The sequence below is a fragment of the Streptomyces sp. HNM0575 genome (assembly GCF_012726265.1).
Classification (GTDB): domain Bacteria; phylum Actinomycetota; class Actinomycetes; order Streptomycetales; family Streptomycetaceae; genus Streptomyces.
Genome location: NZ_JAASAG010000019.1, coordinates 1 through 57,671, shown reverse-complemented (window position 1 = coordinate 57,671; position 57,671 = coordinate 1). Strand labels below are relative to the sequence as shown.

Below are 57,671 nucleotides of genomic sequence, written 5' to 3'. Positions count from 1 at the left end.
GCCCATGGCCGGCGGCCTGTCCGGCTGGGACCTGCCCGCCTGGCGGCAGGCGTACCGCGAGAGCGCGCCGCGCATGGCGTACGTCATCGCCGACTACCACAACCCCACCGGCGCGCTCGCCCCCGACGGGCAGCGCCGCGAGATGGTCGAGGCAGCACGCGCCGCCGGTACGGTCCTCGTCGCCGACGAGTCGATGACCGACCTGACCCTGGACGAGGACGTCGAACTCCCGCGTCCGATGGCCGCGTTCGACCCCGGCGGCTCCACGGTCATCACCGTCGGCTCCGTCAGCAAGGCGGTCTGGGCGGGACTGCGCATCGGCTGGGTACGGGCGGCGCCCGAGATGATCCGCAGCCTCGTCGCCGCCCGCGTCTACGCCGACCTGGGCAGCCCCGTGCTCGAACAGCTCGCCGTGGCCCGGCTGATGACGGGGGACGGATGGGAGTCGGCCGTCGCCGCGCGCCGCGCGGGCGCACGCGCCAACCGTGACGCCCTCGTCGCCGAGCTCCAAGAGCGGCTGCCCGACTGGGAGTTCACCGTCCCGAGCGGGGGACTGACGCTGTGGGCGCGCACGGGCGGCCTGTCGGGTTCGCGCATCGCCGACGCGGGCGAGCGGATCGGGGTGCGGGTGCCCGCGGGGACGCGCTTCGGCGTCGACGGTGCCTTCGAGGGCTATGTGCGGCTGCTGTTCACCGTGGCGGGCCCGGTGGTCGGCGAAGCCGTCGCGCGCCTGGCCAAGGCCGCCGATCTGGTACGTACGGGAGCCGTGGCCGAAGGGGACGTGCCGCGCACCTACGTGGCCTGAGCCCTCGGCCCGGCGGCGTGGACGACCCGGCTAGGACGCCCCCGGCCCATGCGTCTCGGACCGGTGTGTCTCGGATCTGTGCGCCCCGGGCCCGTGCGCCTCGAACCGGGGCGCCCCGGACCGGTGCGGTTCCGTTCTCTTCGTCATGTCCGTGGCCGTCGCCTGTCCCGCGAGGGCCCGGGCCTGCGTCGCGCAGAGCGGCGGCAGCAGCCCCAGCACGGCCTGCCGCCCCGCCTCGCCCGCGGCCTCGTCCAGCGGATCGGGCGCCACCGGGATCTGAAGCCGCAGCACCGGACCCGCCCCCAGCCGAGCGAACCCCCGCCCGGGAGGAGCCTGCGGCCCCGGCGGGGAGACCGTGGCCTCGCCCAGAACCGCCCACGTCTCCTCGGGCGAGGCCGCACCGAGCAGCACCCGCGCCCTGGCGTGGGAACGCAGCGCCCGCCCCAACTCGTCCGCGCACTCGAAGTGTTCGGCCACCACCACCGTCACCTGCGCCGCCCGCCCGTGTCTGAGCGGCACCCGCAGCAGCTCACGCGGGTCGCGACGCCCCTCCGTACGGGCCAGATGACTCAGCACCGCCGGCCGGTCGAGGACCACCCACAGCGGCCGGCGCACATCCTCCGGCAGGGGGCGGCCCTCCTGCCGTGCGCGGCTCGCGGCGGAAAGCCGCCGCTCCGTCTCGTGCACCGCCCACTCCAGGGACGCGACCGCGCCGGCCGGCGCGGTCTCCACGGCCAGCACGCCCTCGCGCCCGGTCAGACACGCGTAATCGCCCGAGCCGCCGCCGTCCACGATCACGACGTCGCCGTGCTCGAGGGCCTGGAGCACCACCGACCGCAGCAGCATGCTCGACCCCGCACCGGGAGCGCCCAGCACCAGCAGGTGCGGCTCGGCCGAGCGCGCGCCGGTGCGCCACACCACCGGCGGCACGTCGCGCGCCTGTCCGCCGTCGGTCACGGGAATGCGCCGGTGCACGGCCTCGGCGTCGGTGAAGCCGAGCACGATCTCGCCCGGAGCCGTCACGAAACGCTGGGCGGGGATGCCCTGCGGCAGCGGCTGAGGGGCCGTCATCTCCAGCAGGTTGCGCTCCTCGTCCCATACGAAGCGGTACTCGCGGTCCCGCCCGGACTTGGCGCACAGCCGGCGCTCCACGGCCAGCCGGTGCGCGGGGTCGCCGTCGGGGAAGTGGGCCGGATAGCGCACCAGCAGGCGTCCGATGCGCCCGTCGTCGGTGAACTCGGCCTCCTCGAAGGCTCTTTCCCACGCGCCGTCGTAGGTGTAGAGGGGCTCCGGGTCCGGGTCGTCGCGCAGGGCGAAGCAGGGCACCAGCGCCTCGTAGACCGCCTGCAACCGGGAGTTCTCCGCCTCCTCGCCGGAGCCGCCGGGCTCCGCGCCCTCGCGTCCCTGCCATGCGGCGGCTCCCACGAGTACGGCCATGGCGAACGCGGGCCCCCACGGCAGCAGGGCCACCGCCATCACGGCCACCGCCGCGAGGAAGAGCACCGGACCGCGCCGCTCCTTCGGGGCGCGGGACCACCAGCGCAGCGCCCTTACGGTCAGCCGGGCCAGCCCGCGCACGAGCATGATCAGCGGATGCAGCACGTCCAGCACGCCGTCGGCGCCGGACCGCAGGGCTTGCCGGGCGGCCGGACGCACGGGTGCGCCCGTACCGGCCGGCTGCCGGGAGAGGAGCGGCCAACGCACCACGGAACCTCCTGTGACGAATGCGGCGTGCGGTGCGAGCGGCAGCCGCCCGCACCGCACGCCGCACCCGCCGCGCTAGAACTTCAGGCCGCCCAGCAGCCCCGCCAGGCTGGCGCCGCCCGCCTTGATGCTGGGCGCGATCGCGGTGCCCGCCAGATAGAAGCCGAAGAGCGCGCAGATGAGGGCGTGGGAGATCTTGAGCCCGTCCTTGCGGGTGAAGAGGAAGATGATGAAGCCGAGCAGGAGGACGCCGGAGACGCTGAGGATCATGGGGGACTCCTGATGTAGGGGTTGCTCACCCTGAGTTCTCCAAGAGTCACAGAAAGTGGCTGAGCAGGGAAACTGGCAGACGGGTGAATTGGGGGCCAGGGCGGGCCGGGGCCCGGCGTGCGCGGGCTCAACTCCCGCCGGGGCGGCGGTCGTTGACCGAGCCCGGTGACGCCGTGCAATGACCGGACCGCGCCCGTTCCGCGCCGGTCACGGTCGTCCGTTCCTCGTCCGTCCGCCCGGGTGCGGGCTTCCGCCGTGGATGGTTCCGGGGTCCCGTGGCCGCGATCCGCCCCCGGCTGCTGTCCCGGGCCGCACTCCGAGACCGGTGACGGCTTCGTCCCCGTATTGCCTGATTCGGCGTGGAATCATCTGCGCTGTGCTGTCGCTGATCCTCCTTCACTTCGCCGGGGCATGCTCCGCTCCGCTCCTGGTGCGGTGGCTGGGCACGCGTGCGTTCCTCGTGCTGGCCCTGATCCCGGCGGCGGCACTGGGCTGGGCCGTCCGGCAGTACGGGCGCGTCGCGGACGGACATGCCGTGGTGGAGCGGTGGCCGTGGATGCCGGCGCTCGGCGTGGAACTGGACTTCCGCTGCGACGCGCTGGCCCTGCTGATGGTGGCCGTCGTCGGCGGCATCGGCGCGGTGGTCCTGGTCTACTGCGCGGGCTACTTCGCCCGGCCCGCCTTCTCCCTGGGGCAGTTCGCGGGGACGCTCACCGCGTTCGCCGGGGCGATGCTCGGCCTCGTGGTCGCCGACGACCTGGTCGTGCTGTACGTCATGTGGGAGCTGACCACCGTCTTCTCCTTCCTCCTCATCGGCCACGTGCCCGAGCGGCGCCCCAACCGGCTGGCCGCGCTCCAGGCGCTGATGGTGACCGTCGCCGGAGGACTGGCCATGCTGGTGGGCTTCCTGATGCTGGGCCACGCCGCCGGCACGTACCGCATCTCCGGGATCCTCGCCGACCCGCCGCCCGCCGGGCCCGCGGTCGTGGCGGCGCTCGTGCTGATCCTCGCCGGGGCACTGTCGAAGTCCGCGCTGTGGCCCTTCAGTTTCTGGCTGCCCGGCGCCATGGCGGCGCCCACCCCCGTGTCCGCGTATCTGCACGCCGCCGCCATGGTGAAGGCCGGGGTCTACCTCGTCGCACGCTTCGCGCCCGCCTACGCACACGTACCCGCCTGGCGCGCGACCGTGCTCACCCTCGGCGCCGCGACCATGCTGCTCGGCGGCTGGCGTGCGCTGCGCGAGAAGGACCTCAAGCGGCTGCTGGCCTACGGCACCGTCAGCCAGCTCGGCTTCCTCACCGTGCTGACCGGCACGGGCACTCGCGGCACCGCGCTGGCCGGTGCCGCGATGCTGCTCGCGCACGCCCTGTTCAAGGCCCCGCTCTTCCTCGTCGTGGGCATCATCGACCACGCGACCGGCACCCGGCACTCCGACCGGCTCTCGGGGCTGGGCCGTTCCATGCCGGCGGTGTTCGCCGTGGCCGTCGCGGCCGGTGCGTCCATGGTGGGGCTGCCGCCGGTGCTCGGATTCGCCGCGAAGGAGGCCGCGTTCACCGGCCTGCTGCACACCGGGGACGCGGGCCCGCCCGGAGCGGTGACCGTCGCCGTCACGGCGGCCGTCACTGCGGGCAGCGCGCTGACGACCGCGTACACGCTGCGCTTCCTCTGGGGCGCCTTCGCGGTGAAGCCGCCCGTAGCCGGCAGCCCGCCCGCGGCCACACCCATGCGTGCGCGTACGGGCCTGTTGCTGACCGTGCCCGCGGCCGTGTGCGTTCTCGCGGGCATCGCGCTCGGGCCGGGTGTCTTCGTCCTCGGACCGCTGCTGGGCCGCTACGCCCGCTCGTTCCCCGCGTCCGGGTCCGGGCCGTACGAACTCGCGGTGTGGCACGGGCCGGGCGTAGCGCTTCTGCTGTCCGCGATGGCCTGGGCCGCGGGCGGCGCGCTGTTCCTGAGGACGCGTCCGCTGGAACGCCTGGGGCGGCGGCTGGCACTGCCCGACGGCCGCCACGTCTTCGCCCGCTCCCTGTGGGCGCTGGAACGCACCGCCCTGGAGGTCACCGGCACCGTCCAGCGCGGATCGCTGCCCGTGTACCTCGGGACCGTGCTCGGCGTGCTGATCGCCGCCCAGAGCGTCGCCATGATCGTCGACCCGCCGTGGCGGCATGCCGGACCGGTGCGCTGGTACGACTCCGTGCCGCAGCTCGGCGTCGCCGTCGTCGTCTGCATGGTCGCCGCGCTGTGCGTGACGTCGCGTCAGCGGATGACCGCCGTGGTGCTCGCCGGTGTCACCGGATACGGCACGGCGGTGCTGTACGTACTGCACGGGGCGCCGGACCTCGCACTCACCCAGTTCGCCGTGGAGACCGTCTCCCTCGTGGTCTTCGTCCTCGTGCTGCGCAGACTTCCCGCCCGCTTCCCCGACGAGCGGCGCACCAGCACGGTGCGGCGTGTGACCCGGCTCGTGACGGGACTCGCCGCGGGCGGCTTCGCCGCCGTGCTGACGTATGTGGCCGGAGCCGCGCGGGAGAGCGCGCCGTCCGGTCCCGGGCTGACGGCGGCCACCGCACACCACGGGCTGAAGAACGTCGTCTCCACCACCCTTGTCGACCTGCGCTCCTGGGACACCCTCGGGGAGTCCGCCGTGCTCGGGGTCGCGGCGGTCGGCGTGACCAGCCTCGTCTTTCTGCGCCGCCGCACCGGCAGCCCCGTCACGGCCTGGCCCGCGGCGCCCGAGCCGGCACCCGCCGCCACGGGCCCGGCCGCCGCTTCCGCCGCGGGCCCCTCCCCGGCGCCCGGACCGTCGCGGGCACACGAACGCCGAGCGCACGGCGCCCAGGGCCGCGGCGGCGCACAGCGCGCCGGGCACGTGTGGCCCGTACCCGCCAGGTCCGGCGGCAGGGCCGGGCGCGGGCCCGCACGCCGCGGAGCTGTGGGCGCCGTCGGCGCCGTCCCGCGCCGCACATGGCTCACCGGCAGCGGCACCCTCGACCCCGAACGCCGCTCGGTGATCTTCGAGGTGCTGGCCCGGCTCGTCTTCCACCCCATCGTGGTGCTCTCCCTCTACCTGCTCTTCTGCGCCGAGAACCTGCCGGGCGGCGGCTTCAGCGCCGGTCTCGTGGCCGGGCTGGCCCTCGCCGTGCGGTATCTCGCGGGCGGACGGTACGAACTGGACGCCGCCGCACCCGTCGACGCCGGATTCCTGCTCGGCCTCGGCCTGATGACGATGACGGGGACGGGCCTGACCGGGCTGGTGCTGAGCGGCTCCGTGCTCCAAGGGGGCACCTACCACGGGGAGTTGCCGGTCGTGGGGAAGTTCCACGCCGCCAGCTCCGTGCTCTTCGACACCGGTGTCTACCTGCTCGTACTGGGAGTCGTACTGGACGTGCTGCGCAGCCTCGGCTCCGAGATCGACCGCCGCGTGGAGAGGGCCCTGCGCGAAGAGTCCCGCACCGCGCGGGCCGGCGGGGAGGCCGGGGGATGAACGAGACGGTCGCGCTCGTGGCCACCGGCGGCGCGCTCATCGCGGCGGGCACGGTGCTGCTGCTCAGCCGCCCCCTCACCCGCATCGTGCTGGGCGCCGTCGTACTGGGCAACGGCGTCAACCTCCTGCTGCTCGCCACGTCGGGCGCCGCCTCACGGGCCCCGCTGCTCTACCGGGTCCTCGGGCCGCGGCGCATCTCCGACCCGCTGCCGCAGGCGTTCGTGCTGACGGCGATCGTCATCACGCTCGCGCTGACCGCGTTCCTCTCCGCGATGGCCTACCGCGCCTGGCAGCTGTCCGGCACGGACGACGTACAGGACGACGTGGAGGACCTGCGTGTGGCACATCGCGCCGAGTACGGCGAGGAGCACGGAGAGGACGCCGACGCCCGCCGGCCGTTCAGGGAGCGGCGCGAACGGCGCGCCAGACGCCGGGAGTTGATGCTCGGCACCGGCGACGAAGCACGGCGCGCCGCCCGGCGGACGGGCGGGGAACGGTCAGGCGGCGAAGGCAGGGGAGGCGCTCCGGCGCGCATGCGCGGCGCGGGCACCCACTTCCACGAGGCCCGCCGCCGCGCCCGTGCGGAGACCAGGTCGCACCACGCGCGCGGAGTCCGTACGGAAGAGGAACCGGCGGACGAGGACATGTGGGACACCATCCTCGGGGCGGACCGTTGAACGCCCGCTGCCCCGGGACCGCCGGCCGCCCCGGGACCGCCCGCGGCCCCGCCTTCGGTCTCCGCCCCGTCCTCGGTCTCCGCCCCGCACTCGGTCCCCGTTCCGGCTCCCGTCACGGCCCGGTCCCCGGAGCCACCCGGTGATCGCCGCCTCGCCCGCGGGCGCCGACGGCCCGGCCTCGGCGCTGGTCGCCCTGCCGGTGATCCTCCCCCTGTTCGCCGCGGGGCTGAAGCTCGGCATCGGCGTACGGCTACAGCGCGCCCAGCGCGTCATCAGCACGGTCGTCCTCGCGACCGTCCTCGCGGTCGCCCTCGTACTGCTCGTCGACGCCGACCGGTACGGCCCGCAGGTCATGTACGCGGGAGGCTGGCGGCCCCCGGTCGGCATCGTCCTCGTCGCCGACCGGCTCTCTGCGCTGATGCTGGTGATCTCCTCGTCGGTGACGCTGTGCGTGCTGCTCTACTCCGTCGGCCAGGGCATGGCCGATCAGGAGGAGGCCACCCCGATGTCGGTCTTCCACCCCGCCTACCTGGTGCTGGTGGCCGGGGTCTCCGACACCTTCCTCGCGGGCGATCTCTTCAACCTCTACGTCGGATTCGAGATCATGCTGACCGCCAGCTACGTGCTGCTGACGCTCGGCGGCACCGTCACACGCATCCGCGCGGGGGCGACGTACGCGATCGTCTCGCTGCTCTCCTCCGTGCTCTTCCTCGCGGCCGTCGCCGTCGTCTACGCGGCGACGGGCACCGTGACGATGGCCGAACTCGCCCGCCGGTTCGACCAACTGCCCGCAGGCATCGCCGTGCTGGCACAGATCTCGCTGCTGGCCGTCTTCTGCACCAAGGCCGCCGTCTTCCCCCTGGCCGCCTGGCTCCCCGACTCCTATCCGACGGCGCCCGCCCCCGTCACGGCCGTCTTCGCGGGGCTGCTGACCAAGGTCGGCATCTACGCGATGCTGCGCACCCAGACCCTGCTCTTCCCCGGCGACCGGCTCAGCGGGGTGCTGATGGTCCTCGCGCTGCTGTCGCTGGTGGTGGGCATCCTCGGGGCGGTGGCGCAGACGGACCTCAAGCGGCTGCTGTCCTTCACCCTCGTCAGCCACATCGGCTACATGATCTTCGGGATCGCCCTGGCCTCCCGCGCCGGATTCGCCGGCTCGGTCTTCTACGTCGTCCACCACATCACGGTGCAGACCACGCTCTTCCTCGTCGTCGGGCTCGTCGAACGCCGGGGCGTCACCACGGACTTGAGGCGCCTCGGCGGCATCGCGAAGCTCTCGCCGGTCCTCGGGCTCGTCTTCTTCGTACCGGCGATGAACCTCGCGGGGGTGCCGCCGCTGGCGGGATTCCTGGGCAAGTTCGGGCTGCTGCGCGCGGGCGTCGCACACGGCGGCGCTCTGGTCTACGTGCTGATCGCCGCCGGAGTGGCCACGAGCCTGCTCACGCTGTACGCCCTGGCGAAGGCGTGGAACCTCGGCTTCTGGCGGGCGGCGCCGCCGCAGCTGTACGTGGTCGGGGTGGTGCTCGACACCGTCGAGACCGACGAGACGGAAGAGGAACTTCCGCAGGAGTCGGCGGGCGGCGGATCGGGCGGTGGAGCGGCGGGCGAAGCGGGCGGTGGGGCGGCCCTCGGCGGCGGCACCGGAGCCGTCGACGTGGACGTCGTCGCGGGCCGGGCCGAGGCCGCGAGCTTCGGAGGACGTGCCATCACCACCGGACAGCCCCCGGCGGCGATGCTCGTACCGACCGCCGCGCTGGTCGCCTTCGGGCTGGCGGTCACCGTGCTGGCGGGGCCGCTGTCGTCCCTGACGAGCCGCGTCGCCGCCGAGATGACCGCCCGCACCCCGTATGTGAAGGCGGTGATCGGCCGATGAGTGAACAGTCCGCCGCCGGGCCGGGCACGCCGGACCCCGCGGGCGGAGTGCCGGGCGGACCCCCTCGCGGCCGCAGCCGGATCCGGGCCGCGCAGTGGCCGACGGTGCTCGGGCTGACCGTGCTGTGGGTGCTGCTGTGGGGCACGCTGAGCGCCGCCAACGTCCTCACGGGCGTACTCGTCGGCGTCGTGGTGTGCGTGATCTTCCCGCTGCCCCCGATCGAGACCCAGGTACGGCTGCGTCCCGTCGGCGTCCTGCGCTTCACGGTCCGGTTCGTGCTCGACATGGCCGCGTCGAGCTGGCGTCTCAACAGATACATCCTCGGCACGCGGCCTCCGGTGTGCGCGGTGCTGGCGGTACGGATGCGCAGCCCCAGCGACCTGATGCTGACGGCCACGTCCGTCGCGGTCGCGGCCGTCCCCGGCAGCAACGTCCTCGACGTGCACAGGGCTTCGGGAACGATGTACGTGCACGTGATGGGCGCGGAGGGAGAGACCGAGCGCGAGCGGGCGCGGTATGAGGTGCTGCGCCTGGAGGACCGCGTGGTGCGGGCCTTCGGCACCCGCGCCGACGTCGCGGCCCTCGACGCGCGCCGCGGCGGGGTCACGGGCGGTTCCGGCGGAGGGAGCGGCCCGTGGACACGGCCCTGAGCGTCGTCGTGGGGATGCTGCTCGCCTCCGGGGCGCTCGTCACCGTACGGCTGGTACGCGGGCCTTCGACCCTCGACCGTGCCGTGGCCCTCGACGCCCTGGCCGCCGTGGTGATGGCGGGCATCGGCGTCCTCACCGCGGCACGGCAGATCCCGTACTACCTGCCGGCGCTGCTGGTCCTGTCGTTCCTCGGCTTCACCGGCTCGGTGAGCATCGCCCGCTTCCTCGCGCTGCGGGACGAGGCGGGAAGCGAGGACCCGGACGAGGGCGGCGGAGGCGGCGAGCGGGCCGCCGCCGGTCATGACGGCCCGCACGGCGGCCGCAACGGGAAGCGCGCCGACGGCGGCGCGGCGGAGCAGGGGAGCGGCGGATGAACTGGTCGGGGGCCGCGGACATCGCGGCCATGGCGTGCATGATGGCGGGCGCCGTGCTGTGCCTGCTCGCGGGGATCGGGCTCGTACGGCTGCCGGACGTGCTGACGCGGATGCACGCCGCCACCAAGCCGCAGGTGCTCGGCCTGCTGTTCGTTCTCGTCGGGGCGGGCCTGAGACTGCGCAGCGCCGCCGACCTTGGGACGCTGCTCCTCGTCGGGATCTTCCAGCTGCTGACCGTGCCCGTGGCGGCGCACATGGTCGGGCGGGCCGCGTACCGCACGGGCAGGACGGACCGCGAGCATCTCGTCGTCGACGAACTCGCCGCGGCAGCGGAGAAGTCCGACAAGTCTCCGGGCGGGCACAGCCGTTGAGGCACGGCCGCGGCCTCCGTGTGTCAAGGAAAAGTGAAGCTTTCGCCCGGGATGTCCCGGTCGCGCCGCGCGGTGAATGCCCGCGCTCCCGCCGGGAAAGACAGTCCGCAGGTCTCGATTCGCGCAGCCGGCCCCGGCAGCCCCGGGCGTACGCCGGCACCGAGGGGAAGTGAACGTCATGCGCGTGAGTCCGCGCCGGCCGCGGCACATCGCACGCGTCGAGTACACACTGCCGCGCAGGGCCGCGTCGGCCCGCTGGGCCCGCCAGCTGACCACCGGATTCCTCACCGGCAGCCATACGCCTCCGGAGGCGGCGCACCGCGTCGACGAGGCGAGGCTGATCGTCTCCGAGCTCGTCACCAACGCGGCGCTGCACGGTCAGGGACGTTGCCGGCTGCGGCTGAGCAGCGGCGAGGGCACCGTCACGGTCGAAGTACGCGACGAGGGCCGCCGGTTGCCGCGTGTGCGGCGGCCCGCCCGCGAGAGCGAGAGCGGCAGGGGCATCGCGATGGTCAGCAGCCTCGCCCGCCGGATGGACGTCACCGCCGCGCCCGGCGGGGGCAAGACGGTCAGCGCCGTTCTGGACGCGGCTTAGAGGGGAGCGCCGGGCCGCAGGCCCGCTGGCTCGGAAGGCCTCTGGCCCCGGCGGACCTCCGCTCCGTAAGTCCGCCGCGGAACCGTTCCGGTGACGGCCGGGGGGCCGGATGGCCAACTCCTGCCGCGGCGGCGGGAGTTCAGGACTGCCGCGACCACGTGGCCCACGCGGAGGCCACGTCCGAGTGCAGACGGCACCGCGCGTCCGCAGCCAGCCGCTCCCTGAAGTCCTCGTGCGCGCCGACGATGTGGAAGCGCAGCCGGGCGCCTGCCGGCAGCAGCCGGAGGAGTTCGGCTGCGGAAAGGGAGCTGTCCCAGCGCACCGCGTTGAGGTCGAGGTAGATCTGCGTCCGCTCGTCCGTGGCGCGGGCGCTCAGGCTGTAGTGGAGGACTCTGAGCGTGGCGCCGGACAGCGTGCCGCTCACCGCCATCCACACGCGCCGGCCCGCGACGGCCAGGACTCGCACCTGTATCGTCGCCGTCCCCATGAAAGCCCTTGTCCAGACTGCGCGTTCGCGCGCGGCACGGGCAACGCCCGTACTGCTGCGGACCGCGCAGATCGATCGTTCTGACTGCCGTTCCCTGGCCGACGCACACAAGTATCACGGCCGGGTCGACGTTCGGGGAGGCGGGTGAACGAACGGCACGTTCCCCCCTCAATTCCTCACGAGAACGCCCTCGTTCCGGTTGTCTGGTCTTCCCGGGCCGCGGTGCCGCGCGGGGCTCCGGAACCTGCTCGGCGGTACGCCGCGACTCCGGAGGCGCCCTCGACGGTCATGGCAGAACGCGGTTGCTTCGCACGTCACGGGGCGGTGCGCCCCGCGGAGGCCCGGAGGCCCGGGGTCCGGGCCTCCCGGCAGAGCCGTGTCCAGCAGCGCCGTGCTCGCGGCCGGAATGCCCGACAGCCCCAACAGCGCCCCGACGGTGCGTACTTGACGCGGCACCGCACCCGCCAGCAGGCTCCAAGCGTCGGATCAGGCCGGACGGGGGTGCCAAGTGGCCGGTACGGAGGCGGGATCACAGGACTCGCCGCAGCCGCCGCACGCACCCGGCGGGCACGCCGCCGCCGAGCGGCCCGCCCGCAAGGCCGCGCTCGCCGTGGAGACCAACGGCCTCGACATCATCGGCGGCACCGAGCGCAAAGGACGGCCCGCGCAGCTGTTCTGGCCGTGGTTCGCCTCCAACGTCTCGGTGCTGGGCCTGAGTTACGGCTCCTTCGCGCTCGGATTCGGCATCGGCTTCTGGCAGGCCCTGGCCGCCGGCATCGCGGGCATCGTCTTCTCCTTCCTGCTCTGCGGCCTCGTCGCGGTGGCGGGGAAGCGCGGATCCGCGCCGACGATGGTGCTCAGCCGGGCGGCGTTCGGAGTGCGCGGCAACAGGCTGCCCTCCGCCGTCTCCTGGGTGCTGACGGTCGGCTGGGAGACCGTGCTGGTCATCCTCGCCACGCTCGCCACGGCGACGGTCTTCGACCGGCTGGGCTGGGGCGGAGGCACCGGCCCCGGTGTCTCCGCCAGCCGCACGGAAGCCGGTACGGACGAGGGCGGCTGAGCGATCGGGGCCCGGCGGCCGACCGGTGCCGGGCTCAGACGATCAACCGGTCAAGTCCGCCCGTCGCGGGAGGCGTTGCGGCGTCCGGTGACGACGGTGGCGGCCGGTTCCTCGCGGCGGGCCGTCCGCACCGTGAGCCCGCCGCGCTCCAACACCCTTGCGGCCGCCTCGACTTGGTCCTCGCTCGTCTCCACCAGCAGCCGGCCACCCGGTGCGAGCCAGTGCCGCACCTCGGCGGCCACCCGGCGCAGCACATCGAGCCCGTCCGCACCGCCGTCCAGCGCGATCACCGGCTCGTGGTCGCGGGCCTCCGCAGGCAGCAGCCCCAGCGAATCCGTGGGCACATACGGCACGTTGGCGAGCAGCACGTCGACGCGGCCCCTCAGCACCGCCGGAAGCGCCGCGAACAGGTCGCCTTCGTGGACCCGGCCGCCGGCGGCGGCGACGTTGCGGCGTGCACACCGCACGGCTGCCGGATCGATATCGGCGGCGTGCAGTTCGACCGCACCGGCGGCTCCGGCGGCACCGGCGGCACCCGCCGCGCCGCTGCCCTGCTCGTGCGGCGGGTGCTCACGTGCCACCGCAGCCGCGAGCGCGGCGCCCAGCGCGCCCGAACCGCAGCACAGATCGACCACCAGGCTTCCGGGACGGGTGACGGCCGCGGCCTGCCGTACGAGGAACTCGGTGCGCCTGCGCGGCACGAACACCCCCGGCTCCACCACCATCCGCATGCCGCAGAACTCCGCCCGGCCCAGGACGTGTTCGAGGGGGAGCCCCGTGGCCCGGCGCTCGGCCATGGCGGCCAGCTCAGCGGCCGTACCGGCGGCGGACAGCATCAACTCGGCCTCGTCCTCGGCGAATACGCAGCCCGCCTCACGAAGGCGGGCGGCCAGTGCCGAGCACGAGACCCACGGGGGATCGGATGGGGGAGGGACAGACATACGGCGCGTGCCTCTCAGGGGTCCGGACCGGGCTCCCGGCTCCCGTGCGGGCTGCGTCGGCGCTTCAGCGGGACGGAGCGTCAGCGGCGCGGACCTCGCCGCGCGGGAGGGGAACTTCCACGGTGGTGATGGCTCCCACCTCCTCGGACGGCGTGTGTGCTGAGGGAGGCAACCCTACCCGAGGCCCGGCGGGACGGCGGCGGGCGCCGTGTCTCCCTTCCTCCCGGCCGGTCCGGCGGCGTCCGGCGTCTCCTCTGTGACGAAGCCGACCACCGCGCTGAACGCCTTCTCGCCGTGCTGTGTGATCTCCACGGTCACGGTGCGCTCCCCGCTCGGCTGCGGCGCTCCCGCCGCCGGAGCCACGGGACCGGGGGAGACGTCGACCCAACCGGGCTCGTCCAGGTCGACATAGCGGTGGAAGTCCGCGTCCATGCGCGTCAGCCGCGGCCGGTGCGGAGCTGCGGCGAGGTGCGAGACCTGCCGGGCGGCCTCCATCAGCAGCATGCCGGGTGCGTGGTCGACGGGGTGGTCGAAGAGCCACGGACTCGACGTGAGCACCCGCAGCTGCCGGCGAGGCCAACTCCCCTCCCCGCCACGCCCGTTGACGACCCGCCCGGCTCTCCCCGCCACGGCCGTGCCGTCCCCGTCCCCGTCCCCGTCGTCGGCCGCGGCCAGCACCACCTCCCGTTCGCTCTCGCGCCCGACCAGCGCCGGGGCCAGCGGACGCGGCGGCACGAGAGCGGCGGCCATGGCCTCCGGCGGCGCGGGCGTGCCCGGGCCGCGAAGCCGCCGGTACACCGCGGGGCTGTGCGCGCTGTAGACGGTGGACACGGTGCCGAGGGTGCGCTCCCCGCAGTGCACGCTCATCGTCAGCGCGATCTGGCGCTTCCGGGCCCCGTGCTCGGGGGGCCGGGACGCCGACAGCCGCAGCGTCACCTCGGCCGGGCTGCCCGACACCGCCAAGAAGGGCACCGAGAAGACGCAGTGCTGGTGGTCCCATATGAGCTGATGCCCGGCCGGAACCCCGAACGCCGCGTGCGCGAACAGCGGAAGCGCCTGCCGGGTCGTCTCGACCAGCAGCATCGGATCCTGTACGCCTCCGTCGTCCGTACGCCAGAAACCGTGGTCCCGGGGCCACTGCGCACCGACCTCGAACTCCCGCTCCCCGGACTGCCGCCAGCCGGTCAGCAGCACCTCCGTGTGCGCGGTCTTGTGCACCAGCTCCCGCGGCACGGGCCACGAGTACGCTGTGTTCTCCGGCAGTTGGGGCACATCGGGGGTGAAAGCCATGTGCGGTCCTCCGGGCGGGTGCGGTCCGAGAAAATGACAGAGACCTGTGCCTGAAAGACGATAGAACCACTGGGGACGAGATCGGATGGCTGCGGCGAGAGCGAAACCGATGCAGCAACGTGCCGTGGAGACACGCCAGTTGATCCTGGAAGCGGCGGCTGAGGTTTTCGATGAGGGGGGCTACAAGGCGGCACGGATCACGGAGATCATGCAACGGGCGGGCATCACCCAGGGAGCCCTCTACTTCCACTTCTCCTCGAAGCTGGACCTGGCCCGTACGGTCATGCACGCCCAGCGCGACGCGGTCGTACTGCCGCCGGGGCCGGACGGGTTGCAGCGCCTCATCGACACGACCCTCCTCCTCGCCCGCGAGCTCCAGACCAACAAGCTTCTGCGCGCGGGGGTGCGGCTCGCCGTGGAGCAGGAGGAGATAGGCTTCCGCGACGACGAGCCGTACCGGCAGTGGGCGGAGGTCTTCCGCGGCCAGCTCGCCGCCGCGGAGTCAAGAGGCCAGCTGCGCAACGGAGTCGAGGTCGAGCGACTCGCGGTGCTCTTGGTCGGCTGCTACACCGGTGTGCAGCACTTCTCCAAACTCTCCTGCCGGCGCGAGGACTTGCCCGACCGCATCGCGGACCTGTGGCAGTACATGCTGCTGGGGATCGCACCGCCGCAGGTGGCCGCGGAACTCGTCGTCAACCCGGAGACCCCGCTGCTGGCGGCCGGATGACCGCAAGGGTGGTGCTCACCGGCGCGAGCGGCTTCATAGGCTCGGCGGTCCTGCGCCGCCTGACGGGGCAGGACGCGGACGTACGGGTCCTCGCCCGCCGGGACCTCCCGCTGCCCGCCGGGGTCGAGCAGGTCCACGCCGACCTCGCCCGGCCCGGAACCCTCACCGGGGCCTGCTCCGGTGCGCGCGTGCTGGTGCACGCCGCCTCCCACATCGGCTCCGACGAGCAACTGTGCACCCGGGTCAACGACTTGGGCACCGACGCGCTGATGCGCGAAGCCGAGCGGGCCGGCGTGGAGCGCATCGTGTCGCTGTCCACCACCGCCGTCTACGGACGCGGACCCCACCGCGGCGCCGCTGTCGGCGACCTGGAACCCGCTCCGGGCTCGCCCGCCAGCCGCAGCAGACTCGCCGGCGAGGCGCACGCCCTGCGGCACGGCGCCCTCGTACTGCGGACCGGCCTGGTCACCGGGGCGGGGGACCGCTGGGTCGTCCCCGCTCTGGCCGAACTCGTGCGCCGCGTACCGGGTCACTGGCGCGGAGGGCGGGCGGAGCTGTCCATGATCGACGTGAACGATCTGGCGCGGCTCGTCACCACCGCCGCGCTCGCGACGACAGGCCCGTCCGGCTCCGGTGATCCGGCCCGCGGGGTCCGGCACGCCGTGCACCCCGAGCCCGTACGCAACCGGGACCTGCTGGGAAGGCTCGCACAGCTCGGCGTACTGCCGCCCGTCCGCGGGGAGTTGACGTGGCGGGAGTGCCAGGATCTGCTGGAGGCGCATCCCGGCCGCGTCGGCGAACGCCAGCTGAGGCTGCTGGCCTTCGACCACCACTACGCCACGGACGTGTGGCAGGCCTGCCGGTCGGCCCCCGGCGAGGGCCCGTTGGCCGCGCTCGGCGAGGCCGCCCCCTGGTACCGCGCCCATCTCGCGCGTACGGCCTCGTCCTGACCTTCGGACCCCTGGACCCCCTGACCTGCCCCCCTGACTCCTGACGTACGGCCCGAAGTCCGCCCTACGGCCCTGAAGTCCGCCGTACGGCCCGGCACCACCCGCACCGCCGGCACCTCTTCAGCACCCCGGGACGCCTGCTGTCAGGAGACTCTGTCACCCCTTCCGGCGCAAAAAAACAGAACACTTTGTATGTTTGTGGAGGCGGCAGTTTCTCGACTCCCCACAGCACTGCCGCCCCTGACGGTCCGTCTCCCCGCGGACCGGAACGCATTGAAGGGAAAGAAAGCCGAATGAGGCAAGAGCGCGCAGAACTCACCCGGCAGGCACTGACGATGGCGGCGGCGAAGTCGTTCGACCGCCTCGGCTACCAGCGCACCACGCTGTTCGAGGTCAGCCGCGGCGCAGCGATGAGCAAGGGCGCTCTCTCCTTCCACTTCGGAAGCAAGGAAGAGCTCGCCGACACCGTACGCCGCGAGGCCTGCACCCGTTCCTACCGTGCCGCCGAACTGCTCCGGGACAAGGCGCAGCCCGCACTCCAGACCCTCGTCGACCTGACTCACCTCGTGGCCCACCAGCTGGAACACGACCATCTGGCGAGGGCCGCGGTGAAGCTCGCACGCGAACTGGACACCCCGCCAGACCCGGAGGTGAACCCGTTCGCCTGCTGGCAGCAGGTCTTCACCGACGTGGCCCGCGAAGCGGAGAAGGAGGGCACGCTGCGCGGCGAGGCCACCACGGAGGCCGTCGCCGAACTCGCCTTCTGCCTCGCCTCCGGAGCCCACTCCGAACAGACCAGCCGCACGGGCGACTCGGGCGCCGATGTGCACCAACGCCTCGCAGGGCACTGGCAGTTGCTGCTGCACGGCCTCGTGACGCAGCCCGGACCGTCCGGCCTGCGGAGCGCCGGCACCGAGGCGGACTGGCTGCGGACGGTGGAACGACAGCGGATCCGCGAGGCGGACTGAGCCCGTCACGCTACGCGCATAACACCGTTCGCAGGGCCACCGGGTGCCGTGCGGTGGGCGGCCGTCGCCCGCCGTACGGGAGGCTGGCGGACCGGATGTCGACCATGATGGACAACTGTCTGCGCTGCGTACCGGGCACGTGATACGGATCTCACAGGCCCCGCGTTCCACGCGGGGGCGGCGCCCTCGCTTCTGCCGTGGCGGGGGAGTTCCGCCGAGGCCGTGCCGGTGGTAGACGTCAGCTGCCGGGCCGCCCCGGCAATCGCGTCTGCACCGTCCGCAGAAGGAGTCCATCATGGCGAACGCGAGCGGCATCCCGCCGACCTCCCAGGCCGGTCCCTCGGCCGCACGTCCCTCCCGCCCTCAAGGACCGGCCCGTATCGCGCTCGAAGTCGCCCTGTGGGCCGTGCAGTTGTACCTCGCGTACTTCATGATCACGGTCGGGGCGCTGCCTGCGCTGACCGCCGACTCCGGCGCCAAGGGGACCTTCCAGGACATCGGCTTCGGCCTGTGGTTCATGTACCTCACCGGCGTGCTCGAACTGCTGGGCGCCGTCGGCCTGATCACGCCCTGGTTCTCCGGTCTCGCCGCGCTCGGGCTGATGTTCGTGATGTCGGGCGCGTGCCTGACGCACCTCACCCTCTACGACGGCCGCGGAGTCTCCACCCCGGCGCTGATCCTCATCCCGCTCGCGCTCGTCGTCATCGGCCGCTGGTCGACGGTGAGGAAGCTCGGCGCGTGGCTCACGGGCGGACACCGGAACTGACCTGCCAGACGCCGGATTCCGCCCCCTTTGGCCGCCTTGGCCGGGACGGCGGCGTCCGGCGCCTCTTCGACGGGCCCCTGCGAGCCGTCGCGATGAGAAACCCGTGCGCGACGGGTCTGCTCCCGGGGTATGGAAAGTGCACACCCGAGAGGAGAACGTCATGAACCAGTCCGCAGACACCCCGTCGGGCACCCCGGCCGAGGGGCCGGCCGCATCGGGACCGGTGGCCCGGCAGGGACGGGGCAAGGAGATCGCCCTGCGCGTACTACAGGTGGTGGTCGGCCTGTTCTACGCGCTCGGCAGCGCGGTTCCCAAGCTGATCGGCCAGCAGATGGCGGTGGACACCTTCCAGGACATCGGCGCCGGCATGTGGCTGATGTATCTCGTCGGCGTCCTCGAACTCGCCGGCGGAATAGGGCTGATCACGCCGTGGCTGTCGGGTCTGGCCGCCCTGGGGCTGATCGCCTTGATGATCGGTGCGTTCATCACGCAGCTCACCGTCTTCCACGGCGACTCGGCCGCCTTCCCGCTGGTGATGATCGTCCCGCTCGCCGTCATCGCATGGGGACGCCGGAGCACGCTGAAGGCTCTGCCCACGCTGCTGCACGGCAAGCCGGGTGCCCGGCCCGCCCCTTGAGCAGCGGGCTCCTCATTCCAGTACGGACCTGACGGATTCCGGCGAGCGGCCCACCACGGCACTCCCGTCGTCCGCGGTGATGATCGGCCGCTGGATCAGGGAGGGGTGGGCCGCGAGCGCGTCGATCCACCGGTCGCGGCTCTCCGGGTCACGGGGCCAGGAGGCGATGCCGAGTTCGGCGGCGGCGGGCTCGCCGGTGCGGGCGATGTCCCACGGCTCCAGCCCCAACCGCCGCAGTACGTCGACCAGTTCAGCCGGAGCCGGCGGGTCGTCGAGGTAGCGGCGGACGGTGTATTCCGCGCCTTCCTCGTCCAGCACCGACAGTGCCGAACGGCACTTGGAACAGGCGGGGTTGATCCAGATCTCCACGCTCTCGGCCTTTCGGTTCGGCGGCCGGGCGCCGGCCGCCGGGGGTCACTGAGAACAGCCGCGAACGGGGTGGGGCCGGGCGCGGCCGTTCACCGTGGGCCGCTTCCCGCCGCGGCCTGAGGCCCCGGAATCTCACCCGAGCCGCGGGTGATCAGCTTCGTCGGCAGCGTCGTCCTGGCCGGTGCGGGGGAGTGGCCCGCCATCCGCTCGAACATCAGCCGGGCGGCGGTCCGCCCGATCTCCTCGACGTCGTGGGAGATCACCGTGACCGGCGGGTCGATCAGCTCGGCCGTCTCGAAGTCGTCGAAGCCGACCAGCGCCACCTTCCTGCTCAGACCGAGGGCGCGCAGCGCGCGCACGGCCCCGATGGTGCACTGGTTGTTGAGCGTGAAGAGCGCCGTGGGCGGCCGGGAGGAGCCGAGGAGCTCCCGGCACGCCTGCATGGCCTCCTCGGCGGTGCGCGCGCCCAGGCGCGTCGACTCCGGTTCGTAGGGCAGGTTCCCGGCGCGCAGCGCGTCGCGGTGGCCGCTGACGCGCTCGGCGACGGAGAAGATCCGCTCGTCGTCCCCGATGAGCCCGATGCCCCGGTGCCCCTGGCGGATGAGGTGCGTGGTGGCCTCGCGGGCGCCCTCGGCGTGGTCGGTGAGGACGGCGTCTGCCGCTATGCCGTGCGGTGGCCGGTCGACGAAGACGACGGGGACGCCGGCTTGCTGTTCGGGCCGCAGGAAACCGTGATCCTCCCCTGAGGGAACGACGATCAGGCCGTCCACCCGCCGTGAGCACAGCGCCGTCAGCGTCTCGCGCTCGCGTGCGGCCGTACCGGAGGAGGCGGTCAGCACCAGGCTGCCCTGCTCCCGGGCGATCTCGTCGATGCCGTGCACGAGGCTGTCGTGGAAGCGCGTGCCGGCCTGCGGCAGGGCGAGCCCGATGGTGCGCGTCCGGTCGCTCTGGCGCAGGCCCCGCGCCAAGTCGTTGCGGCGGAAGCCGAGTTCGGCCATGGCCTGGAGGATGCGCTCCGAGGTGGCGGCCGAGACTCCCTCTTCGCCGTTGAGGACCCGGGAGACGCTCTTGATGCTCGTGCCGACGTGCGCGGCGACGTCCTTCATCGTGGGGCGTCCCGCCCGGCCGTCTGCCCTGCCCGTCCCGGACACCGGTCCCGGCACCCCCTCATGGGTCGACGGCTGTGCGTGAATTCCGCCGCGGCTCTTGACGTCGGCGCACGACAAGTGTGCACTGCTCCCGCAAGTACGTCAACGTTGTCGGTCAACGTTGACGTTCGTTCTGCGCCCTTCCGTACAGGAGAAACGTGCACGTCCCCGCCCCGTCGCCCGCATCGGCGGCGTCCCAGGAACCCCTCGCAGTCGTGGTGCCGCACACCCACTGGGACCGCGAGTGGTACAGCCCGTTCGAGACGATGCGCTTCGCGCTCGTGCAGTTCCTGGACGAACTGATCGACGTGCTCGAAGAAGACCCCGCTCTGCCCGCCTTCCTGCTCGACGGGCAGGCGGTGATCCTCGAGGACTACACGGAGATCCGCACCGGGCGTAAGGCGCGGCTCACGGCCCTGGTCGAGGCGGGGCGGCTGCGGCCGGGCCCGTTCTACGTGCAGCCGGACGAGTTCCACGTCTCCGGCGAGGCACTGGTGCGCAACCTGCTGATCGGCTGCCGGGTCAGCGGCGAGTACGGGCATGTGATGCGCGAGGGATATCTGCCGGACACCTTCGGCCACGTGCACCAACTCCCGCAGATCCTGCGGGGGTTCGGCATCGGCACCTTCTACGCCATGCGCGGCTTCGGGGACGAGACCGCGGCCGCCGGCAGCGAGTTCCAGTGGAGCGCCCCCGACGGTTCGCGGGTCAGGGTGCACTGGCTCGCCGAGAGCTACTCCAACGCCGCCGTCCTCACCGGCGACCCCGAGACCCTCTCCCTCCACCACGGCATCCTCGTCGGCTACGACCGCCTCGGCGAGCTGCTGGACCGCCTCGGCGAACGGTCCCGTACGGGTGTCCTGTTGCTGCTGAACGGCGGCGACCACCTGCGGGCGCAGCAGGGAGTGCCGGAGATGGTCCGCTCCCTCGACGACGCCCAGAAGTCGGCCGGCGGACCGCGGCTGCGGCTGGGCGGGCTGGAGGAGTTCCGCCGGCTCACCGACGAACGGCCCCAGCCGCAGGCCGAGTTCAGCGGCGAGCTGCGCTACGGACGCAAGCACGACGTCTTCGACGGGATCGGCTCGACCCGTACGCCGATGAAGCGGCTGAACGAATCCACCGAGACCCGGCTCTGCGGGATCGCCGAACGGCTCGACGCCGTCGCCGCCGTGCAGGACGGCCGCAGCCACCTCGACTCGCTCCGCCACTCCTGGCGGGAACTGGTCAAGAACTACGCCCACGACTCGATCTGCGGCTGCTCCGTCGACGAGGTCCACGAGGAGATGCACACACGCTTCGCCCGGGTCGGGCAGACAGCCGACGCCGTGGCCGGAGACGCGCTGGCCCGCATCGCACACGGCGCGGCCGCCTCCGCCGCGCCCGGCGACGGCGGCGATGGTCACGGCGGCATACCCGTCGCCGTGTTCAACCCCAGCGCCTTCCCCCGCTCGGGACAGGTGAGCGTCGACGTCGTCCCCGACCCCGAAGTGCCGCTGGGCCGACGGCTGTTCGGCTGGACCCAGCCCTCCGCCCGTACGGACTGGAGCCGTTGCGCACTCGTCGGACCCGGCGGGCTGCGGGTGCCCTTCACCGCCGAACCCGCCCCGGCCGTACGGGTCGAGGACACCCTGAACCGCCGCAAGGAGATACGCCGGGACCGGCTGACCTTCCACGCCGAGGACGTCCCCGCCCTCGCCCCGGCCCTGTACCGCCTCGTGCCGCTGGACGACGCGCCCCAGAACCCCGGCCCCGCCGCGTACCCGACCACCGTCCGCGAAGGGCGCACCCTCGACAACGGCCTCCTCCGCGCCGGGATCGCACCGGACGGCACCCTCACCGTCACCGACCTCTCCACCGGCCGCCGGCACAGCGGACTGATGGAGCTGCTCGACGACGGCGACGCCGGCGACGAGTACGGCTTCGGCCCACTCACCGGGGACCGGCCCGTCTCATCCAAGGCCGCCGCCTGGGACATCACGGACGGTCCGGGGGAGGGCACGCTGCACGCCCGTACCGTGCTCACCGTTCCCGCCGCACTCAACTCCGGGCGCACCGCCCGCAGCGAGCGCACAGCCGAAGTGGCCGTCGCGCTCACCGTGCGGCTTCCGCGCGGCGCCGACCGCGTGGAGACGGAAGTGACCGTCGACAACACCGCCGAGGACCACCGGCTCCGGCTGCGGCTGCCCACCGGCCTGCACACGGACCACTCGCTGGCCGAGTCCGCCTACGGCATCGTCCGGCGCTCCGCCGAGCAGCCCGGGGGAGAGGGCTGGCGCGACCGTCCCACCGGGGCGTTCGCGATGCGGCGCTTCGCCGCGCTGGAGGACGCGGAGGCCGGGCTGGCCGTCTTCACGGAGGGCCTGCACGAGTACAGGCACACCGACGGCCATGTGCTCGACGTGACGCTGCTTCGCTGCGTCGGCTGGCTGGCACGGCAGGACCACCCGCTGCGCCCCCACAAGGTCGGGCCCGAACTGGCCACGCCCGGCGCCCAGTTGCCGGGCCGGCACACCTTCCGCGTGGCGCTGCGCCCGTACGGCGGCAGTGGATCCACCGCCGGGCTGTACCGCACCGCCGAGGAGTTCGCCCTGCCGCTGCTGACGCACGCGGTGCAGGGTGCCCTGCCCGGCGGGCCCGCACGGAGCGCGCCGCCGCTGGGGCTCGGCGCCGAACCGGCCGAGGCCGTCGTGACCGCCGTGAAGAGCGCGGAGGACGGCGACGGGATCGTGGTGCGCCTGTTCAACAGCGGCGGCACCCCCGTCACCGCCACCCTCGCCCCCGCGTTCCCGGTGGCCTCCGCCGGGTCCTGCGACCTGGAGGAGAACGCCCTTCAGCAGCTGGAGATCCAGCACGACGGCACCCTGCGGCTGCCGCTCCCCGGCGGCCGGATCACCACCCTGCGGCTGCGGCCCGCAGCACCGACCGCCAGGAGGCGATGACGTATGCGACATCCACCGCACGGCGCTCGCGGCACGGGCGGCGGGCCGAGGCCCACCCCGCGGCAGCCCACCTCGCGGCAGCCCACCCGGCGGCAACTGCTGCGCGGCGGCGGTGCGGCCGCCGCGCTCGCCTTCGCCCCGGGCTGCGCGCGGGCCGGAAGCGGTCCGCGGACGACCGGCTGGCAGGCCATACCGCCGTACTCGCTCCAGGCACCCGATCCCAAGAGGGCCGGCTACCTCAAGCGGAAGCTCGCCGCATACCGCGACAGCCACCGGTACGGCATCGAGCCGCTGGTGACCAGCAACGACAGCTCGGCGGCCATGGCGAAGCTGCTGCTCCAGGCGTCACAGGGCCGGGCACCGGACATCGCCCAGGTCGACTCCTACATCTTCGGCCGCATCGCCCCGTACGCGCAGCCGATCCGGCACCACCTGGAGCGGCTGGGGCTCGACCTGTCGGACTGGTTCCCCACGATGCGCCGTGAGATGGAGCCCAGGGCCTCGGACGTGCGGGGCTTGCAGTTCACCTCCGACCTGCGGGTGCTGTACTACCGCCGCGACCTCGTGCGTACCCCGCCCAGCGACTGGGACGAGATGATCGCCATGGCCGGGCCGCTCGCCCGGCGCGGCCACTCGCTGCTCTTCCCCGCCGGACGCAGCGAAGGCGCCGTCACCACCACCCTGTGGCCCGCCTACTGGAGCCAGGGAGCCGAACTCTTCGACGGAGACGGCGAACCCGCCTTCGGCTCCGGCCGGAACTACACGGCCATGCTCTCCTGCCTCAAGGCCGTGGAACGCGCCGCGGCAGGCGGTGCCGCGCCGCGGCGCGTGGCCGCCTTCGACCTGGAGGACGACGAGAACGCCGACGTCGCCGCGGGCCGCGCCGCGATGTTCCTCGGCGGAAGCTGGCAGGCCGCCGTCCTCGACGGACTGATCAAGGACGGCGGCGAGAGCGGCGGCGGGGGCTTCTTCCGCCGGTGGGGCGTGGCCCCCATGCCGACTCTGGGCGGCGACCACCACGTCAGCGCCACCGGCGGCTGGATGTGGGCCGCGTTCACCGACGACGAGGAGAAGATCGCCGCCGGCCTCGACTGGGTGGACTCCGCTTACGTCGGCGACGGCGGCATGGCCCGGTGGTGCTCCCTCGGCGGCTACCTGCCGCCGCGGCAGAGCATCTACGGCCACGAGGCCTATGAGCAGGACCCGTTCACGCCGATCTTCCGTGAGCACATCGCACGCTACGGCCGGGCACGCCCCTCCGACCGTAAGTACCAGGACGTCTCCCACACCCTTCAGATCGCCCTGTCCAGCGTCGCTTCCGGCACGACCGGTGCCACAGAGGCTCTCGACCAGGCCCTCGACCGGCTCGTGGGATGAGCCGAGCAAGGGAGGAAGAAGCGATGGCAACCACCGCGAACCCCGCATCCCGCACCCGTCCTCCGCGCCCGCGGGCGGCGCGGCCGGCGGCGCCCCCGGGCGCATCGGCCTGGCCGTGGCTGCTGCCGCTGGGCAGCGTGCTGCTGCTGGTGCTCGTCTACCCCGTCGTCGAGATCGTGCGGCTCAGCTTCACCGACGCCAGCCTGGTGAGCGGGGAGCCGTACAGCGTCACGGCACAGACCTACACCTCGCTGCTGGCCGGCACGGACTTCCGGCACACGCTTCAAGTGACGTTCCTCTTCGTCCTCGTCAGCGTCGTCTTCCAGCTGCTGCTCGGACTCGCGGCGGCCCTGCTCATCCACGCCGCGGAACGGCGGGGCCTGCGGGGCGTGGTCGCCACGCGCGCGATCGTGCTGACGGCGTGGGCGATCCCCGGCGTGATCATCGGCGTGATCTGGAGCCTGCTCTACCAGGAGACAGGGGCGGGGGTGCTCAACCACGGCCTGTCCCTGCTGGGCTTCTCGGGGAACATCCCGTTCCTCTCCGACCCGGACAACGCCCTCGTCTCCGTCATCGTCGCCAACGTCTGGCGGGGCACGGCCCTTTCGATGATCCTCTGCTACGCGGGGATCAAGACCGTGCCGGAGCACGTGTACGAGGCCGCCCGCATCGACGGCGCCTCGGCGGTGCAGACGCTCTTCCGCGTGACGCTGCCGATGATGCTGCCCATCCTCACCACGAACCTGGTGCTCGCGACGGTGGAGACCTTCAACAGCTTCGACATGGTGCTCTCCCTGACCGGCGGCGGGCCCGGCACCGCCACCCAGGTCCTCGCGCTCGACGTCTACGACCAGATCTTCCGCCAGCTCAACCTGGGCCGCGGCGCGGCCATGGCCGTCGTCCTCATGGCGGTCAACATCCTCGTCATCGCGCTGTACGTGCGGCTGAACGAACGTGAGGAGAAGCAGACATGAGCCGGAGCGTTCAGAGCGTTCAGACCGGCACGGGACGTGCGGGCCGCGGCGGCGCCGGCCGCCGGCGGCGGACCGATGCCGCCTACTACGCGGCGATGCTCGTGCTGGCGGCGCTCTTCGCCTTCCCGCTGTTGTGGGTGGCGTCGCTGTCGCTGAAGACCGGCCCCGAAATACTGCGCTCACCGCCCTCGTTGCTGCCCCGCAGCCCGCAGTGGGGCAACTACGGCCACGTCCTTGAGACCACTCCCATCGGCCGCTATCTGCTCAACTCGCTGCTCCTGGTGGCCGCCAGCGTCACCGGGGCGCTGCTGGTGAGCGTGCCCGCCGCCTACGGCCTCTCCCGCTTCCGCCGCCGCGGCCGTGCCCGCCGTGCCTACTCACGTGCGGTGCTCGCCGCGCAGCTGCTCTCCCCGCTGATCATCGCCGTGCCCGTCTACCGGGTGTTCGTCGCCCTGGGCCTGATCAACAGCCTCGCCGCGCTGGCGGTGGCCTACGTCGCGATCAGCGCTCCGCTGCTGACGTGGTTCCTGCGGGACTACCTCGACACCGTGCCGGTGGAACTGGACGAGGCGGGACGCGTCGACGGGTGCTCGCGGCTGCGCGCGCTCGTACTGCTGGTGCTGCCCGCGGCGAAGCCCGGAATCGCCTCGGCCGCCATCCTGGCGGGCGTGACGACCTGGTCGCAGTTCGTACTGCCCTTCATCCTGGTGGACTCGCCGGACCTGGCGCCCGTCTCCGTGGGCGTCGTCAACCTCCAGTCGACGAGCGGGGAGATCACGACGCAGTACCTGGCTGCGGGCTGCGTGCTGGCCGTCGCACCGGTGGTGGTGCTCTTCGTCGCGCTTCAGCGGCACATCGTGGGAGCCCTCACCACGGGTGCGGTGAAGTCGTAGGCCGCATGGGGCGGTTGGGCAGTCGGCCGGTCTGCCGGGCTCCCCCGCCCCGGGTGGGAGCGGCCTCCGCCGCGAGTCCGCATGGAGGCCCGTGCGGAGGCCGTGCGGTCAGCGGTAGCCGCGGTCGTTCTCCGCTTGCACGGCCTGCCGGGCGATCGTGGCCGCCCCGGCCTGCACGTGCCGGATCGCGAGCGGCTGCTGCATCCCGTGCGCCGGGCCGACGGCCGTGAGCGCCGCGAGAGCGTGGCCGCGGGGGTGTACGACGGGCGCGCTGACGCCGAGCATCTGCCGGCTTCTCAGTACGACCACTCCGCTCGTCGCGGCGCCGCCCTCCTGTCCCGCCGTGCCGGACCCCGCGGGGCCGTCCGCCTGCCCGCCCGGGTGCGGGTGCCCGGTGGCCTCCGGCACGTCGAACCCGTGCTCCCCGAAAGGCGCGTCCTCGGCGGGAGCGGCGGGGGAGTGGGTGCCTGACACGAGCACCTTCGTGACCGCCGCCGTGCACACGGCCCGACTTTCGTTGACCGTCGTCGTGTTGGGCGCGGGGCTGGATCCGCGAACGGTGTCCAGGTGCACGACCTCGCCGCCGTCCAGCACCGACAGATAGGCGCTGGCGCCGGTGGCCGACTGGATGCCGTCCAGCACGGGTCTTGAGACGGTGCGCAGGTGCCGCGGCCCGGGCGCGCGCAGACCGAGGACGAACAGCTGCTCGCCCAGCCGGATCCCCTGCGGCCCGGACTCCAGCAGCCCCGACTCCTCGAGCTCGCCGACGAGGCGCCGCACGACCTGCTGGGGCAGCGCGGCGCGCCGGGAGATCTCCGGCAACGGGACCCAGTCCTCGCCGAGTTGGAAGGCGTTGAGCAGGAGGATCCCGTCACCCAGCGCCGACTGGTGAGCGGCGCCGCCGCTCTCGCTCTGCGGTGCCGACCGCCAGTCCACTGCGTGCTGTGGTGTCTGCTGCATCAACACCTCGCAAGTGAACGGAAAAGAAATCCTATTGAGAACGCCAAAAGTTGTGACGACGGTACCGAAATGTCGTCGTCCGTCAGTGGCCGGAATGAGCGGCCGACTGTGCGGATAGTAGACGGCACCGCTGCCGGCCTGTCAATCAATGGGCGGCCTACCTGCGTTGAGAGCGGCGTGCCCGGTGCCGGTTTGTGCTTTCTTGCCGCCTGCCCCGCCACCTGCCGGAGGCCTCCCAGGTCAGCACGCTCCCGGTGGCGGCGCTCACGATGCGGACAATTCCGGGCTCTGCCGCCGGGGAACGGGCAGGTAATCTACGCGGATTTCCTTCCTATTCCGGGCAGCCCGCGGACGTGCGAGCCCGGGTACGAAAGGGAATTCGGTGCCCCTGGCCGGGATAATTCTCCCGAGTGCGAGGTGAATTCGCGGTGGGTGGCGGCCGGCCCGGCGGGCACGTTTCCCACATGGGCGGGCAGCGGGCGGGCCCGGCGCACCCGTGCCCCCGGCTCAGCCCGCCGGTTCCGCGCGCCTGTACGGGACTTCGGAGGCGCCCGCGCCGGTCTCCGGGCCCGCTGCGAGGTGGACGGCCGTGACGACGAGCGCCGACCGCGCGGCCCAGCGCCCGTCGAAGGAGCGCAGCCGCCGCCCGCCCGGCGCGGTCCCCTCGACGAGCAGCCGCGCGTGGAAGGTGCCCTCCCGCGGTGCCTCCGCGGCGATCGTGATCTCGGCCTCGGAGAAGTCCAGTTCACGGGAGGTCAGCGGATACCAGGCCTTGAAGACGCTCTCCTTGGCGCTGAACAGCAGGCGGTCCCAGTGCACTCCGGGATGCGAGGCCGACAGCGACCGCAGCAGCTCGCGCTCCTCGGGCAGGGACACGGCCTCCAGGACCCCGGCAGGCAGCGGCTCGTCGGGTTCGGCGTCGATGCCGAGACCGGCCGTCTCCGTGGACGGCGCGACGGCCGCCGCGACATATCCCGCGCAGTGCGTCATGCTGCCGACGACTCCCTCCGGCCACCGCGGCGCGCCCCGGTGGCCGGGCACCAGCGGTACGGGCGGGAGGCCGAGCCGCCCTAGTGCGGTGCGCGCACAGACCCGGACCCGGGCGAACTCCCGGCGCCGCTTGGGCACCGCGCGCGCCACGGCCTCGGCCTCCTCGGGGAAGAGGGCGGCGGCCGCGGCGTCGGCGCCGTCCTCCCCGAAGGACTCCTCGGCACACACCCGCTGGGGCAGCAGCCGCTCGATCACCGCTTCTCACCCCCGGCGGACGCGGCGGAGGAGACCGGCAGCGGCAGGATCTGGCGCAGCCTTCCACGGGGCGCCCGCCGCTGCCACTCCCGCGGGTAGCCGACGGACACCTCCTCGAAGCGCACGCCGTCGTACCAGGTGACCCGGGGGATGTGCAGGTGGCCGTAGACGACGGTGACGGCGTTGAACCGCTTGTGCCAGTCCGCCGTGAGCTCGGTCCCGCACCACTGCGCGAAGTCCGGATAGCGCAGGACTCTCGTCGGTGCCCGCACCAGGGGGTAGTGGTTGACGAGAACGGTTCGTTCCGAGGGTGCCAGGGCCTCGAGCCGCCGCTCCGTCTCCCGTACGCGCTCGCGGCACCACTCGTCGCGCTCCGGATAGGGGTCCGGGTGGAGGAAGTACTCGTCCGTGCACACCACCCCCGCGTCGTGGGCACGCCGCAGGGATTCCTCCTTGGTCGAGGCGCCGGGCACGCGGAACGAGTAGTCGTAGAGCAGGAAGAGCGGCGCCACGGTCACCGGCCCCCCTTCGCCCCGCCACACCGGGTACGGGTCCTCGGGCGTGGCGACGCCCAGGCTGCGGCACAGCTCCACCAGGTCCAGGTACCGGTGCTCGCCGCGCAGGTCGCAGGAGTCCTGGGGGTGCGTCCACAGTTCGTGGTTGCCGGGCGTCCAGATCACCTTGGAGAAGCGTTCGCTCAGCAGCCGCAGAGCCCATTCGACGTCCTCGCGGCGCTCCGCCACGTCGCCCGCCAGCACCAGCCAGTCCTCGTCGGTCTCGGGGACCAGCGACTCGGTGACCGTCCGGTTCTCCGCGTAGGCGACGTGCAGATCACTGATCGCGAACAGCTTGCCCTTCATGGAAATCGTCTTCCCCTGCGTGCTCGGAGTCGGGCGGTGCGGGTGGTGGACACACCGGGCCGCAAAGTACACCGCCCGCCGGAGGGGAAATCCCTCGACCTCCCACATGCGGTCCCCGTGCTGTCCGCGGCCGCACCCACCGGCAGGGCCCGCGAGCGCCGCGGCCGGCGGCTGCGGCCAGGACGGGACCGGAGACGGGACCGGAGACGGGACTAGTGAATCCCCTACTCTTCCTGCTGCGAAAATCGCGCCGACACGAGTCGGTCACGTCGGTCGGGGCAGGAGATCGGTCCGGCCCCGCAACGTCCGAAAGAGGTGCAAGGCGATGACGGTCTCCAGCGATGAGGGACTGTGGATCCGGCGCTACCACCCCGCACCCGACGCGCGGCGTCAGCTCGTGTGCCTCCCGCACGCCGGAGGCTCGGCGTCCTTCTTCCACCCCGTGTCGGCTCGACTCTCCTCCGTGGCCGAGGTGCTGGCCGTCCAGTACCCGGGACGGCAGGACCGCCGCGACGAGACCGGCCCCAGCGACCTCGCCACCATGGCGGACCTCGTCTACGGCGCGCTGCGGGAGCACCTGCGCGCCCGGCCGACGGCGCTGTTCGGGCACAGCATGGGCGCGACGCTCGCGTTCGAGGTCACGCGCCGCTTCGAGGCTGACGGCGGTCAGCTGTCCCGGCTGTTCGTCTCGGGACGGCGCGCGCCCTCCCGGTACCGGGACGAGAGAGTGCACCTCATGGAGGACGACGGCATCCTCGAGGAGCTCAAGAACCTTGCCGGGACGGAGAGTTCACTGCTCGGCGACGAGGAGATCCAGCGGCTGATCCTCCCGGCCCTGCGCAGCGACTACACCGCGATCGAGACCTACCGCTGCGAGCCGGGCGCCGCCGTGGAGGCCCCCGTCACCGTGCTCACCGGCGACAGCGACCCGAAGACGTCCCTGGACGAGGCCGAGGACTGGCGTCACCACACCAAGGGCGACTTCGACCTGCGCGTCTTCCCCGGCGGGCACTTCTACCTCGGGCCGAGAGCCTCCGATGTGATCGGGCTGCTCAGAGAGCATCTGAACGCCGGTGTGTGAGGCGTATCTTGGCCGGCGGGAATGGTTCCGCTAGCGTAAACGATCTCCACGTCGTTGCGCGCGCGAGCGACCCCTCTGTGACAGGCGCGGACGTCCCGCCGTGCCTGGAAAGTGACGAGGCTGCGAGGAGTGGCACAGTGCCGGACCGGATGTCTCCTGGCGGCTCAGCCGGCTGCCTCGTGGGCCGGTCCGCCGAAGCGGCCGTGCTCGACCGCAGCGCTGAGGCCGCCCTGCGCGGGCGGGCGGGTCTCGTCACCCTGCTCGGCCCTCCCGGCATCGGCAAGACCAGCCTCCTGCACTCCTTTCTCGCAGGCGACGCCACCCGGGGCATGCGGGTGCTGCACGGAGTGTGCAGCGAGATCGACGCGGGCACCGGATACGGCGGCGTACGGGCCCTGTTCGGCTCGCTCGACCTGTCCGCCGAGGACGAGGACACCTCCCCGTTGCGGGGCGCCGCCCGGCGCGCACTGCCAGCGCTGGCCTTCGACCCCCTCTCCCACGAGTCCTCCGACGCGTACTCGGTCATGCACGGGCTGTACTGGCTCGCGGCGAACCTGATGTCGGAGGGGCCGCTGCTGCTCGCGCTCGACGACGTGCACTGGTGCGACGAACGCTCCCTGGCCTGGATCGACTTCCTGCTGCGGCGCTCGGAGGAGCTGCCGCTGCTGGTCGTCCTCGCACAGCGCACCGAGGTCGTGCCGGTCGCCTCCGGCGCGCTGGCCGACATCGCCGCACGCGGCTCGTCGGTCACCGTGCAGCTCGGGCCGCTGAGCCGGCAGGACATCGTGGAACTCGTCGAGCACGCCTACCAGGGGCCCGTCGCCCCCGGCTTCGCCGAGAGCGTCGCCGCGCTGCCCGGCGGCAACCCGATGCTGCTCAACAGGCTGCTGCTGGAGCTGAAGAGCGCGGGCGTGCACCCCGACGAGGAAGGTGTGCAGCGCGTCAGCGAGGTCGGCGGGCACGTCGTTTCGGACTCGGTGCGCGGCATCCTCGGCGCACAGCCCGATTGGATACGCACCCTGGCACGCGTCGTCGCCGTGCTGGGGGAGGCGCCCCCGCACAGGGTCGGCGCACTGGCGGGCCTGCCGTCCGCACTGGTCGAGAGCGGCGTCCGGGTGCTGCGGCAGGCCGAGATCCTCGCCCCGGACCGCATGAATCTGGTGCACGACCTGGTGCGCTCCGCCGTACTGGACGAGGCCGATCCCGATGAGCTGACCGAACTGCGCACCAGCGCGGCCCTGTTGCTCAGCGACGAGGGGCTCTCCTCCGAGGAGATCGCCAACCAGCTGCTCATGCTGCCCGAGTTGACCGCGCCGTGGATGACGGCGGTGCTGCGCGACGCCGCCGCACAGGCCGAGAGCCGCGCCGCGCCCGAGGCGGCCATCCGCTACCTGCGCAGGGCGCGCGAGGCCGACCCGGGCAACCTCCAACTCCGGCTGCAACTGGCCCAGTGCGTCGCGGAAGCGCAGCCCCGCGAAGCGGTGCAGCTGCTGGAAGGGGCGCTGGAGGCGTCGCTGGACCCCCGCGCCCGGGCCGGAGTGGCGCTTCAGTTCGCCCGGGTGTGCCTGGCCGCCCAGGAGTCGCCCGCCGCGGTCCGGGTGCTTCAGGAGGTGCTGGAGGAACTCGAGGCCGAGCTGGGACGCCGGCCCGGCCCCGCCGACCAGGAGCTGCGCACCAGCGTGCAGGCGGCGCTGCTGATGGCCGGCGCCGACGAGACGGCCACGATCAGGGCCGTCCAGCAGCGGGCCCAGGCGATGCCCGTACCGCCGGGCGACACTCCGGCCCAGCGGCAGATGCTGGCGATGCAGGCGCTGCTGGGCGCGCTGGGCAGCGGCACCGCCCGCGAGTGCATCGACAAGGGCCGCCGGGCCATGCGCTCGGCCGACGGCCCCGCCGAGGACCCGGCCCTGTTCGCTTCGGCGTTCACCCTCAGCCTGGCCGACGAGGTCGAAGAGGCGCTGGGCGCCATGGACGAGATGCTCCGCACGAGCCAGCAGAACGCGGCGGTCTGGAGCTACGTGCTGGCCCTGGCCGGCCGCGCGTTCGTCCTGCACGGGATCGGGGCGCTGCCCGAGGCGCTGGCGGACGCCCAGACCTCGTTCGGCATCGTCGGCGACGAACGCTGGGAGCACACCTCGGCGATGCCGCAGACCGCTTTCGCGATGGTGCTCACCGACCTCGGGGAGCCCCAGCGGGCCCAGACCGTGCTCGACGGCATCACCAGGCCCAACCTGGACCGCTTCGTGATGGAGTACCCCTGGTACACGCAGGTGTGCGCCCGCACCCGGTGGTCGCTCGGCGACGTGGACGGCGGGCTCGACCTGCTCCACGAGTGCGGCAGGGCGCTGGAGGCCTCCGGCGTCGCCAACCCCGTCTTCCTGCCCTGGTGGCTGGATGCGGCGGGCATGCTCATGGACCTGGGCAAGCCCACCGAGGCCCGCGACCTGGCCGAACACGGCGACGAGCTCGCGCAGCGCTGGGGCACGCCCCGCGCCAGGGCGCTCGGCGCCCTCGGGCGCGGTCTGACGACGCAGGGCGAAGAGGGCATCGAGCTGCTGAGCCGGTCCGTCGAGCTGTTCACGGGCTCGCCCGCACGCGGCGAACACGCCCGCGCCGAGTTCCTCCTGGGACGCGCACTGCTCGTCGAGGGCGACAAGCGCTCCGCACGCGACCACCTGCGCACCTCCGCCGACCTCGCACAGCGCTGCGGCACCCTGAAACTCGGCGAGCTCGCCCGCACCCTGCTCATCGAAGCGGGCGGCCGCATGCGGAAGATGAGCGCCTCGCCCCTGGACATGCTCACCGGCATGGAGCGCAAGGTCGCCGACCTGGCCGCCTCGGGGACCAGCAACCGGGCCATCGCGGAAGCCCTGTTCGTCACCGTCCGCACCGTCGAGACGCATCTCACCAGCGTCTACAGGAAGTTGGGGGTCAGCAGGAGGGCGGACCTCGCGCCCGTGCTCACGGCGCGCGAAGACCTCGTCAAACAGCTTCCGTTGAGGCGGAAGTACCCACCCGTGCGACGCTGACGGTGGCAGAGGTGGCACGTGTGATGAGCGACACCGGCACTACCGGCACTCCGGCGTGGGATCACGCGTCGCCGCACCCGCGCGGTTCGGCCCGGCCCGAACTCCCGCTGCTGGAGCGGGAACGGGAGCAGGACGCCCTGTCCGGCGTGCTGGACCGCCTGGCGCGGGGCGGCCCGTCGCTGGTCACCGTCGAGGGCAGGCCCGGTGAGGGACAGAGCGCCCTGCTGCGCTCGGCCGTGCGGTGCGCCGACCGGCTCGGGATGAGGGTGCTCCACGCGCAGGCGACGCCCGCCGAACAGGAGCTGCGCTACGGGGCGGTTCTCCAGCTTCTGACGCCGCTGAGCGGGCTGTTGGAGGACTCGCTGCGCTCGATGGCCGAGGAGTACCGGCCCGGGACCCTGCCCGGCCTGGTGGAGGTGCTGCGCTCCGCACCGGGCACGTCGACTCTGCTGGTCGTCGAGGACGTGCAGTGGCTGGACGCCGCCTCCACGGAGTGGCTTCAGGCGCTGGTGCGGCGCCTGTACGCGGACGTGCCGGTCGCGCTGGTGGTCAGCCGCTGCTTCGGCGCGGGCGGTTGGAGCTGGCTGGGGCCCCCGTCGCTGTCGGCGGTGCACGTCAGCAGTCTCGTCATGCGGCCGCTGGGGCCCCGGTCCGTGGCGGCCGCGGTGCGGCGCGTCTGCGGAACCGACGGCGACAGCGGCTTCAACACCGGCGTCGAGGACGTCACGAAGGGCAACCCGGCCGTGCTGCACGAGGCGCTGTGGCGCTTCCGCGAACGGGGCCACCCGCCCGTGGCGGAGCGGCTGCCCGAATTCCGCGCGCTCAGCGACGACGTCGTCGGCGAACGGGCCGTACGGGCGCTCGACGGACTCCCCGCCGAGGCACGGGCCGTACTACAGGCGCTCGCCGTGTGCGAGGACGTGCTCGACTTCCCCCTCGCCCGCACCCTGGCCGGTCCGCGGGAGCTGCCCGAGTCCGAACTGCTCGCGATGCTGGGCTCGGTGGGGCTGATCGAGATCGACGGCGACACGGCACGCATCCGCTACCCCGCGGCACGCCACCGGGTCCTGGAACAGATACCGGCGGAGGAGCGTGCCGAACTGCACGTCCGCGCCGCCGCACTGGCCCACCGGATCGCGGCACCCGACGACGACATCGCCGCCATGCTCTTCCGCGCGACGGCGATCGGCGCCCCGTGGGTCGTCGAGACCCTGCACCGAAGCTGCACCGAGGCCCTCGCCAGGGACGACCTGGACCACGCCTCCGCCTGCCTCACGCGCATCCTGCTGGAACCGCTGGAGCCCGCGGAGCGCGCACGGTTCAGCCTGGAGCTGGCCGGCGCCGAGATCGTGCACACACCGGAAGTCGCCGACCGCCGCCTGGGGAACCTCGCCCGGCACGACAGCGGCCGCGCTGCCGGGACGGTGGTGCAGGCCATCGACCTCGGCCTCGCCCGGGGCGACGAGGACTGGGCCGTGCAGACGGTCGCGGAGACGCTGCCCTCCGTGGCCGACGCCGCCCAGCACGACCTGATCGCCCTGTACTGGCTGGCGCACCGCGACCGGCAGGACGAGGCGGAGCTGCTGCTGCCCGTCGTACCGGCGCTGGCGGACCGGCCGGAGCGGCCCTTGCAGGCCGGCGTACGGGCCTGGCAGCTCGCGAGCCGCGCCGAAGACCTCGAAGCCACGCGGTCGCTGGCCCGCGAGTGCCTGGAGAAGGCCGGCGCCGGCTCCGCCGTCATGCCGCGCCTCGCCGCCTGCCAGGCCCTGTTCGCCGCCGACGACATCGAGGAGGCGCACTCCTGGATCGACGGCCTCATCCGGGAGGTGCGGCGCGGCCACGCGCGGGTCGCGGCGGCGCGGCTGCTGACGCTGCGTGCGGAGATCAATCTGCGCGGCGGCCGTCTGGACGCCGCGGAGCGGGACGTTCACGCCGCACAGCAGGCCCTGCCCCTGCACAGCTGGCACCCCGCGCTCGCACCCGCCCTCGCGGCCGTCAGCATGTGCGTCGCCATGGAGGCCGGCCAGTACGACCTGGCTCGTGAGCTGGCAGGGGCCGAGCTGCCTGAGGGTGCCGAGAGCGGCCCCGCCTGGTGCCGGCTCCTCTTCGCCCGCGGCCAGGTCGCGAGCCTGGACGGTCACTGGGCGGAAGGCCTCCGGCTGGCCCGGGAGAGCGGCCGGGGACTGCTGTCGCGCCGGTGGCTCAACCCCGCGCTGGTGCCGTGGCGTTCGCTGGCCGCCCGCTGCCTGGACGAACTCGGCAGGCACGAGGAGGCGGAGGAGCTGGCGCTGGAGGAGACCGGCCTCGCCCGCGCCTGGGGCACAGGCGGCGCCGTGGCCCTGGCCGCCGTGACCGCCGGGCCCTTGACGGGAGATGCGGCGTTGGCCAGGCTCCGGGAAGCAGCTCGCATACTCGACGGCTCGCCGGAGAGGCTCCTGCACGCCTGGAGCCTGGTCCAACTCGCGGGAGCCGAGCTGAAGTCGGGTGACCACCCGGCGGCCGCGGGGCGTGCGGCACGGCTGACCAGACTCGCCACGACCTATCCGTCCAGCCGGCCGGCGGAGGCCCTGCGCAGCCTCACCGAGGAGCTGGAGCGGCCGGCGACCTCGGCCGCCGCAGTGGTGCCGCAGGCTTCGTCCGCACTGACCGAAGCCGAGCGGGAGACGGCCGTCCTGGCAGTGCGCGGACACGGGAACCGTGAGATCGCCGACCTGCTGTCGGTCAGCAGACGCGCCGTTGAGCTGCGTCTGAGCAGCGTGTACAGGAAGCTGCACATCAACGGTCGCAAGGAGCTGCGCGCGACGTTGCAGACGAGAGAAGGGCGGCCCCCGGATGCTGCTTGAGCGGAAGAAGGAGATTGCTCAGGTGGACGGCGCACTGCGCGCCGCCCGGGACGGCCGGTCGTCCCTGATCCTGCTGACCGGGCCGCTCGGCATGGGGAGATCGGCGCTCCTCCAGCGGCTCGCGGGCTGCGCCGACGGCAGCGACGTTCGCGTACTGACCGCGCACGCGGCCCTGATGGAGCAGGACTTCGCCTTCGGCGTGGTGCGGCAGCTCTTCGACTCCCTGAAGACGGGGGCCGCTCACGAGTCCCGGCACCTTCTGCACGAGGAGCCGGACAAGTTCGCGCGGCTCGTCTTCACCGGCGACGACGGCGCGTCCGGCGTCGACCCGGACACCGACACCGCCGAGGCCACCCTCTACGGGCTGCGGTCGCTGCTGGCCCGGCTCAGCGAGGAGACGCCGCTGCTGCTCCTCCTCGACGATCTCCAGTGGGCGGACGCCCCTTCGCTGCGGTGGCTGGCGTACCTGGCGAAGCGGCTGCACGGGCTGCGGATCGTGCTCGTGTGCACCCTGCGGGAGGGAGACCCCTGGTCGCGCTACTCCCTGGTGCGCGAGGTGACGGACTGCGCCCACCAGACGCTCAGCCCCGCACCGCTGTCCCTGGACGCCACCAGAGCCATGGTCGAGGAGCAGTTCGGCGAGCCCGGCGACGAGGCCTACGTACGGGCCTGCTACGAAGTCTCCACCGGCAACCCGCTGTTCCTGCTGTCCGTACTGCTGGGCATGGTCGTCGGCGGCTACCGGCCCACCGCGGACAACGCCGAGGCGGCGCGCTCGCTGCGCCCCTCCGAACTGCGCGAGCGCCTCACCGGCTGCATACGCACGCAGACCCCGCCGGTGCGGGACCTGGCCGCCGCGATAGCCGTCCTCGGCGACCAGGCCGACCCCGGGCTGATCGCCCAGCTCACCGGGCTCGACGACATCGGCCTGACCTCGGCCCAGCGGGTCCTGTACGAACTGGGGCTGCTCGCCGACGAGAACACGCCGCGCTTCGTCCACCGCGTCGTGCAGGACGCCGTCGAGTCGTCCCTCACGGTCACCCAGCGCGAGGACCTGCACAACAGTGCCGCGGCGCTCCTCTACGAGGGCGGGCGTCCCGCCGAGCAGACCGCGGCCCAGCTCATGGCCGTCACGGGGCGGGGGCCCTCCTGGTCGACGGCGGTGCTGCGCTCGGCAGCCGCCACCGCACTGCGCAGGGGAGCACCGGAGATCGCGGCCCGCTATCTGCGCCGGGCGCTGCTGGACAGCACGGACCAGGACGAGGACCGGGCGCGGCTGCTGATCGATCTCGCCACCGCGGAGCGCACCTTCGACACCGCTGCGTCCGAGCGGCACATCGCGCAGGCCCTGCCGATGCTGCCGCAGGTGAAGGACCGGGCGGCCGCCGTGCAGCGGATGCCGCCCGCGCTGTTCGCGCCCCCCTCCTCCTCGATGGTGGAACTCATGCGGCGCACGGCCGAGGAGCTGGGGGCACCCGAGGACCTGGACGGCACGACGCGGGAGACGGCGCTGCGCCTGGAGGCCAGGCTGCGGCACTACGCGCAGGAGGACCCCGACGCGCTGTCCTCCGCGGTGGAGCGGCTGCGCGAGATGGGCGGCGAACCGCCGCTGGAGTCGGGGGCGGAGCGCGAGCTGACCGCCGTGCTGCTGTGCTCGGCGACCTTCGCCGGACGGCTCTCGGCGAGCGCGGTGGCCCGTACGGCCGGCCGCGTCCTCGAACGTGAACCCGCGGACCGTGCCCGGGTGCACACCACGGTGCCGCTCGCGGCGATCACCCTGCTCGCCGCGGACTCCGTTGAGGGCCTGGAGTCCTGGCTGACGCCGGAGGAGCACCCGGGGCGCCCGGTGAGCGCGGCCGACGACGCGCTGCTGCTGGCCCAGCGGGCCATGGTGCGCGTGGCGTGCGGCGATCCGGCCTGGGCCCGCGAGTACGCGGAGAGCGCGGTGCGGCTCACGGCGCCGTGCTGGTACGAGGCGCCGACCCTGGTGCTGGCCGCGGTCGCACTGGAACTCGGCGATCCGGCCCTGAGCGAGGAGGTCCTCGCGGGCGCCGAGTCGCGCAAGCCCGTGGGTCTGGCGCTCACCGCCATGCTGCGGATACTTCAGGCGTCGGTGCGCGCCCAGCGCGGCATGCGGGCACGGGCCCTGGAGGACCTGCTGGCCTGCGGCAGGCAGCTGGAGTCCCGCGGGTGGCAGAACTCGGCCGTCTTCCCGTGGCGTCCCCGGGCGATCGGCCTCTACCAGCGCCTCGGCGACGACCTGTCCGCGATGGTGCTCGCCGACGAGGAGCACTCCTGGGCGGCGGCCTGGGGCGCACCGGCCGTGCTGGGCCGGGCGCTGCGGCTGAAGGGCCGGCTGCACGGTGACCGCGGCATCCCCATGCTGCGGCAGGCGGTCGACGTCCTGCGCTCCTCGCACAACGAGCTCGAACTCGCCCGCAGCCTCGTGCTCCTGGGCAGCCGGCTGGGCAGCGGGGCGGAGGCGCAGGAGGCGCTGCGCGAGGGAGGCGAGCTCGCCGCCGCCTGCGGGGCGCCGTGGCTCGTGGAACGCGCGGTGAACGAACTCGGAACCGTTCCGGCCCTGAAGAAGCAGGTGCTGACTCCCGGCGAACGCAAAGTGGTGTCGCTCGCCGGCGACGGACTCACGAACCAGGAAATCGCGGAGCAGCTCGGTGTGAGTTCCAGAGCGGTGGAGAAACACCTCACGAATTCCTACCGAAAAATTGGTGTGTCGGGTCGCGCGGAACTCGCCGAGGCGTTGCGTGCACCGGAATTCGCGTATCTTCGGTCTTGATGAGGAAGAGTCCCCCATGGGGTGTTTGAGTACCTTATTGCCGAACCGTCGCTTCCGCCCGCGGCCATTTGAGCTGCACTTGAGGTTGTATCCTCTCCGGAACCGGGGGGTTCGGGACCGCACCCCGGTACCGAAGCCGAACCGCCGACCGAACCGTCCTCGTGCCGGCCCACGGGATTAGCCGGGGCCTGAGTCATTTCGTTGACCCTCGGAGAGGACGCTGCATAGCCTCCTTTTCAGTAGACGGAAAACCAGCCCCCGTCAAAGGTCGGCAGGAGTTCCTTCCGGATCATTTCAGGAAGGTTTCTGATTGGGGGTCGGAAAGGATGGCAGTTAAATGGCGGTTACTGCATCTACGGGCCCGGCGAGGTCGACTACGTGTGCGCAGCCATCGGGCGGCGCCGACGGGATCCCTCTGCTGCAACTCCAGCAGCCCGGGCTGTGCATGGCGTCGCTCGACCCGGACCTGGTCATCCAGCAGACGAACAGGGAGTTCTCCCGGCAGTTCGGCACCCCCTCCGCGGAAGTGTGCGGGCTGAACTTCCGCGATCTGGTCCACCCCAGCGTCAAACAGCCCCTGTTGAGGCAGTTCTCCGGGCTCATCGAGGGCAAGCGTCAGCTCTTCGACACGCATGTGGTCGCGGTGCGGCCCGAGGAGTCGGCGGCGTTCGTCGGCTCCCTCACGGCGGCGGCCGTCTCCGGCGATTCGCCGCAGGTGTCCGCGGTGCTGATCTTCATGCGGGCCTCGGAGAAGGCGGAGGACGTGAACGTGCTCCCGGCCCGCAAGAAGCTGCTGAGCGACATCGACGCACGGATACTCGAGGGCATCGCGGCGGGTCTCTCCACGATCCACCTCGCCTCACGGCTCTACCTGAGCAGGCAGGGCGTCGAGTACCACGTCACGGGCCTGCTGCGGAAGCTGAGGGTGCCGAACAGGGCGGCCCTGGTCTCCCGGGCGTACTCGATGGGTGTGCTCAACGTGGGCACGTGGCCGCCGAAGGTCGTGCAGGACTTCGTCAAGTGACGCTGTCCGGCAGGGCGGACCACGGGCGCGGGCACGGCGCACAGCGGTAACACGCTGCGCCCGCGCCGTAGTTCGCGCCCGGGGGAGCGGGGCCGGCGGAAGTGGGGCCGGCAGAAGCGGAAGGCAGCCGCTTCAGGCCCCGGCTGTGCCCCCGCTGCCTTCCGCGCTGTCTGCGCTGTCGGCGCCGTCTGCGCTCTACTCCGGTCCTTCCGCGTCATCGCGGACGACGATGGACTGCGACGGGCAGATCTTGGCGGCCATGCGGGCCTTGTCGCCCTGCACGCCCTCCGGCTGCGCGTCGAGCACCTCGACGAACCCGTCCTCGTCCTGGTCGAAGACGTCGGGCGCGGTCAGGACGCACTGCGCGGCCCCGATACAGCGGTCGGGCACCACACTGACGTGAACCATGGTTCCTCCTGCGTGAGTTGTTACCAGCGGACCGGGAGGGAGTGCAGCCCGAAGAGCACGCCGTCGTACTTGAACGGCAGCTCCTCCAGCGGCACGGCGACCTCCAGCGTGGGAATCCGCTCGAAGAGCGTGCGGTAGGCGACGTCCATCTCCACGCGGACCAGGTTCTGCCCGAGGCACTGGTGCACGCCGTAGCCGAACGCCACATGCTGCTGCGCGGAACGCTCGGGATCGAACCGGTGGGGATGGTCGAAGAGCCGGGGGTCGTGGTTGGCCGCGGCCACCAGCGGTACGACGCCCTCGCCGGCGCGGACGAGCTGGCCGCCGATCTCCACGTCCTCCACGGCCACCCGCAGCGCCACCAGGTCGGCGACCGAGTGCAGCCGCAGCAGCTCCTCGACGGTGCGCTCGTCGCCGACCCACTCGGGGTTGGCCAGCAGCGTCACCACGCCGAGCGCGATGTTGTTCGCCGTCGTCTCGTGCCCCGCTATCAGCAGCAGCATCGCGATGCCCGACATCTCCTGCGGCGTGAGGGCACCGCCCGCCACCAGCCTGCTGATCAGGTCGTCGGCCGGGCGCTTCTGCTTGATCGCGATCAGCCGCGTCAAGTAGCGCAGCAGCTGCCTGCTGGCGTCCTCACGCTCCTCGTCGGTGGAGGAGATCGTCACCAGCACGCGGGTCTTTGCCTCGAAGAACTCCCGGTCGACCTTGGGCACGCCCAGCAGCGAGGAGATCACCAGCGACGGCACGGACAACGCGAAGTCGGCCATCAGGTCGGCGCCTTCGCCGCGGGAGAGCACCGTGTCGATGCAGCCGTCCACGATCTCCTGCACCGCGGGGCGCAGCGCCCTGATGCGGCGGACGGTGAACTCCGGGATGAGCGCCCTGCGGTACTTGTCGTGGTCCGGGGGATCGAGCGCCACGAACCAGCCGGGCACCGTCTCCGAGTCCGGCACGCCGCCGGTGCGGCCCGGGCTGGGGAAGCCCTCACGGCTGGGATCGGAGCTGATCCTCGGGTCGGTCAGCACGGCACGCACCTCCTCGTGCCGGGTGACCAGCCACACCACGTCCCCGGTGGGCAGCTCCGCGCGGACCAGGCCCGGCCGCTGCCGGAACTGCGCGTACTCCGTGGGCGGGAACGGCTCGCCGGGACGCCGCAGCATGAAGGGGACGAGGTCCGCCTCTGTGCTCGTCATCTGACAACTCCGTGTGCTCGGGGATCAGTTGGCGCCGTAGAACTCGCGGACCTTGCCGATGATGTAGTCCTGGCCGGACTCGGTGAGGTCGGTGTACGTCGGCAGGTACAGCCCGTCCTCGCTGAAGCGCGACGCCTTCAGCGACGGCCAGACGGGGTCGAGGTAGCAGGGCTGCCGGCTCATCGGCTTGAAGAACAGCCGCGTCTCGATGCCGGCGTCGGCGAGGAACGCGCGCAGTTCGTCGCGGCGTTCCGCAAGCAGGTCGAACATCCACAGCACGTCCCGCTCGGGCAGCAGCGTGACGCCGTCGACGTCCTGAAGGCCCTGCTGGTAGTGCTTCTCGATCCGGCGGCGGGCGGCGAGGATCTCGTCCAGGCGCTCCACCTGGGCGAGCGCCACCCCGGCCTGGAGATTGGTCATGCGGAAGTTGTAGGCGACCTTCTTGTGCAGGAAGTTGTGGTCCTTGCTGAAGGCCATCGCCCGCAGGTGCGCCATCTGCTCGGCGAGGCGGGCGTCGCCGGTGAGGCAGATCCCGCCCTCCCCGGCGGTGATGATCTTGTTGGCGAAGAGCGAGTAGCAGGCGATGTCGCCGACGGGCGGCACGCCGTGGGCCTCCGCGGAGTCCTCGACGACGCGCAGGTTGTAGTCGTGCGCCAGCTCCATGATCGCGTCCATGTCGCAGCGGCGCCCGTAGATGTGGACGGGCAGCAGCGCACGGGTGCGGGGAGTGATCTTCTCCTCGATGCGGGCGACGTCGATGTTCAAGTCGTCCCCGCAGTCGACGAATACGGGTGTCGCGCCGGTGTGCGTGACGGCCCACGCCGTGGCGACCATGGTGAACTCCGGCACCACCACCTCGTCGCCGGGGCCCATCCCAAGCGCCCGTAGTGCGAGTGTGAGTGCGGCGGTGCCGGAGGAACAGGCGACCCCGTGCGCGATGGAGTTGTAGCTCGCGAAGGCGTTCTCGAACTCGCGGACGTACGAGCCCTGCGAGGAGATCCAGCCGTCGGTCACGGCGCGCGTCACGTAGTCGAGTTCGCCGCCCAGCAGGGACGGCTTGGAGACCGGGTAGGTGAAGCTCATGGCCGCCTCACTCACCCTCCTGCCCGGACGCCGCCGGCAGGGAGCGGATCAGCTCGGCCGCCCGCTCCCGCCCGCCGGCCTCGCGCTGGAGCCGCCCCAGCCGTTCGGCGTTCTCCCGGAACGAGGGCTCGCCCATGACCCGGGTCAGCTTGTCCACCACGTCGTCGGGGTCGACGGTGCGCGGCTTGTCGAGGGTCAGGCCGACGCCGAAGTCCTGGGCGCGGACGGCCTGGTCGTAGCAGTCCACCCACAGCGGGCGCATCACCATCGGCTTACCGAAGTAGACGCCCTCGTGGTAGGCGTTGCCGCCGCCGTGGGTGAAGAACGCCGACACGTGCTCGTGTGCCAGCACGTCGAGCTGTGAGGGGACCCAGCTCTCCACGCGGAGGTTGCCGGGCAGTTCACCGGCCGGCGGCAGCCACTGCTGCTGGTCCTCGGGCAGCTTCCACAGCACGTGGTGCTCGCCCTCCAGCCGGCGGGCCACCTCCACCAGCGCGCCGACCTGATCACGGGTCAGGCGCGTGATCGTCCCGAAGCCCATGTAGACGACGGACTCGTGGGCGTCCAGCCACTCGGTCAGCTCGCCCGGCTCGGACTGCGGCAGCGGCGGGACCATCGCACCCACCATCCGCACCGAATCCGGCACCGGCAGCGGGTAGTCGAGCTCCGGCACCGAGTAGCACAGCACCATCTCCGCCGAATCCACCCTGGCCAGCAGCGAGTTGGAGGCCGGGTCGATGCCCAGCTCCTCGCGGACCTGCGCGTCGCGCGCATTGCGCTCACGCATGGCGGAGGAGAGGAACATCGCCAGCGTCCGCCACTTGAACAGGCGGTTCGCCAGCCGCTGACGCAGATTCATCTCGTGGGGGAGCCCCGAGTGCGGCACGGGGAAGTCCTTCGGCGCGTACGACCTGCCGACCGGAACCGTGGACGTCAGCACGTTGCTGATGACGAACGGGACGCTCAGCACGTACGGGATCTTCTTGGTGATCGCCAGCTCGCACCCGTACTGGCACATGCTCTCGACCACCATCAGCGCCGGCTGGATCTTCTCGACGGCCTCCTCCAGCCTGCGGTATTTCTCCACCCGCAGCTCCGGGGCGAAGGTCTGCTCGATCACGGCACGTCGGGCCTTGAAGCGCGACCGCTGCGTCACCCGCCGGTAGGTCTCGTCGTCCCACGTCACCGACGACATCTGCGGCACGATTTCGCCCAGGGAGCTGAAGTCGACCGTGCTGCCCACGCTCAGCGCCTCCACGTCGGAGCGCCGCGGCTCGTCCGTGGCGAACCACAGGTCCTCCACGCCCTGCCGGGAGAGCTCCTCGACGAGGACGAGCATCGAGTTGAGCAGACCGCTCTCCGGGAGCCCCACGAACAGAATGGGCTGCTGGCTCGCGCTCATTCGGCAAACACCCTTCAGGAGTGGCAGGCCGTGTCCGGCACGGGATTGGTCCGCCGTGCGGGGCCCTTGACCCCCACATCGTGCACGAGCGCCACGGAGGTGTCCCCGCCCGGCGGCCAACTCGAGGAGATCCCCTAGTTCGCCGGACCGAGAATCAGGATCAACCCCGCGACCTGGGACGACGATCGCCGTGCCGGGCGCCGTCAGGCGAGGAGTTCTGGATCATGAAGGGGACGACGGACCGCAGGGCCTGCCCGCCCCGCCTGGTCGAACGCGGCGCCCAGTGGTCCCGCCTGACGCGGCTCCTGACGGACGCCGGCGGCGGGTACGGGCGGGTCGCGCTGGTCACCGGGCCCGTCGCCGCCGGGAAGACCGAACTCCTGCACGCGTTCGCGGAGTTCGCCGCCGCACCCGGACCGCACGGACCCGACGGACCGTCTGGACCCGGCGGGCCGCACCGGCCGCCCGAGCCGGACGGTGCGGGAGACGGCACCGAGGAGCGGGGCGCTCTGGTCTCCACCGTCGTCTGCTCCGCCTCCGAGTGCGCTCTGCCCTTCGGCGTCGCCTCACGGCTGCTGCGCACCCCTGCCCTGTACGCGGGCGACGCGACCGACCGGCTGCTGGAGCAGGCCCGCCATGTGGCCGGGGAGCAGGGCGAGTCGGGCGGTCCCGACGGCGGTTTCGACGCGGGCACCCCTGCGGCCGCCCGTGTACTGGACGCCCTGTGCGGGACGGTGCTCGCCGCGGCCGGCACCCGCACCGTGCTGATCGGCGTGGAGGACGTACGCCACGTCGACGCCCCCTCGATGCACTGGCTGCTCTACCTCGTGCGCAGGCTCGGCCCGGCCCGGGTGCTGCTCGTCCTCACCGACATCCCGGCGCCGCGCACGGGCTGTTCGCCGCTCCACACGGAGCTGCTGCGCCACCCGTACTGCCGCACCGTCGAGGTGCCGCTGCTGACCGAACGGGGCGTGGCCGCCTGTGTCGCCGCGCACGCCGGGGGCAGAGACGGCGGGGCCGGGGACGCCGTCGCCGCGGACGAGGCGGCCGCTGGCGAGGCGGCCGATGGCGGTGCGGCAGCGGACCAAGGCGCCGGGGACGAGGGCGCCTTGGACGCGGGCGCTGCGGACGACAGCGCTGCGGATGAGGGCGCCGAGATCCTACGGGCGGGCGGCGGCAACCCGCTGCTGGTACGCGCACTGCTGGAGGACCGGCGGTCGGGCGTGCGCGACGGCGGCGTCGGCCGCGGCCCCGACTTCCAGAAGGCGCTGCTCAGTTGCATGGAACGCTGCGAGGCCGCCGCCCCCGCGGTGATGCGCGCGCTGTGCGTGCTGGACGGCCCTGCCCGCACCGACGCCCTCGCCCGCCTCACCGGCTCGGACACCGCCACGGTGGCGGAGGCGCTCAGCAGGCTGGAGGAGACGGGACTGCTTTACGACGGCGGCCTGCGGCACCCGGCGGTGCGCACCGCCGTCCTGGAGAGCCTCTCGTCCGGGGAGCGCAGCCGGCTGCATCTGGCGGCCGCCGCGCTGCTGCACGGCGAGGGAGCCCCCGCCGACCGCATCGCGCCCCATCTGCTGACCGCCGGGCACCTGGAGGACGCCTCGCTGCTGCCCGTGCTGCACGAGGCCGCCGAGCACGCGCTGCGCGCCGAGCGTCCCCGAACCGCCGTGAGCTGCCTGGAGTTGGTGCGCGACGCCTGCACTGATGCGCGGAGCCGGACCGCCGCCGAGGTCAAGCTGGTGAGCGCCGAGTCCCGGGTCAACCCGGCCGCCGCCGCGCGCCGGCTGCCGGAACTGGCCGCGGCCCTGCGCGAGGACACGGTCACCGCGCGGGACGCCACGGCGCTGGTCGGGCCGCTGCTCCGGCACGGCCGCACCGACGACGCGGCCGCCGCCCTGCGGCGCGCACGCGGTGCCGGGCGGGAGCCGCACGCCCGCGAGGCCGCCGAACTGCGCGCTGTGGAGATGTGGCTGGCCTGCACCCATCCACGCCTGGCCCACCGGGAGTCCCCGGTGCCCGCACTGTCGCCGGCGGGTGCGCACGGGCCCTCCGTACGGCCGCTGCTGACGTCTGCGACCGCCCTGGCCCAGGTGCTCGGGCAGGGCGCAACCGACGACGCCGTGGCCGACGCCGAGCACGTCCTCCAGGCCGCACGCCCCAGCGACACGACGGTCTGGGGCGTGGAACCGGCGCTCCTCGCCCTGTACGCGCTCCTCTACGCGGACCGGCTGGAGATCGCCCAACCCTGGTGCGAGCGGCTGCTGGAGGAGAGCCGGGCCGCCGGTGCGACCGTGGCGCAGGCGCACTTCGCCGCCGCGCGTGCCGAAATCGCGTTGCGCTGCGGCGAGTTGCCGGCCGCGTACGAGCATGCGAGCGGTGCGCTGGCGCTGCTGCCGGTGCCCGCGTGGGGCGTGCTCGTGGGACTGCCTCTGGGCACCCTGGTCCTGGCCGCCACCGGCATGGGACGCCACGACGACGCCGCCGCGCACCTGCGGCAGCCGGTGCCCGACGCGATGTTCCACACCCGCTACGGGCTGCACTACCTGCACGCCCGCGGCCGCCACTATCTGGCCGCCGACCGGCACTACGCGGCCGCCGCGGACTTCCTCTCCTGCCGCGAGCTGATGACGCAGTGGGGCGTGGACATGCCCGGTCTCGTACCGTGGCGCACCTGCACCGCCGAGACGTGGCTGCGCCAGGCGGGCGGCGACCGCGACGAAGCCAGGCGCCTGGTCAACGAGCAGCTCGCCAAGCTGGGTCCGGGCCCCTCCCGCACCCGCGGTGTGGCGCTGCGGCTGCTGGCGGGCCTCAGCTCGCCGCACAACCGGCTTCAGCTCCTCGCGGAGTCCGTAGCGATCCTGGAGGAGCGCGGGGACCAGTGGGAGCTGGCCCGTGCGCTCGCCGACCTCAGCGCCGCCCACCGGGAACTGAGGGCTCATCGCCGCGCCTGGACCGTGGCCCGGCGGGGCTGGCACGTGGCCGACGCGTGCGGCGCGGCCGAGCTGTGCGATGAACTGCTGCCCAGTCGCAGCCGGTTGGAGGTCGCGGACTCCGGCAGGGCGCGAGCAGAGACCCTGGGGGCGCTCACCGACGCGGAGCGCCGCGTCGCCGCGCTGGCCGCCGCCGGGCACACCAATCGGGAGATCGCGGCGAAGCTGTGCATCACGCCCAGCACCATCGAGCAGCACCTCACGCGCGTCTACCGCAAGCTGAAGGTGAAGTACCGCCGGGACCTGCCGTCCGAGCTCCAGACGTATCTGCCGGACACCGCCTAGGCCACGCGGAAGGGGCACGGTGGGGGAGCCCCTCCGTCAGGCACGCCCCGGTCATGCGGCGGTGCGTGGCCCGCCGGCCGCCGCGTCGCCCGCTGTGCACCACCCGCCTTGCGACGCCCCGCCGTTGCCGGCGAGGGCGGGCCGCCAGGGGCCGTCAGCGCGCCGCGAGCGGTGCCCGCGACAGGGCCGCGGTCGCCGTCAACTGCCGCCGCAGATCGCCCACCAGCCGCGGCAGGTCCGAACGGTCGCGGGCCGTGCCGAAGACGTGGAAGTCCGGACGCACCAGCACCGCCACCGATCCCGCGCCGTCGAGGAAGGGAAGGTAGACGTTCTCCAGGTCGACGACCTCGTGCGGCTTGACCTGCTTCGGCGGGGTGCCCACGGGAAGCACCCGTACGAGATGTGCGTCCAGGCGTTCCAGGAACGCCAGGTTCTTCCCCTCCAGCACCTCGTACGGGTCGAGCGTGCTGAGGAGGACGAAGCCGCGGCCCGCGACGTCGTCGAAGAGGCCCCGCTCCTCGCCGCGCGCCACGCGGCCCTGCGGCACCAGGCCGCCCGTCGGACCGCCGTCCGCGGCGCGGGCGTCCCGCCGGAGCACGCCGTCCTCCAGGGGGAAGAACGAGGGCGCCACGTCCCGCTCGGGGGCGTCCTCCTTCATGGCCAGCAGATAGGCGTCCCGCCGCTCCGCCGCCTCCTGGTCCAACTCGGAGACGATCCTGCCGACTTCGACGGACATGTCGATGGTGTGCCGCACCTGCTTGCCCCGCTCGGCCTGGTAGGTGTCCAGCAGCCGTTCACCGGCGACACCGCCGAGGACGAGGTCGAGCTTCCACGCCAGGTTGGCCGCGTCCCGGATGCCGGAGCACATGCCCTGACCGGCGAACGGCGGCATCTGGTGCGCCGAGTCCCCGGCCAGCAGCATCCGGCCGGCCCGCCACTTGTCCGTCGTCGAGGCCTGGAAGGTGTAGACGATGTTGCGTGTGAGCGTGGCGTTGTCCGGGGTGACGCCGTGCGGCTCCAGCAGTTCCCACATGCGCTCGACCGTGCTGAGCTCCTCGTTGGTCTCGCCCGGCAGCCGCATGAACTCCCAGCGCCGGTGGCCGCGTCCGCTGGCGACGATGGTCGTCGGCCGCGCGGGGTCGCAGATCTGCACGTCGTTCGGCGTGAACTCGCGCGGCTCGTGGAAGACGACGTCGCACAGCAGCCAGTCGTGCGTGAAGCCCAGATCCGTCACCTTCGCACCCATGTGCTCCCGTACGAAGCTGTTCGCGCCGTCGCAGCCGACGGCCCAGCGTGCCGTGAGCGGGCGGTCGCCCAACTCCGGTCCGGGCGCCAGCACTTCGACATGGTCGCCGTGGTCGGCGAGGTGCTCGGCCCGGTGCCCCGTCAGCAGCCGCACGTTATCCAGGGTCTCCGCGTGCGCCCGCAGCGCCGACTCGAACGTCGGCTGGTGCATCACCGTGGCCTTCGGCCAGCCGTCCCGGTCGGGCCGGTAGGGCGCCTCGAAGCTCAGCAGCTTCTGCCCGGCCGCATTCTGGAAGGCGTACTCGCCCAGCGCCTCGCCCAGTTCGTTCAGCGACTCCCCGATGCCGGCGGAGGCGAAGTTGCGCGCCGTCTCGCCGTCGAAGGCCACCACACGCGGGAACGGGTACTGGTCGGGGTACTGCTCCAGGACGACCACCCGCCGCCCCCGGTGGGCGAGCAGCAGGGAGAGCACGAGGCCGACCGGGCCGCAGCCGACCACGACCACGTCCGCGTCGGTCCCGGCTCCGTCACCGGCTCCGGCTCCGGCTCCGGCACTGTCACTGTGGGGCTCGGCAGAGTGCGACATCCGACTCATCCGCTCACTCTCGCTCGTTCGTTGTTCTTCGTGGCGGGTTCCCCGCCGGGCCGTTCCGTCGGCCCGTTGCGCCGGTACGCGCCGCGCCGGGCGGTCACAGGACGGCGTCGACGAGCTGCCGGGCCTGCTCGGGGCCGAGCCTCGGGTCGCACAGCGACTCATAGCGTGCCGCGAGAGCCGACTCGTCACGGACCGGGCCGCCGACGCACTCCGTCACCTCGTGGTCCGCGACCTCCAGATGGAGCCCGCCCGGGTGCAGTCGCGCGCCTTCCAGGACGCGTACGAAACAGCGGGCCTCCTCGATCATGTCGTCAAGGTGCCGGGTCTTCAGTCCCGACCGGGTGCGCACGGTGTTGCCGTGCATCGGATCGCTGAGCCAGACCACCGGATGTCCCGCGCGCCGTACGTGCCGGACCACGTCGGGCAGCAGCTCCGGCAGCGCTGCCCGGCCCATGCGCACGATCAGTGTCAGCCTTCCCGGTTCGCGGTCCGGGTCGAGGGCCTCGCACAGCCGGACCACGCTCTGCGGGTCGGCCGACGGCCCGATCTTGCAGCCGACGGGGTTGCCCACCGAGGCCAGCAGCCTTACATGGGCGCCGTCGGGCTGTCGAGTACGGGCGCCGACCCACGGGAAGTGCGTGGAGGACAGATACGTCCCTCCCGTCAGCGGGTCCACGCGAAGCTGCGGCTCCTCGTAGTCCAGGACGAGCGCCTCGTGGCACACCCACGGTCCCCGCTCCTTCGGTCCCTGCTCCTCGCCCTGCCTCTCGCCCCGCGCGCCGGTACGGCCGTCGCGGTCGCCGTCGCCGTGGTGGTCGCGGTGGTGGTCCCGCAGCGCGTCCAGCACTTCGGCGCCCGCGCGGTACGCCCGCAGCATCCGGTGCGGATCGTGGCGGCGCGAAGCGGCGTCCGCGGCGGGCGAGTTGACCAAGTCGCCCCTGTATACGGGCAGTTCAGCACCGTCGAGGGTCTCCGTCCCATGGCTGCGCGGCTTGGCGTACTGGCCTGCCATCCGGGCGAAGAGCACGACGTCCTCTCCCACGCGGCGGCTCACATGGCCGGCGAGCCCGCCGAGCGCCGCCGCCTTCGCCCGGGTGCGGGGACGGCCGCTGTCGGCGAAGCCCTCCGCGCAGTCGCCTGCCTGTAGCGCCCGGGCCGAGCCGCGCGCCACCGAGGCCAGCGCGCGGCGTGCCGCCGCCACCTCCTCGGCGGTCACCAGCCCGCGCGCCGCGGCGAGTTCACCCCGGATGCGCTCAAGGTCGGGGTGGTCGTCCCAGTCCGGCTGCTGCGGCGGCGCCGGACTCCGCGTGGCGGCGGGCCGGCCGGCGGGCCGGGTCCCGGTGAGCTGCATGAGGCCGGATCTCCCATGTGGTCTCGGGGTCTGGGGTCTCGGAGGCTGAGGGCCCGTGGTCTCGGGGTCTGGGGTCTGGGTCGAAGGGTGCTGTGGGCGGGGCGGCCGGACCGCGAGTACGGGCCCCTTGCCCGACCGGCGGTCAGTCGACGACGCTCTCGATCTCCACCAGCAGGTCGGAGCGGCAGATGTCGACGTTGAGGAAAGCGACGTCCGCCTCCGGGGAAAAGGCACGGGCGCACATGTCCCGCACCACGGGTATGTCTTCCGGATTGCGTACGTACACCTTGACGTTGCGCAGATCCGTCAGCGCGCGGCCTTCCCGCACCCCGTACGCGGAAAGGTTCTCCTCCCCGATCACATGGGCGATGTTGTCCAGTGCGAGCGCGCACTGCCGCTCGATATCGTCCGGGAAGAGAGTCTCATGACCGCGAATGCTGGCGGTGCCGGAAACGTAGATCTGCTCCGCCGCCGAATCCGCCCCCACACGTGAAAGGCACGTAGCCCTCGAGAACTTCGGAGGCCTCGGCCCGTACCGCGGAGGATAGTGATACGGCGGAATCTGCTTCGAGTTCTCGACCGACGTGAGAACCGCCGACCTGCTCGCCAGGAAATAGAATGCGATGCCGCCGCCGAGTGCCCCGATGCCCGTCGCCGCGGGAAGCTGCGCTTCCCGGAAGCGGAACCGTTCGAAGGCCTCCGCACGGCCCCGGCAGAAGTCCCGGTAGACCTCCAGGCCGTCCGCATTGTCCTCATTGATCCTGTTGACGAAGTTCCACATGCGGAAGCAGTTCGTGAAACCGAGGGTTTCCATCAGGTCCAACGCGTTGACGTACGCCGCCCGTGTGCCCTCCGCATAGCTGGGGCCCGGGGGTATGAGGCCCGCGCAGAACAGGTACTCACCGTCGTGGGCCCAGGCGATTCCGTCGCGCTCGTCCCGCTCCGCCACCGCGCCCGCACTCCACACCTCCGCGAACTCGCTGTCCTCGGAGACCGCCATGTGCACACTCGACTCGACCGTGCCGCCCACCAGTTCAGGCGCCACACATTCCGTCGTGTACCGCACGATTCCAAGAGTGGATTCCCGCGAATTCTCCGCGTCCGCCTCCTTGAGACTCATGAACCTCGAAGAAGGCAACGCCACCGCGACATCGGCGTATGTCATCGTCAATCCCTTCCCGGGCGCTCGGCGCCACACCCGGCAACCAGAAACAAAAAGGCCGGCAAGGGCCGGAGTTCCGAAGTGCGGAGCTTTCCGAACCTCTCCACCGGGACGTTAACAGCGCCGCCGCGGCTTTTTCGCACCCAGCCGCAGCCAACCATGGCGCGGCGAGAAGATAGGGGGGTGACAGGGGTTTGTTAGGTGATTTCCTAGTCCCGGCGGTGGGACGCTCCCCCGGGTAGCAAGCTGACACGGCCGGCCAGGGCCTGAACCAGGGGAGCGCCTCGGGATGTTTCGCATCGAACTGATCCGGCCCTTGCCCGAGCTGCTGGAGGAGCACGCCGAACTCCGCGGCGACAAGCCCGCGTTCCGCGACCGCCGCCGCAGCCTCACCTACCGCGACCTCGAAGAGCGCACCGGCCGCCTCGCCGGCCACCTGGCCGGCCTTCGGCTGCAACCCGGCGACCGCGCCCTGATCTACCTCGGCAACTGCGTCGAGACCATCGAGAGCTACCTGGCGATCATCCGCGCCGCCGGCGTCGCCGTACCCCTCAACCCCCACTCCGCCGACGCCGAACTCGCCTACGTACTCGACGACTCCGGAGCACGCGTCGTCATCACCGACCCCGCCCACCTCGACCAGGTCCGCTCGATGCTCCCCGAGCGGACCCACCTGCGCGTCGTCGTCACCGGCCCCGACCCCCTGCCCTGGGACGCCGCCGGAACCGTCGTCTCCTACCAGGACCTGCTCGCCCGCGAAGCGCCCGCCCCCGCCCGCGACGACCAGGACCTCGACGACACCGCCTGGATGCTCTACACCTCCGGCACCACCGGCAAGCCCAAGGGCGTCCTCTCCAGCCAGCGCAGCTGCCTGTGGTCCGTCGCGGCCTGCTACTCGCCCATCGTCGGACTCCGCGAGGACGACCACGTCCTGTGGCCCCTGCCGCTCCACCACAGCCTCGCCCACGTGCTGTGCGTCATCGGCGTCACCGCAGTCGGGGCCGCCGCCCGCATCCTCGACGGCTTCTCACCCGGCGAAGTCCTCCAGGCCATGCGGGAGGAGCCCTTCACCTTCCTCACCGGCGTCCCCGCCATGTACCACCAACTCCTCGCCGCAGCCCGCGAAGAGGACGACGACGTGCACACCGGCAGCCTCCAGCGCTGCCTGACCGCCGGCTCCGTCTGCCCGGCCGCGCTGCGCCGCGACTTCGAGGAGACGTTCCGGGTCCCCCTGCTCGACGGCTACGGCAGCACCGAGACCTGCGGCCTGATGACCGTCAACTGGCCCGACGGGACACGCATCGACGGCTCCTGCGGACTGCCCGTGCCCGGCCTGTCGCTGCGCCTGGTCGACCCCGACACGGGCCACGACGTACCCACCGGCCGTGAAGGCGAAGTCTGGGTGCAGGGCCCCAACCTCATGTCCGGCTACCACAACCAGCCCGAAGCGACCGCCGAGGCGCTGCCCGGCGGCTGGTACCGCACCGGCGACCTCGCCCGCCGCGACGCGTTCGGCTACCTCAGCATCACCGGACGCGTGAAGGAACTCATCATCCGCAGCGGCGAGAACATCCACCCCGCCGAAGTCGAAGGCGTCCTCCTCCAGGTGCCGTCCGTCGCCGACGCCGCCGTCGTCGGCCGCCCCCACGACGTACTCGGCGAGGTGCCCGTCGCCTTCGTCGTGCCCGGAGGAGACGGACTCGACCCCGAAGCCCTCTACGCCGCCTGCCGGGAACAGCTCGCCAACTTCAAGGTCCCCGAGGAGATCTACGAGACCGACGGCATCCCCCGCACCTCCTCCGGCAAGATCACCCGTCACGTCCTGCTGGAACGCCCCGCACGCCTGCGGGCGGCCGGCGGCAGCCGGCATGAGTCCCTGCTGCACACCGACTGGGTGCCCCTGCCCTCCGTACACGCCACCACCGGCACCACCCCGACCGGCAGAACGCACTGGGCGCTGCTGGGGCCCGACCCCTACGGCCTCGCCACCGCCGTCACCGACGCAGGGCACGACGTCGCCCACCACCCCGACCTGGAATCCCTGCTCGACAACGTCACCGCGGGCGCTCCCGCACCGCAGACGGTCCTGCTCTGCGCACCCGACGACACCGACCCCGCCGGAGACCTCGCAGCCACCGCCGACGCCGAACTCCGCCGCCACCAGGACACGTTGGGGACCTGGGCCGGCCACGAAGCCCTCACCGGCAGCGCCCTCGTCCTCGTCTCCCGAGGCGCCGTCGCCACCGGAGCCGACGAACAGGCCGCAGACCTGGTCCACGCCCCGCTGTGGGGAGCACTGCGCGCCCAGCAGGACCGGCACCCCGGCCGCATCACCCACGTCGACATCGACCGCGACGACGACTCCCGCACCCTCGTGGCACTCGCCCCCACCCTCGACGAGCCCCAGATCGCCGTCCGTTCGGGCGTCGCCCTCGCCCCGCGGCTCACCCGCGCCTCCGCCACCGCCGACCGCGGCGCCGTAGTGCGGCTCGACCCCGAAGGCACCGTCGCCGTCGCCGGCGAACCCGGCCCCACCGGCGCCGCCCTCACCCGCCACCTCGTCGCCGCCTACGGCGCACGGCACGTGCTGCTCGCAAGCCGCCGAGGCCGCGCCGACGACGCCACAGCCGGCCTGGCACGCGAACTGACCGAACTCGGCGCCCACACCACCGTCACCGCCTGCGACACCACCGACCGCGCCGACCTGGCCGCCGCGCTGGAACAAGCCGGCCGCCCCCTCACCGCCGTCGTCCACTGCGCGGCCGACACAGGCGAAGCCGCACCGCCCTCACCCGCGGCACTCGCCCAACCCGACGGCGGACAACCGGTGTTCGGGCCCGTCGCCCGAGCCGCCGTCAGCCTTCACCAGCTCACCAAGGACACCGGCCTCGCCGCGTTCGTCACCATCGGCTCACACGACGGCGTACTCGGCACCGCAGAACACGACGAACAAGCCGCCGCCGGCGCCTTCCTCGACGCCCTCGCACTCCACCGCCGCTCCCGCGGGCTGCCCGCCCTGTGCCTGTCGGCGGGCCCGGCCACCCGGCCGCACGAACTCACCGCCATGTTCGACGTCGCCGCCCCCGCGAAGCTCACGCAGGCACTCGTCATGCGCATCACCGACAGCGGGCCCGTGGAGCGGACCACCGCGGGCGGCGTGCGCCCACTGTTGCGAGGACTGCTCGACACCGCACCGCTGAGCGCCCCCGACCAGGACGAACTGAGCGCGCTGCGCCGTCGCCTCGGCGAGATGCCGCCCGAGGAGCAGACCGGCCACCTCCTCGAACTGGTCCGCAGCGAGACGGCCGCTGTCCTCGGCGCCGCCGGTGCCGAACAGGCCGCCGCCGCAAGGACGTTCCGCGAGATCGGCCTCACCTCCGTGAGCGCCGTACAGCTGAGCAACCGTCTCAGCGCCGCCACCGGCCTGCGGCTCCCCGCACCCGTCGCCTTCGACCACCCCACACCGGAGTCCCTGGCCCGGCACCTGCGCGCCGAACTCCTCGACGAGCGGCCCGACTCGGAATCCGGCACGGCGGCAGGTGCGGGCACGGTGTCCGGTACGGCGGGACAGGACGTGGCGGAGCAGCCGCGGCACGCACCCGACGAGCCCATCGCCGTCGTCGGCATGGCCTGCCGCTACCCGGGCGGCATCAGCTCGCCCGAGGACCTGTGGCGACTCGTCGCGGACGGCGCCGAGGTCACCTCGGACTTCCCGGCCGACCGCGGCTGGGACCTCCGGCGGCTCTTCGACGGCGGCGGCCCCGCCGGCCGGGCCGGCACCAGCGACACCCGCCGCGGCGGATTCCTCTACGACGCCGCCGACTTCGACGCGGGCTTCTTCGGGATCTCGCCGCGTGAGGCGCTGGCGATGGATCCGCAGCAGCGGCTGCTGCTGGAGACGTCCTGGGAGGCGATCGAGCAGGCCCGGCTCGACCCGGCCTCCCTGCGCGGCTCGCGCACAGGCGTGTTCACCGGCGTGATGTACCACGACTACGGCACACACCTGGACGCGGCACCGGAGGGGACCGAGGGCTACTGGACGACCGGCACCGCCGGCAGCGTCGCCTCCGGCCGGGTGTCCTACGCCCTCGGCTTCGAGGGTCCGGCGGTGACGGTGGACACCGCGTGCTCGTCGTCACTGGTGGCGCTGCACTGGGCCGTACGGTCCCTGCACAGCGGCGAGTGCTCGCTCGCCCTCGCCGGAGGCGCGACGGTCATGTCGACTCCGGGCACCTTCGTGGAGTTCTCCCGGCAGGGCGGTCTTGCGGCGGACGGCCGGTGCAAGGCGTTCGCGGATGGCGCGGACGGCATGGGCTGGTCCGAGGGTGTGGGCGTGCTGGTGTTGGAGCGGCTCTCGGATGCGGAGCGTCTTGGGCATCGGGTGCTGGCGGTGGTGCGGGGTTCTGCGGTGAATCAGGACGGTGCGTCGAATGGTTTGACGGCGCCGAATGGTCCGTCGCAGCAGCGGGTGATTCGGCAGGCGTTGGCGAGTGCGGGGTTGTCGGCGTCGGATGTGGATGCGGTGGAGGCGCATGGCACCGGGACGGCGTTGGGTGATCCGATCGAGGCGCAGGCGCTGTTGTCGACGTATGGGCAGGATCGGGAGTCGGATCGGCCGTTGTTGTTGGGGTCGGTGAAGTCGAATCTGGGTCATACGCAGGCGGCTGCGGGCGCCGCGGGTGTGATCAAGATGGTGGAGGCGCTGCGTCACGGCGAGTTGCCGCGGACGTTGCATGTCGATTCCCCGTCCTCGCACGTCCATTGGGACGCCGGCGCGGTCGAACTGCTCACGGAGCGGGTGGCGTGGCCTCAGGTGGGGCGTGCACGGCGCGCGGGCGTCTCCTCGTTCGGGATCAGCGGCACCAACGCCCACGCGATCCTCGAAGAGGCACCTCCCTCCACGGATACCGAAGACCGTGGAAAGACCGGCGACGCCGCTCCGGCCACCCAAGTCCCCGCTGTCGTGCCGGTGTTGGCGTCGGCGAAGGCGGCGGGTGCGTTGGATGGGCAGGTGGAGGCGTTGGGTGCCTGCGCCCGGGAGCGTTCGCGGTTGGATGTGGGTTTCTCGTCGGTGGTCTCCCGGTCGGTGTTCGAGCATCGTGCGGTGCTGCTGGCCGATGAGGAGGGTCTGACCGAGGCTGCTCGGGGTGTGGCGGCTCAGGACCCGGGTCTGCTGGCGGTGGTCTTCTCGGGTCAGGGGAGTCAACGGCTTGGTATGGGGCGGGAGTTGTATGCCCGGTTCCCGGTCTTCGCCGAGGCTTTCGATGCGGTGTTGTCGTATCTGGATCCGGGTCTGCGGGATGTGGTTTGGGGCGAGGACGAACAGGCGCTGAATCGTACGGGGTGGGCTCAGCCTGCGCTGTTCGCGTTGGAGGTGGCGCTGTTCCGCCTGGCCGAATCGTGGGGCATCCGGCCCGACTATCTCGCCGGGCATTCCATTGGTGAGATCGCCGCTGCCCATGTTGCCGGGGTGTTCTCGCTTCCTGATGCGTGTGCGTTGGTGTCGGCGCGTGCGCGGTTGATGGAGGCGTTGCCGGAGGGCGGTGCGATGGCCGCCATCGAGGCATCCGAGGACGAGGTCGCGCCGTTCCTGACTGAAGAGGTGTCGTTGGGTGCGGTCAATGGGCCGTCGTCGGTGGTGGTCTCCGGTGTGGAGGCGGCGGTGGCTGCTGTGGTGGAGCGGTTTGTGGGGGAGGGGCGGAAGACTAGGCGTTTGCTGGTCAGCCATGCCTTTCACTCGTCGTTGATGGATCCGATGCTGGAGGACTTCCGCGAGGCTGTGGCCGGTC

General features: G+C 72.6%; 41 protein-coding genes and 1 pseudogene (1 of these 42 running past the window's edge). 25 read left to right on the top strand and 17 right to left on the bottom strand.

The annotated features are described in order from the left end of the window. Nucleotides 1-805: the 3' portion of a PLP-dependent aminotransferase family protein gene (locus tag HCC61_RS29160; RefSeq protein WP_169140707.1), read on the top strand. Its footprint begins 695 nt before the window's first position; only the last 805 of its 1,500 coding nucleotides appear in the window; its start codon lies off the left edge, out of view; the stop codon is at nucleotides 803-805. Nucleotides 806-835: 30 nt separating this feature from the next. On the opposite strand, the gene HCC61_RS29155 is transcribed toward HCC61_RS29160, so the two are convergent. Both HCC61_RS29155 and HCC61_RS29150 read right to left on the bottom strand, forming a co-directional pair. Then, entirely contained in the window at nucleotides 836-2,512 is a 1,677-nt protein-coding gene (locus HCC61_RS29155; RefSeq protein ID WP_346777438.1) for a hypothetical protein, read from the bottom strand. A 72-nt stretch (nucleotides 2,513-2,584) separates the two neighbouring features. Then, a complete protein-coding gene (locus tag HCC61_RS29150; protein ID WP_169140705.1) occupies nucleotides 2,585-2,779 on the bottom strand; it encodes a hypothetical protein in 195 nt (64 codons plus the stop codon). A 376-nt stretch (nucleotides 2,780-3,155) separates the two neighbouring features. Between HCC61_RS29150 and HCC61_RS29145 the strand changes: the two genes are divergently transcribed. The 7 genes from HCC61_RS29145 to HCC61_RS29115 all read left to right on the top strand — a co-directional run bounded on the left by HCC61_RS29145 (nucleotide 3,156) and on the right by HCC61_RS29115 (nucleotide 10,800). Then, on the top strand, nucleotides 3,156-6,260 hold the full coding sequence (locus tag HCC61_RS29145) for a Na+/H+ antiporter subunit A (protein ID WP_169140703.1): 3,105 nt from the start codon (nucleotides 3,156-3,158) through the stop codon (nucleotides 6,258-6,260). Then, nucleotides 6,257-6,937: a Na(+)/H(+) antiporter subunit C gene (locus HCC61_RS29140; RefSeq protein WP_169140701.1), complete on the top strand. Its 681-nt coding sequence runs from the start codon at nucleotides 6,257-6,259 to the stop codon at nucleotides 6,935-6,937. Before HCC61_RS29145 ends, HCC61_RS29140 begins: the two co-directional genes overlap by 4 nt. Nucleotides 6,938-7,079: 142 nt before the next feature. Beyond that, nucleotides 7,080-8,810: a Na+/H+ antiporter subunit D gene (locus HCC61_RS29135; RefSeq protein WP_169140733.1), complete on the top strand. Its 1,731-nt coding sequence runs from the start codon at nucleotides 7,080-7,082 to the stop codon at nucleotides 8,808-8,810. Beyond that, nucleotides 8,807-9,460, top strand: coding sequence for a Na+/H+ antiporter subunit E (locus HCC61_RS29130; RefSeq protein ID WP_169140699.1), 654 nt, complete (start codon nucleotides 8,807-8,809; stop codon nucleotides 9,458-9,460). Before HCC61_RS29135 ends, HCC61_RS29130 begins: the two co-directional genes overlap by 4 nt. Continuing rightward, the gene (locus tag HCC61_RS29125; RefSeq protein ID WP_346777437.1) at nucleotides 9,445-9,834 is read left to right on the top strand and encodes a monovalent cation/H+ antiporter complex subunit F; all 390 of its coding nucleotides are present in this window, start codon (nucleotides 9,445-9,447) and stop codon (nucleotides 9,832-9,834) included. Before HCC61_RS29130 ends, HCC61_RS29125 begins: the two co-directional genes overlap by 16 nt. Beyond that, on the top strand, nucleotides 9,831-10,205 hold the full coding sequence (gene mnhG, locus HCC61_RS29120) for a monovalent cation/H(+) antiporter subunit G (protein ID WP_169140697.1): 375 nt from the start codon (nucleotides 9,831-9,833) through the stop codon (nucleotides 10,203-10,205). The genes HCC61_RS29125 and mnhG overlap by 4 nt, the downstream gene beginning before the upstream one ends. A 184-nt stretch (nucleotides 10,206-10,389) precedes the next feature. Further along, nucleotides 10,390-10,800, top strand: coding sequence for an ATP-binding protein (locus HCC61_RS29115; RefSeq protein WP_346777436.1), 411 nt, complete (start codon nucleotides 10,390-10,392; stop codon nucleotides 10,798-10,800). Between the two features lie 139 nt (nucleotides 10,801-10,939). Here HCC61_RS29115 and HCC61_RS29110 read toward each other — a convergent pair whose 3' ends face one another. After that, on the bottom strand, nucleotides 10,940-11,287 hold the full coding sequence (locus HCC61_RS29110; protein ID WP_169140693.1) for a hypothetical protein: 348 nt from the start codon (nucleotides 11,285-11,287) through the stop codon (nucleotides 10,940-10,942). A 610-nt stretch (nucleotides 11,288-11,897) separates the two neighbouring features. Here HCC61_RS29110 and HCC61_RS29105 point away from each other — a divergent pair. After that, a pseudogene (locus HCC61_RS29105) lies at nucleotides 11,898-12,293 on the top strand (cytosine permease); the annotation flags it as partial. Between the two features lie 104 nt (nucleotides 12,294-12,397). Here HCC61_RS29105 and HCC61_RS29100 read toward each other — a convergent pair. Both HCC61_RS29100 and HCC61_RS29095 read right to left on the bottom strand, forming a co-directional pair. Further along, a complete protein-coding gene (locus HCC61_RS29100; protein WP_169140691.1) occupies nucleotides 12,398-13,288 on the bottom strand; it encodes a HemK family protein methyltransferase in 891 nt (296 codons plus the stop codon). A 174-nt stretch (nucleotides 13,289-13,462) separates the two neighbouring features. Then, nucleotides 13,463-14,578: a ScbA/BarX family gamma-butyrolactone biosynthesis protein gene (locus tag HCC61_RS29095; protein WP_169140689.1), complete on the bottom strand. Its 1,116-nt coding sequence runs from the start codon at nucleotides 14,576-14,578 to the stop codon at nucleotides 13,463-13,465. Nucleotides 14,579-14,663: 85 nt separating this feature from the next. Here HCC61_RS29095 and HCC61_RS29090 point away from each other — a divergent pair, with 85 nt between their 5' ends. From HCC61_RS29090 to HCC61_RS29070, 5 genes are all read left to right on the top strand, one after another. Beyond that, the gene (locus HCC61_RS29090) at nucleotides 14,664-15,305 is read left to right on the top strand and encodes a ScbR family autoregulator-binding transcription factor (RefSeq protein WP_240969390.1); all 642 of its coding nucleotides are present in this window, start codon (nucleotides 14,664-14,666) and stop codon (nucleotides 15,303-15,305) included. Beyond that, nucleotides 15,302-16,255: an NAD(P)-dependent oxidoreductase gene (locus HCC61_RS29085; RefSeq protein WP_169140687.1), complete on the top strand. Its 954-nt coding sequence runs from the start codon at nucleotides 15,302-15,304 to the stop codon at nucleotides 16,253-16,255. The genes HCC61_RS29090 and HCC61_RS29085 overlap by 4 nt, the downstream gene beginning before the upstream one ends. 293 nt (nucleotides 16,256-16,548) lie before the next feature. Further along, nucleotides 16,549-17,223: a ScbR family autoregulator-binding transcription factor gene (locus HCC61_RS29080; RefSeq protein WP_169140685.1), complete on the top strand. Its 675-nt coding sequence runs from the start codon at nucleotides 16,549-16,551 to the stop codon at nucleotides 17,221-17,223. 295 nt (nucleotides 17,224-17,518) lie between these two features. After that, nucleotides 17,519-17,989: a DoxX family protein gene (locus HCC61_RS29075; RefSeq protein ID WP_169140683.1), complete on the top strand. Its 471-nt coding sequence runs from the start codon at nucleotides 17,519-17,521 to the stop codon at nucleotides 17,987-17,989. Between the two features lie 160 nt (nucleotides 17,990-18,149). Then, the gene (locus HCC61_RS29070; protein ID WP_169140681.1) at nucleotides 18,150-18,626 is read left to right on the top strand and encodes a DoxX family protein; all 477 of its coding nucleotides are present in this window, start codon (nucleotides 18,150-18,152) and stop codon (nucleotides 18,624-18,626) included. 12 nt (nucleotides 18,627-18,638) lie between these two features. On the opposite strand, the gene HCC61_RS29065 is transcribed toward HCC61_RS29070, so the two are convergent. Further along, on the bottom strand, nucleotides 18,639-18,995 hold the full coding sequence (locus tag HCC61_RS29065; protein ID WP_169140679.1) for an arsenate reductase family protein: 357 nt from the start codon (nucleotides 18,993-18,995) through the stop codon (nucleotides 18,639-18,641). 89 nt (nucleotides 18,996-19,084) lie between these two features. Then, a complete protein-coding gene (locus tag HCC61_RS29060; protein ID WP_169140677.1) occupies nucleotides 19,085-20,101 on the bottom strand; it encodes a LacI family DNA-binding transcriptional regulator in 1,017 nt (338 codons plus the stop codon). A 200-nt stretch (nucleotides 20,102-20,301) separates the two neighbouring features. Between HCC61_RS29060 and HCC61_RS29055 the strand changes: the two genes are divergently transcribed. From HCC61_RS29055 to HCC61_RS29040, 4 genes are read left to right on the top strand one after another with little or no spacing between them, the layout of a single operon-like run. Further along, on the top strand, nucleotides 20,302-23,082 hold the full coding sequence (locus tag HCC61_RS29055) for a glycoside hydrolase family 38 C-terminal domain-containing protein (RefSeq protein WP_169140675.1): 2,781 nt from the start codon (nucleotides 20,302-20,304) through the stop codon (nucleotides 23,080-23,082). Nucleotides 23,083-23,085: 3 nt separating this feature from the next. Next, nucleotides 23,086-24,459, top strand: a complete 1,374-nt coding sequence (locus tag HCC61_RS29050) for an extracellular solute-binding protein (RefSeq protein ID WP_169140673.1) — start codon at nucleotides 23,086-23,088, stop codon at nucleotides 24,457-24,459. A 23-nt stretch (nucleotides 24,460-24,482) separates the two neighbouring features. Then, nucleotides 24,483-25,433 (top strand): sugar ABC transporter permease, encoded by a 951-nt coding sequence (locus tag HCC61_RS29045; RefSeq protein WP_169140671.1) that lies wholly within the window; start codon nucleotides 24,483-24,485, stop codon nucleotides 25,431-25,433. Then, on the top strand, nucleotides 25,430-26,326 hold the full coding sequence (locus HCC61_RS29040) for a carbohydrate ABC transporter permease (protein WP_169140669.1): 897 nt from the start codon (nucleotides 25,430-25,432) through the stop codon (nucleotides 26,324-26,326). The genes HCC61_RS29045 and HCC61_RS29040 overlap by 4 nt, the downstream gene beginning before the upstream one ends. 108 nt (nucleotides 26,327-26,434) lie before the next feature. On the opposite strand, the gene HCC61_RS29035 is transcribed toward HCC61_RS29040, so the two are convergent. The 3 genes from HCC61_RS29035 to HCC61_RS29025 all read right to left on the bottom strand — a co-directional run bounded on the left by HCC61_RS29035 (nucleotide 26,435) and on the right by HCC61_RS29025 (nucleotide 29,391). Beyond that, nucleotides 26,435-27,286: a hypothetical protein gene (locus tag HCC61_RS29035; protein ID WP_169140667.1), complete on the bottom strand. Its 852-nt coding sequence runs from the start codon at nucleotides 27,284-27,286 to the stop codon at nucleotides 26,435-26,437. 507 nt (nucleotides 27,287-27,793) lie between these two features. Beyond that, complete coding sequence (locus HCC61_RS29030) at nucleotides 27,794-28,531, bottom strand: 4'-phosphopantetheinyl transferase superfamily protein (RefSeq protein WP_169140665.1); 738 nt, start codon at nucleotides 28,529-28,531, stop codon at nucleotides 27,794-27,796. Next, entirely contained in the window at nucleotides 28,528-29,391 is an 864-nt protein-coding gene (locus HCC61_RS29025) for a metallophosphoesterase (protein WP_169140663.1), read from the bottom strand. The genes HCC61_RS29030 and HCC61_RS29025 overlap by 4 nt, the downstream gene beginning before the upstream one ends. Before the next feature lie 325 nt (nucleotides 29,392-29,716). Here HCC61_RS29025 and HCC61_RS29020 point away from each other — a divergent pair, with 325 nt between their 5' ends. The 5 genes from HCC61_RS29020 to HCC61_RS29000 all read left to right on the top strand — a co-directional run bounded on the left by HCC61_RS29020 (nucleotide 29,717) and on the right by HCC61_RS29000 (nucleotide 40,162). Beyond that, the gene (locus HCC61_RS29020) at nucleotides 29,717-30,472 is read left to right on the top strand and encodes an alpha/beta fold hydrolase (protein WP_169140661.1); all 756 of its coding nucleotides are present in this window, start codon (nucleotides 29,717-29,719) and stop codon (nucleotides 30,470-30,472) included. Nucleotides 30,473-30,609: 137 nt separating this feature from the next. Continuing rightward, nucleotides 30,610-33,501: an AAA family ATPase gene (locus HCC61_RS29015; RefSeq protein WP_169140659.1), complete on the top strand. Its 2,892-nt coding sequence runs from the start codon at nucleotides 30,610-30,612 to the stop codon at nucleotides 33,499-33,501. Between the two features lie 23 nt (nucleotides 33,502-33,524). Beyond that, nucleotides 33,525-36,344 (top strand): LuxR family transcriptional regulator, encoded by a 2,820-nt coding sequence (locus HCC61_RS29010; protein WP_169140657.1) that lies wholly within the window; start codon nucleotides 33,525-33,527, stop codon nucleotides 36,342-36,344. After that, nucleotides 36,334-39,138 (top strand): AAA family ATPase, encoded by a 2,805-nt coding sequence (locus HCC61_RS29005; protein ID WP_169140655.1) that lies wholly within the window; start codon nucleotides 36,334-36,336, stop codon nucleotides 39,136-39,138. Before HCC61_RS29010 ends, HCC61_RS29005 begins: the two co-directional genes overlap by 11 nt. A 445-nt stretch (nucleotides 39,139-39,583) precedes the next feature. Beyond that, entirely contained in the window at nucleotides 39,584-40,162 is a 579-nt protein-coding gene (locus HCC61_RS29000) for a PAS and helix-turn-helix domain-containing protein (protein WP_169140727.1), read from the top strand. Between the two features lie 195 nt (nucleotides 40,163-40,357). Here HCC61_RS29000 and HCC61_RS28995 read toward each other — a convergent pair whose 3' ends face one another. The 4 genes from HCC61_RS28995 to HCC61_RS28980 are packed head-to-tail and all read right to left on the bottom strand — an operon-like array spanning nucleotide 40,358 to nucleotide 44,251. Then, a complete protein-coding gene (locus HCC61_RS28995) occupies nucleotides 40,358-40,570 on the bottom strand; it encodes a ferredoxin (RefSeq protein WP_169140653.1) in 213 nt (70 codons plus the stop codon). A 20-nt stretch (nucleotides 40,571-40,590) separates the two neighbouring features. Continuing rightward, nucleotides 40,591-41,766: a cytochrome P450 gene (locus HCC61_RS28990; protein WP_169140651.1), complete on the bottom strand. Its 1,176-nt coding sequence runs from the start codon at nucleotides 41,764-41,766 to the stop codon at nucleotides 40,591-40,593. A 24-nt stretch (nucleotides 41,767-41,790) separates the two neighbouring features. Then, nucleotides 41,791-42,849 (bottom strand): DegT/DnrJ/EryC1/StrS family aminotransferase, encoded by a 1,059-nt coding sequence (locus tag HCC61_RS28985; protein ID WP_169140649.1) that lies wholly within the window; start codon nucleotides 42,847-42,849, stop codon nucleotides 41,791-41,793. Between the two features lie 7 nt (nucleotides 42,850-42,856). Continuing rightward, on the bottom strand, nucleotides 42,857-44,251 hold the full coding sequence (locus HCC61_RS28980) for a glycosyltransferase (protein ID WP_169140647.1): 1,395 nt from the start codon (nucleotides 44,249-44,251) through the stop codon (nucleotides 42,857-42,859). Nucleotides 44,252-44,475: 224 nt separating this feature from the next. On the opposite strand from HCC61_RS28980, the gene HCC61_RS28975 reads away from it, so the two are divergent. Beyond that, nucleotides 44,476-47,529 carry a LuxR C-terminal-related transcriptional regulator gene (locus HCC61_RS28975; protein ID WP_169140645.1) on the top strand — a complete coding sequence of 1,018 codons (3,054 nt, stop codon included), beginning with the start codon at nucleotides 44,476-44,478 and terminating at the stop codon, nucleotides 47,527-47,529. A 154-nt stretch (nucleotides 47,530-47,683) separates the two neighbouring features. Here the strand turns inward: HCC61_RS28975 and HCC61_RS28970 are convergent, their stop codons facing one another. The 3 genes from HCC61_RS28970 to HCC61_RS28960 all read right to left on the bottom strand — a co-directional run bounded on the left by HCC61_RS28970 (nucleotide 47,684) and on the right by HCC61_RS28960 (nucleotide 51,840). After that, a complete protein-coding gene (locus HCC61_RS28970; protein ID WP_240969389.1) occupies nucleotides 47,684-49,369 on the bottom strand; it encodes a bifunctional 3-(3-hydroxy-phenyl)propionate/3-hydroxycinnamic acid hydroxylase in 1,686 nt (561 codons plus the stop codon). Nucleotides 49,370-49,463: 94 nt separating this feature from the next. Beyond that, nucleotides 49,464-50,720: a 3-deoxy-7-phosphoheptulonate synthase gene (locus HCC61_RS28965; RefSeq protein ID WP_169140643.1), complete on the bottom strand. Its 1,257-nt coding sequence runs from the start codon at nucleotides 50,718-50,720 to the stop codon at nucleotides 49,464-49,466. 142 nt (nucleotides 50,721-50,862) lie between these two features. Further along, nucleotides 50,863-51,840 (bottom strand): FkbO/Hyg5 family chorismatase, encoded by a 978-nt coding sequence (locus HCC61_RS28960; protein ID WP_240969393.1) that lies wholly within the window; start codon nucleotides 51,838-51,840, stop codon nucleotides 50,863-50,865. Between the two features lie 331 nt (nucleotides 51,841-52,171). On the opposite strand from HCC61_RS28960, the gene HCC61_RS28955 reads away from it, so the two are divergent. Continuing rightward, nucleotides 52,172-57,671 (top strand): type I polyketide synthase (locus HCC61_RS28955; protein ID WP_206323159.1); only part of this gene is annotated, 5,500 nt, incomplete at its 3' end.

Coding starts and splice junctions, on each gene's coding strand:
- HCC61_RS29150 (WP_169140705.1), bottom strand. CDS start 2,779: ATGATCCTCAGCGTCTCCGGCGTCCTCCTGCTCGGCTTCATCATCTTC.
- HCC61_RS29140 (WP_169140701.1), top strand. CDS start 6,257: ATGAACGAGACGGTCGCGCTCGTGGCCACCGGCGGCGCGCTCATCGCG.
- HCC61_RS29130 (WP_169140699.1), top strand. CDS start 8,807: ATGAGTGAACAGTCCGCCGCCGGGCCGGGCACGCCGGACCCCGCGGGC.
- mnhG (WP_169140697.1), top strand. CDS start 9,831: ATGAACTGGTCGGGGGCCGCGGACATCGCGGCCATGGCGTGCATGATG.
- HCC61_RS29110 (WP_169140693.1), bottom strand. CDS start 11,287: ATGGGGACGGCGACGATACAGGTGCGAGTCCTGGCCGTCGCGGGCCGG.
- HCC61_RS29100 (WP_169140691.1), bottom strand. CDS start 13,288: ATGTCTGTCCCTCCCCCATCCGATCCCCCGTGGGTCTCGTGCTCGGCA.
- HCC61_RS29095 (WP_169140689.1), bottom strand. CDS start 14,578: ATGGCTTTCACCCCCGATGTGCCCCAACTGCCGGAGAACACAGCGTAC.
- HCC61_RS29090 (WP_240969390.1), top strand. CDS start 14,664: ATGGCTGCGGCGAGAGCGAAACCGATGCAGCAACGTGCCGTGGAGACA.
- HCC61_RS29085 (WP_169140687.1), top strand. CDS start 15,302: ATGACCGCAAGGGTGGTGCTCACCGGCGCGAGCGGCTTCATAGGCTCG.
- HCC61_RS29080 (WP_169140685.1), top strand. CDS start 16,549: ATGAGGCAAGAGCGCGCAGAACTCACCCGGCAGGCACTGACGATGGCG.
- HCC61_RS29075 (WP_169140683.1), top strand. CDS start 17,519: ATGGCGAACGCGAGCGGCATCCCGCCGACCTCCCAGGCCGGTCCCTCG.
- HCC61_RS29070 (WP_169140681.1), top strand. CDS start 18,150: ATGAACCAGTCCGCAGACACCCCGTCGGGCACCCCGGCCGAGGGGCCG.
- HCC61_RS29060 (WP_169140677.1), bottom strand. CDS start 20,101: ATGAAGGACGTCGCCGCGCACGTCGGCACGAGCATCAAGAGCGTCTCC.
- HCC61_RS29050 (WP_169140673.1), top strand. CDS start 23,086: ATGCGACATCCACCGCACGGCGCTCGCGGCACGGGCGGCGGGCCGAGG.
- HCC61_RS29045 (WP_169140671.1), top strand. CDS start 24,483: ATGGCAACCACCGCGAACCCCGCATCCCGCACCCGTCCTCCGCGCCCG.
- HCC61_RS29040 (WP_169140669.1), top strand. CDS start 25,430: ATGAGCCGGAGCGTTCAGAGCGTTCAGACCGGCACGGGACGTGCGGGC.
- HCC61_RS29035 (WP_169140667.1), bottom strand. CDS start 27,286: ATGCAGCAGACACCACAGCACGCAGTGGACTGGCGGTCGGCACCGCAG.
- HCC61_RS29025 (WP_169140663.1), bottom strand. CDS start 29,391: ATGAAGGGCAAGCTGTTCGCGATCAGTGATCTGCACGTCGCCTACGCG.
- HCC61_RS29020 (WP_169140661.1), top strand. CDS start 29,717: ATGACGGTCTCCAGCGATGAGGGACTGTGGATCCGGCGCTACCACCCC.
- HCC61_RS29010 (WP_169140657.1), top strand. CDS start 33,525: ATGAGCGACACCGGCACTACCGGCACTCCGGCGTGGGATCACGCGTCG.
- HCC61_RS29005 (WP_169140655.1), top strand. CDS start 36,334: ATGCTGCTTGAGCGGAAGAAGGAGATTGCTCAGGTGGACGGCGCACTG.
- HCC61_RS29000 (WP_169140727.1), top strand. CDS start 39,584: ATGGCGTCGCTCGACCCGGACCTGGTCATCCAGCAGACGAACAGGGAG.
- HCC61_RS28995 (WP_169140653.1), bottom strand. CDS start 40,570: ATGGTTCACGTCAGTGTGGTGCCCGACCGCTGTATCGGGGCCGCGCAG.
- HCC61_RS28990 (WP_169140651.1), bottom strand. CDS start 41,766: ATGACGAGCACAGAGGCGGACCTCGTCCCCTTCATGCTGCGGCGTCCC.
- HCC61_RS28985 (WP_169140649.1), bottom strand. CDS start 42,849: ATGAGCTTCACCTACCCGGTCTCCAAGCCGTCCCTGCTGGGCGGCGAA.
- HCC61_RS28980 (WP_169140647.1), bottom strand. CDS start 44,251: ATGAGCGCGAGCCAGCAGCCCATTCTGTTCGTGGGGCTCCCGGAGAGC.
- HCC61_RS28975 (WP_169140645.1), top strand. CDS start 44,476: ATGAAGGGGACGACGGACCGCAGGGCCTGCCCGCCCCGCCTGGTCGAA.
- HCC61_RS28970 (WP_240969389.1), bottom strand. CDS start 49,369: ATGAGTCGGATGTCGCACTCTGCCGAGCCCCACAGTGACAGTGCCGGA.
- HCC61_RS28965 (WP_169140643.1), bottom strand. CDS start 50,720: ATGCAGCTCACCGGGACCCGGCCCGCCGGCCGGCCCGCCGCCACGCGG.
- HCC61_RS28960 (WP_240969393.1), bottom strand. CDS start 51,840: ATGAGTCTCAAGGAGGCGGACGCGGAGAATTCGCGGGAATCCACTCTT.